The following is a 57,671-nucleotide window of genomic DNA, read 5'->3' as shown; positions in this document are numbered from 1 at the left end:
GACCGTCATTTCAAACGGAAGCTGTATTTATTCGCCAGACAAGTTAATTACTATCGTAAATATAAAAATAGTACGTGGTAAAACAATCCCCTATGCGATATGCATAGGGGATTGTTTATTTTTCGACTTATAAGTGCTGTGTGTTATTAAGATTCCACTATCGAATCTAGCTGCATGCTGATCACGCTTAGACTTCCGGCGGACTCTGCAATCATGGCGATCATTTTGCTTTGTTTTTGTATAGATGAAGTAATATTTTCTACGGATGTTGCAGTTTGCTGAGAAACACCGGATGAGTTTTGGACAGCAATCGATATCGTATGGTTTTGTTCGGTCACTTTTTTTAATTCATCATTTAAAGTATCGATTGCTTCAATGGTTTGTGTAACGGCTTGCCGAATGGCGATGAATTCTTTTTCCGTTGCTTTAACGGACTCATCAAGCTGCCTGGAATGGGAGATGGTTTCCGTCATTGTCTGGATGGTCTTTTCTGTTTCGTGTTCAATGCTTGCGATCATTTGTTGAATTTGTTGTGTTGAAGTATTTGACTGCTCCGCTAATTTACGTACTTCACTAGCAACGACAGCAAACCCTTTCCCATGTACTCCCGCCCTTGCAGCTTCTATACTGGCGTTTAATGCCAATAAATTTGTTTCTGAAGAAATACCTTTGATCGTTTCGGTTATTCGGGAAATATCCAATGTTTTATTATATAGTGCTGAAATGCTTACACTAATTTGGTCTGAAGCGTGTAAGGATTCTTCATTGGATTGTTTAAGCTGTGCAACCATCTCTGCACCTTGTTGTGTGGCCACTTCTGAATTTGTTGTCACTTGTCTAATGATCTGATTTTGTTGATTCATCATATCAATTGAATCGTTCATCATCTTCACTCGGTTGCTGACGATTTCCATATCTGCGACCTGATGTAATACTTCGTGTGAAATGCCAAGAATGGCGCTGTTGATATCAGCACTGGTGGCTGAGGTTGCTTCGGAAATGGCTGTAAGTTCTCCGGCAGACATTATAACGTGCATACTTGCATCACTAACCTGTTGGAAAAGCACCTCATTGTCATTCGAAAGGCTTTGAATGACCAAATGTAACTTTTTAATGTCATCGGGTGTATTCGAACAATCTATTTTGGTTAGTGATGAAGCATCCAACGCGGTTTGTGCCAATAACGTAAATGTTTTTCCAAAAGTTAAATAGAATGCCAGTATGCTCATAATTGTAAGTACACTAATGGCTATATAGACAAGAAGCAAGCTTTCCCATTGTGAAAAAAGAGAGGCAGCTCCTCCGACGGATAAAACAAGGACACCATGGACGACTACTAATTTCATGAATAAGTAACTCTTTGTAAGCATTTCTCTCACTCCAGACTTTTTTCCCGTAAGGCAAAGTAGTTATATACTATCAGGCAAAGTTTGTGAAAAAACGGTGTCAGACGTGGAGAAATCGGTGCCTGACACCGCTAATGATTACTTTTCGATTAGCTTAAATTTTTGCCAAGGATGAATCTGATCTAGTAAAAACTGTTCCTCTTTGTCAACTGTTGCAACAATATTTGTGTTTCCACTGTTCTCCATAGGAGAGAGGGCAACATGGAGTTCACCTTTGTAACGCTCATAGCCGGAATTATCGATTGTGACACTTCCACGAGCAATTGTATCTGTATCATGAGCTGGGAAGTCATGTTGTTGATAGAGAACACGACTTTGCGTAGAACGGATAACATAGGCGGAAACATCTCCACGGTTGAAGTGTGGATTTTCTAACGCAATTTCTTTCTCCATCTGTGAAGTTTGTTCTTTAAAGTCCACCTTTAATTCTAATAAATAGCGGTTGAGCAAGGATAAACTTTTTAACTCCTCTTCTGACGCAAAAGCATTACCGATAATCAAATCATCGATGAGATTTGTTTGGAAGAAATCCTTTGCTTGAACATCAATGGATAAAAAGCGATGCTCCTCAAGAGTAGGAAGGCCTTCTTGAACTGGCCACGGTCCAAACGCTGCATCTTTTGAAGAAATCATAGCTGCTGTACGGATGCCATTTTCTTTATATTGGGCAGAGCATTTGAGGAACTGTTCTCTTGATAGGCCCGTGTAACGTCGAGGATAAAAGTTATGGCAACCAATTATTTGTTGCTTGTTCGGTTGATAGGAAAGAATGTTTTCAAGGTATTTCGTTCCTTGACTCATATTCAATTCAATGGAAAGTCCATAGTCATTGAAAGACATAACGCTTTCTTCTAATCCTGAAAAACCGAGGTCAAGTCTAAGCCCAGACAGACCAAGTTCCTTAAAATACGATAAATCTTTATAGGAAAGATTTTTTTCTTCGAAAACCGATGGACTGACATCGGCAATAACTTCAAACTCGAGTTCGTTTGCCTTTTTTAAAAGAGTTTGTAGTTGTTGGATATCTTGTTCATCCGTTGCGGACATTAGACAGGTGAACATACGTGTGAAACCATAGAAACTAGCTTTTTCCATATAGTTGACGAGTTCTATTTCTGTCCCATACTGTGGATAAATTGAAATTCCGAGCTTTCTCATTTACACTAGTGCCTTCATTGAAAACTGTGGTAAATAGGCTTGATTGACTTCTAGTATCTCATCTAACAATAACTTAGCGACCTTACTGGAAGGGACAAACGGATTAGTTGTTAAGGCAAGCAACGCTTTTTGTTTATTTCCGGTCACGGCAGCTTCGATTGTTAATTGTTCAAATGCTTTTATCTGTTGGATTAAGCCGTTCAATTCAGGAGGGAGTTTACCAACTTGAATGGGCTGCGGTCCTTCACTATTGACAGTACAAGACACTTCAATAACAACATTATCCGGGAGATCTGTAATGGTTCCATTATTGGGGACATTCACTGTATGAATGGCATGGTCATTGGTAACAATTGATGAAATAAGTGAGATGGCTGCTTCAGAATAAAGTGAACCGCCTCGTTCTTCTAATTCTTTCGGTTTGACGTCTAAATTAGGATTCTTATAGGTTTCAAATAATCCTTTTTCAATGACTTTAACCTGTTCAGCACGTGTCCCTCTGAGTTCGGCTGCTTCTTTTTCTTCAATCAGCATTTCATCCATCATGTAGTAATAACGATGATAGGGGCATGGCAAAGCATTTAACGCTTGTAAAAACTCTTTATCCCATGGCGCATCATGAATGTTGCGCATATTCATATTGCGTCCCTCTGCGATGCGCTCGATAAGTGTACTCATTTTATCCTCACCGTTGACGAATACCTTTGTTGCATAAACAAGGTGATTTAATCCGGCAAAGGACATGTTTAGATTATCGCGATCAACTTCTAAAATAGTTGCAGTCATTTGTTTCATATTAATAGGCACATTACAGAGACCGATAGCTTTGACAGACGTGTACTTATGAATTGCTTCTGTTACTATTCCTGCTGGGTTGGTAAAGTTAATCAACCAGGCATCATTTGAATATTGCTCAATCTCTTTACAAATATCGAGGATGACGGGAATCGTCCGAAGAGCTTTTGCAAATCCCCCTGGTCCAACAGTTTCTTGACCAATTACATCGTATTTTAGTGGGATACGTTCATCACTTGCCCTTGCATCAAGACCACCAACCCGAAATTGTGTTAATACAAAATCTGCATTTGTAATTGCTTTAACGCGGTCAAAGGTAAGTTCAATCGTGATGGGAAGGCCGCTTTTTTTAATCATTCTCTTTGCAAGAGAACCGACAATTTCAAGTTTTTCTTTTCCTGCTTCAATATCAACCAATACGATTTCATCTGCTTTTATTTGAGTCGCCCGAAGAATAATACCTTCGATTAGTTCAGGTGTATAGCTACTGCCACCACCGATTACCGCAATTTTCATAGTTGATTCCTCCAATATCTATAATATTTATATGAATTTTATAGTCAAAACTAAAGGGGGGAGCAATCACTGCATTAACTCGATTTCTCCCGAATGATATTATTTATAATTCAACTTTTCCGGCAGCTATTCATCGCTTCATATAAGGCGATAAATTCACCTGCAAGATCTTTAAATGTGATTGCGTTCATAAGATGATCTTGTGCATGAATGAGCAGGAGAGAGGATTCTACTTTCTCACCACGAATTTCTGACTGTATTAAAAATGTTTGAACACGATGTGCATTGCTCATTTCCACATTTGCTTTTTCAATCAATTCGTTAGCCTGATCGAAATTATTTTCTTTTGCAGCTTGAATCGCCTCGAAGGCAGTGCTTTTTGCATTCCCGCTATAAAGAATGATCTGCATGATTTGTTCTTCTAAGTTCATAACTGCTCACTACTTCCTACTTGAGATTAATGTTTTTTCTTCTGGTTGTAATATAGGCCCATCTTGGACTGATAATTCATTTTGTTGTTGACGAGAATCAGCTTCATCTTGTAATGCCAGTTCTTCTTGAAGTTTTTTCACTTCAATTCTTTCCGCAATTTTAACAAATGGCAGATAAATTACTACTGAAATGATTAAGTTAACAGCGGCTAATACAGCCCCTTTCCAAGATCCTGTGGCCAAAAACCCACCAATAACAGGTGGTGTTGTCCATGGGATGAGGTTAACCGTTTTTGGAACAATTCCAGTTGCAATCATAACGTAACTAAAGATTACCAGAACTACTGGCGTCAAGATGAATGGAATGATTAACAATGGATTTAACACAATCGGGAAACCAAATAGAATTGGCTCATTAATATTAAATAGACTTGGTCCCGCACTCAAGCCCGATATGTTTCGATAATGTTTATGACGACGGCCTGCAATAAACACCGCAATGATCAAACCAAGCGTTGCACCTGTACCCCCTAAATACATAAAGGCATCAAAAAATGGTTTTGTTACGATATAAGGAATTTCTAATCCAGCTTCAAATGCTTTTATATTTGCTTCAATTGCTGGTAAATAAACCGCTTGCATAACTGGCTCCATAACATTTCCTCCATGAAGTCCAAAAAACCAAAGAACATGGATAATCAATGCAAGAACAATGGCCGACCCAGGTGTGTTAGCCAATTTGGAGACTGGCTCCTGTAATGCATCGAAGAATGCTTGATGGATATCAGGCATGCCTGCTACTAAAGTAAATACCTTAATTAGACCAAATATACTTATTGCAATCATAGCTGGGAATAGAGCTGCAAATGATTTTGCTACCGCTGTCGGAACGCTAGGAGGCATCTTCATTACGAGCCTCTTATTGCCAAGTAATCTCGTGAAAATTTCAGTTGAAACGAGTGCTACAATAATAGCGATAAATAATCCTTGTGAACCGGCCCAAACTAATGGTAATCCTGAGCCCTCCGCAATGGGCGTTGTAATCGCTAGTAAAGAAGCAAAAGAGACAACCCCGGCTGACAGACCGTCCTTATCGTATGAACGGGCAAGTTGATAGGAAATTGTGAAGGCGATAAGTAACGAAACAATTGCGAATGTCCCCGTCCAAACGGCCCCACCAAATTGCTTCCAAGCATCACCGCCAAAAATCATCTCCATAAAATTCTGGTATGCTTCAATCGGCAAATTATTGATAAGCGTAACCATTGAACCAAGAATCATTAATGGCATGATAATAACAAAGCCATCACGAATGGCAGCTAGGTGACGTTGAGCCCCAATACGACCACCAATTTCCATAAACTTATCCATTTTTTCGCTCATTTTATTCTCCCCTTTATTCTTCCTTTGAATAAGAAAGAATGTATTTTTAGTTGATTATTCCGTTAATTTAAATTAAAGATCAGAAATTCGACAAACCTCCGAATCTCTCCCCATATGATCTTCGTATCACTGGAAAAGCTTTTAGCCTATGATTATAGCAATGCAAGCGCCTTTGCAAGAACGGATTCGCCATTCATTGTGCCGTAATCGATACTTTCGATAACTTGAACTGGGATGTTCTTTCCTTCAACTGCCTTTTCAATTTTCTTTTTTAGATAACGCACTTGCGGTCCTAATAGTAGAACGTCAATTGAATCGAAGTGTCTACTAGACTCCGCTTCCGATACAGCAAAAATTTTAACATCCATAGCTTGAGCCTTTGCTGCCGATTCCATTTTTGTCACTAGTAAGCTAGTTGACATTCCTGCAGAACAAACGAGCATGATGGTTTTCATAGTCTATTCCTCCCCATTTCCTCTTTTTATAATTCAAGTAAATAGTGATAGCCATGTATTTACTTGTACGTCTATTTAATATGCAAGAAGCGTGCCGACTTTTTTTGGTGTAAACGCTGTCTTTTTGCGCCTTTTACGTTACACACATAAAAGTGAGGTGTGTAAACGTTCACACACCTCACTTTTTTAGGGAACTATGTTGAGATACGATTGTTTTCTACAAACATTTTATAAATATGCATCTGTTCACTTTCTGCAAAGGTAATATCATATTCGATTTCTAAGCTATATAAGATAGTTTTCACAATCGCGAGCTTGTCTGCATGTTCTTGATGAAACTTTTTTGGACTAGGGAATGGACGTGCTGGTTGATTTAATCTCATATTTTCAATGAGAAAGGCTAAATGAAGGATAATACCCGTATCGACCCCAGTATCCAGTGTGATGCTCAATTGCAATTCAAGTTTAATTACGGTTTTTTGCAACAGTTGTATTAAACGAGAGACAGAGGGAATCATTTTAAAGTGATTTTCAAGTGCTTCTACCATCTCGCTATAGGGTTCATGATTACCAATTAAATTTTCTAATCTTTTTAAATGATGATCCTGGAAGATTTCAATCGGTGAAAAGTAAGGGATATTGAAGTATTCGAATTGGACAGTCCCTGCAATCGCTAATATATTATAGTCCTCTAGTAATTGATCAATTTTTTCTGTGAAAGATTGCCGATGAAGAAATTGTAAAGAAATAAGTTCGATATTTTTTCCTTTTACAACTTTTTCTAACTGTTCTTTAATCATTTTAGCGACACCATCGCCTGTGAAGCAAGCTGTAATGATGGCCTTTTTGGATGGTTTCGGAAGGGATGCCGACGAACTGAACTGATTTTCAAGTAATTGCTTACTACTATGATATATATCTTCCAAGCTTCTTCCTAATGAAGCTTTTCGAACCGCTTCCATTACTACAGGTGTACTTGCCATTGATACTGTTTTTGTTTTAATGCCCATCTCTTCAAAAATCATATGGCCAAAGGAAGAAAGTGAGCCCATATCTACAAGGAACAACACTCCTTTTGTCGGTTGTAGATCATGTATTGCACCTTTGATAAGGTCATACATATCCCGTGCATCCATTGAAAGTGGCATATCAAAAGCCTTCCCGAGTCGTACGCCTAATAGATCCTGAACAGTCATTAACATACTAGTTGCAGTCGAGTTTCCATGCATAACGACGATAATGATGACTTTGTGTTCTTGGGTATACATGTTTTCTTCTATTTCGGGTACTAAAAACATGGTGATAAAACCAATTTCGTCAAGTGGAATTTCTACACCGACTTCATTACCTATCATTTGTGCAGCTTCAATGGCGACTTTAAATTCTTTTGGATATTTTTTGTGAATTTTATTTAAATTGGGATGTGAGATTAAGTTGTTCTGTTCGATTCGCTCAATTGTTCTTTGTAAATGAAGTGCGAAGGCAAATTTCATTTTCTTCTTAAAGGAACGATTTAATTCTAGTTCTGCAAAGTGGAAAATCTTATCAGTGATCTCCAAAATTTGATTATTAACCATTTCTTTTAAACCAACTTGTGGTAAATGGTCAATGTATTCATCAAAATATTGATTGAAATCAACAAGCAATTCTGTTTGAATCTCTTTATCGTTCTTACCCTCTTGGTGGAGTTGTTTTAACTTGTTCTCCATATTTTGATAAAGATTTTCCTCGTGTTCTTGGTCAATATACTCAGTACTTTCATCTTTATGGGAAAATGTGAAAACTTTCTTTTCCGTATCAATGAGTCCATCCATTTTTTCTCGATATTGTTTAACGTCCAGTAATCCTTTTTGGACATGGATTGATAGGTCATTCTGCCGAATTAGGATGCTCGATGTTTGATTTGATATATAATGCAAAAAAGATTTTGCGCAAGCGAGTTTTAAATCACGCTGTAATTGACCAATGTTAGCAGTCGTACGATAAAGTAAAAATGCGGTTAGTGCATGCCTTTCAACATAGATGGTCTCATTCAAAGATCCTGACTCCTGGATAAGAAAGTGCTCGATTAGCTGATACCGTTCTTCAAATTGGCGCTCCTCTAATGAGGGCAATGTTATCGTCATCGGAATCCTTCTTGTGAAAGTTTCAAGTAAATATGATTCCGTAGATTCCGTAGTGGCCCCGATGATTTGGACAGAAGCGGTTTTCGTTTCCTCACTATCCCCTAAGCTTCGAAATTCCCCTTTATCGATGAAAGTAAATAGCATTTCTTGGCCTTCGGGAGGTAACCGATGAATTTCATCTAAAAACAAGACCCCTTTATCGGCTTTTTCGATTAGCCCTATCCGATTCTCAGTGGCCCCTGTAAAAGCCCCTTTTTTCACACCGAAAATATGTCCGAACAACAGCTGGGGATTTTGAGCATAATCCGCACAATTGAATTGAATGAAAGGGGCATTCTCTTCGATACATTTTGACTCAAGAGAATAGTTGTACATAATTTTAGCGAAAAAGGATTTTCCGGTGCCTGTTTTACCTAAAATTAAAGTGTGCAAACCCCTTGGTGGATAGTGGATTGCGGCTTTCGCTTGTTGGACGGAAATTCTCAAACTTCCTTCCGTACCGATTAAGTGAGAAAACGCATCGTGATTGGGTTCTGCATATTTTGGTTTAGGCAATAACTCCTTATAAAAATAGAGGATTGGTTTCCCGCTAGTTTTTTCAATTAAACCATCTTTGTAAAGTTCATTTAAATATCTACTGACATTTGACCGATCAAGTTGAAGGTGTTCGGCTACCTCGATGGCGGAGACACTACTTTTTACTTTTTTAATATAATAAAAAATATCGTCTTTACGGCCCATATGTATTCCTCCTCAAGCGGCTACATTGTTTCAACTAATATGAATAGTTCGGTATTGTCTTTATTTCTACCATGGTATCACAAACAAGTTCAATCAGATAGAAGACTTGAACCAAGTTTCATTCCACCTACAATTGGAGTTTCAAGTGAAGACTGGGATTTCAAAAGGTCTAGTAGCCTTATACCGAAACAAAAAGACTTCTCGCGTCTGGCTTTCTAACGAAGGTAAAACAGGAGATAGGTACTTATAACTGATAGCGGTAGTAATGGATTGAAATGATAAAGGATACTTTTGACCTTATAGTTGCTAAAATAAATGATCTTTACAATTAGATGATTAGTAGATGGTTGAGTTGTCTGAATTATTGATATATAATTATAAGGAAAGGGGGATGCTTGTAAATGAGGAAATACTTGAGGGAGTTCGGCGCTTTTCCTGACATTGCTGTTATGCTGCTTATTTTGATAGTTTGTGCTTCATTAACCGTGCCACATGTACTCCATCTTTGGACGTGGGTTGCTTTAGTCTTGGGAATGCTGACATATGCAACAAGTGAATACATGGTTCACCGTTTTTTATTTCACATTAAGACTCCAGAAAACCCGTTTATGCTGAAGATGATCAAACGGTTACACTATGATCATCATGTCGATCCGGATGATTTGAAATTATTGTTTCTACCGTTATGGTTCAGTATTCCAGGATTTATCATTTATGGACTTATTGTATTCCTAATAACGGGGAGCACGAACCTGACGGCGTCATTCGCGACGGGCTTGGTGGCTTACTTCCTCTATTATGAATGGAAACATTATATTGCCCATAAGCCAATACAGCCCCGTACGAAAATGGGGAAAAATATTAAGAAGCATCATCTTTTGCATCACTTTAAAAATGAAAATTATTGGTTTGGTGTCACCCATACTTCATTCGATAAAACGCTTGGAACCTTTAAAGAAAACAAGGAAGTTGAAAAAAGTCCGACCGCACGTAATTTGGAAAATAGGGTGTAAGTACAATACTCGTTTCCCTGGTTATTGCAACTAGGGAAACTTAACTTGTTCTCGCAACGTATTAATAGTAAGAAACATTTCAAGAACATGTCTTGCTTAGTGAGAGAGGACTTAGAGAGTAGAAAATGAAACGCAAATTTTTCTACGAAGATTGGAGCAATAAATATGGAGTTAGAAAAATTTATGGCAACAAATTTCTCAAACTTAGTTCTTACGCCACCATTGTTTTATAACTGGGACATTGGTATTCGATTTGAATTAGGAGTGGACTGGAAAAGGGAAGAGAATAAAGAAGGTAGTGTCTATCTTAGAGGAGTTTACGACAGGGCTATCACTTTGTTTGAGTCTTTACACCAAGAGGATGAAGAGATTTTAGTTGTGGTAAATGCACATGATTACGGAGGTAAATGGGCGTTCCGTGGGAAATTGAATTTGTTCTCACGGTATGTACGGGATAAGTCTGTTCTGTACAAATTACAGCATAAGATGATTCCTTACATAATTCCCGAAGACGATGAAGACGGTAAATACAAAACACATCTCTTTATTCTTAAATGTAAAACCTCTGACATTAGATACGTCTCCCTCTTGAAAGCCATATGCAATACTGATATGGGAGTAAAACCGAGTATTAATAATCGAGTCTTTTTTATCAATGTGAAAAATGAAACCATCTTCCATGTGTATGATGACAGAGGCTGTGATTTGGTGGCTAAGTCCCCGGAAGCAATTCGGAGTATCTATACGAAATATAACGATTGGATATTGGATTATGATAGAGAAAAGATTGATAAAGTATTTAATTGAGTAGTTCGATTCAAAAGCGATACTCTCAATTAAAGATTCTTTGCGTATAAAAAAGGACGAAACCATATTGGTATTCGTCCTTTTGATATTTTTTTGAAATATTACGTCTGTTGATTAACCAAAAGTAACCAGTGAATAACATGATCGGCTACAGCGCGCTACGTGTATAGTTGACTTTGGATTGGATGACTTCTATACGATTACCGAGATGTGTAGGTAATCGTATAGTGGTCCTTTATCCCGCATTAACGGGCAGTAAGACCCCCACTTCAAGTATTCAAGGACACAAGAAGAATAAGTGGGGGATCAACTGCCCGTAAAAGCCCGAATGGTTAAACTAACAATCAGTGAGGGATGAAGAACCCCCTCTGATTGAAGATTAACTTTATCTGTCGTGCTCCAAATCCATAAGTACTCGTAGCGCTGAATCTTTTTGGGACGAAAGAATTTTTGGCTTCTTATCCGGCTGATTCTTCCTATATGGTTTTTACTTTTTTTAGTAAAGAAGTGTCGCTTTCTATAAGACATCACATGAATTAGAGGCATAAACTTTACTGAAAGTAAGAAAGGAACGCATTGTACAACGTGCAAGAGTGCCTGAAATTGTATCTTCGGGCACTTACACTCTACATAGAATGTCATCTATTCTTTTCTTCCAAAACTACTGCATTTTTCACTTGAATAGTGTAGGAACGCGACAGGCAACTATTTGCAACAGGATTACTGAAAAAAGTGTGGCTAGAAGTGTCGGAGACACTTCTAGCCACACTAGGATCCCTCAGTAAATCTGTCATGAATAGTTAGCCGAAAGCGGGCCGAAAATAGTCCAGTGAAAATCAAGGTCATCAAGCCCTACTCACCAGACGTGTTGAAATATATTTCTAAACAGCGAAGTAAGCTTCGATGATTAACTTTGTCGTTTGTTCGTCCATCTCCAAATGCTTAACATCAGTTCCTTCAATAAGTTGCTGCGTGTTATTGTCATCGAAATTGAATGAGCGGGATAAGTAGGCATTGAATACACTAATCATGCCGTTCAGCCTCTCTTCCTCAGCTGTCAGCATTCCAGGTTCTGCGTTCTCGATGATTTCCAACTGTTGAAAATCAAGTGCGTTTTTGATGAGAGATAGAAGATCGTAATTCGTCGCAGGCGAGGGGTTTGTGATGTTGTAAATCTTGCCAGCCTCCGCTTTACTTGCAGCCAATGCTAAAATATCAGCAACGTAATTGACTGGAACAAAGTTCGATGTTGCGTTTTTACTTCCGACGACACGGTAAATAACATCAGCCTTGTCAGAAGATCTAGCTATACGACGCTTGAACACATCAAGTGCCCTCATAAAACCGTAAAGCGTGAACTCAGAATCAGCTTCGCCTGTTTCTGAATCACCAACAATAATTGAAGGACGGAATATTGATACATCCATACAATCGGAATAGGATAGGGCGAGGTGTTCTGATTTTACTTTGCTCTCTTCATAAGGATTATGAACGTTTGCATCGATTGGATAGAGTGATTCTACACCATGCGCACGTTTCCCAACAGTGTAAGCAGTGCTGATATAAATGAATTGATTTACATTAAATAGTTTGGCCAATTCCAACGCGTTTTTTGTACCTTCGTAATTGACTGAAAAGAGCTCTTTACGTAATTCTTCATCGAATTTCACAAGAGCTGCGATGTGATAAAACAGGTCGACTTTGCCTTGTAATTCATGAATGACATCGTCAGAAAGTCCGAAAAGCGGTTGTGTAATATCGCCGTTTAAAAGTTGGATTCTGTTCGCGGCATCCCCTGAGAGACTCGCGACAAGTCGTTGAGCTTTGTCCATATCCCGAACGAGTACAAATAATGTATGATCAGTCGTTTCTAGTAAGTTATTTAGTAATTTACCACCAAGAAAGCCAGTAGAACCCGTTAAGAAAATCGTCAACCTAAATCCCTCCATGAATAGGACAGAACTTATCTCCGTCCAATTGCTATTCTAATTATCGCATATATGGTTGCTTAAGTGAAAAATTAGCGGTTTTATGTTTGAAATAAGGTCATTAGAGGAATACATGTTGTGGATTCGACATCAAGGAGGAACTTACAGCATGAGAAAGATGGAAGAAACACAGATGGATTTGAAGAGAGAGAAAGTCATCCAAAGACTTGTGAAAGATGGGGTTTTCAAACTACATGGGAAACATCTTTACGAACTCCCGCTTTACGCACTTATGAAAGCCTATATAATACGTACCGAATAATATCGTACCGGCTGGAACCATTGCATCAGCCGGTATTTTTAGCGTGTATTGTCTTATGTTTAACCAATTGAGGTAAACTAGTGCGATAAGGTTCAGAATGGTGGGGAAATCCGATGTTAGATGACAAGTTAAAAAAACTTCAAAGCGATTGGCTAGATGAAGCAACAATTTCTGCCATGCAGGTAAAGATGAGTAGCGGAGAGTTATCGGCTGAAGAGCTTACGTTTATGTATATTGACACGATCTCATATAGGAACAAAAATATAAATGCAGTGCTTGAGTTGAACCCACAAGCTGTACAGATTGCTAGGGCTCTTGACGTAGAAAGACGGGAAAAAGGGATCCGTTCACTTCTTCATGGTATTCCGATTTTATTGAAAGATAATATGGGGACCCGCGACATGATGCATACGAGTTGTGGGTCACTTGCGCTTAAGGATTTCTATGCGGCAGAGGATTCTTTTCTCGTTAAGAAATTACGTGATGCGGGAGCTATTATTCTCGGAAAGACGAATATGACAGAGTGGGCGAATTTTATGTCCGATCGGATGACGAACGGCTGGAGTTCACGTGGTGGTCAAGTGAATAATCCATATGGTTTATTTGATGTCGGTGGATCGAGTTCGGGTGCCGCTGCAGGCATTGCAGCAAATATGGCAGCTGTGGCAATTGGTACGGAGACGACCGGATCAATCCTTAACCCTTCAGCGCAGAACTCGCTCGTTGGCATTAAGCCGACTGTAGGAACAATCAGCCGTACAGGGGTGATGCCTCTTTCGTACACACAGGATACTCCGGGGCCTATGGCAAGGACCGTACACGACGCAGCAATTACATTTAGCCTGCTGATTGGCACGGACCCAGAAGACCCTGTAACAGCGGAGGCATCCCGTCTAGTAGGAATTGACTGGACGTCTGTGCTTGATAGTAGAGCACTTGAAGGTGTTCGTCTTGGCGTTGCACGAACGATTTTCGAACGAGAAGCATCTACGGAACGTTTGAACCTTTTCGATGCCGCGCTCAAAGAACTTGAGGCAGCAGGTGCTGTAATCATAGATGATGTAGAATTAGGGACAATGGAAAATGACCTCGGTTATAATGTGCTTCTCTATGAATTTAAAGCGACCTTGAATGCGTATCTAGGGAAGACACCTGCAACAAATGCGATTCGTACATTGTCCGATATTATCAACTTCAACAATGAGCATGCAGAAGAAACATTGAAATTCGGTCAAGTGATGCTGGAAAAAGTGGAGCGAACAAGTGGAACGCTGACGGAAAGGGCTTATATAGAGGCACTTCTCCGCAATCGTCATTTGGCAGGGGACATCGCACTTGGCAAAGCACTTGATGAGCATGCTATTCAAGCGCTAGTATTTCCACAAGATCATGGATGCAGTTTCGGAGCGGCAGCGGGTTTCCCATCTGTTACTGTTCCAGCAGCCTATTCCGAGGCAGGTGAACCGTTTGGCATTACATTTTCAGGGAAAGCATTTACTGAACCTGAATTAATAGGCTATGCATACGCGTTCGAACAGCGTGTCAACGCACGGAAAAAACCTTAATCAGTTTTGTCAGAAATAGAGTGTAGCAGAGCCTATTATGATAAACTGAAGGGAATAGAGTGAAAGTGGGGATAATGATGTCCTTCTTAGAAAATATGGACGAAATGTTTAAAGAAAAATGGAAGTTTGAGTACGAAATGCCAATCCAGGAGAAAATGATTCCTGAAATGCTGGCAGGTAAAGATATCGTTGCAGAGTCACCGACGGGTTCGGGCAAGACACTTGCATTTGTATTGCCACTTTTGCAATTGGTTGATGGCGATAAAAAACAGACGCAGGCGCTGATTATAACACCATCACAGGAACTGTCGATGCAAATCGTTAATGTTATCAGAGAATGGGTAACAGGAACTGGTATCACGGTTACACAACTAATTGGCGGGGCCAATATGCAGCGTCAGATTGAACAATTGAAGAAAAAACCAACAATTGTTGTTGGAACACCTGGTCGATTGGCTGAACTTATCAAGGTCAGAAAGTTGAAAATGCATGATATTCGTCACATTGTTCTTGATGAAGGCGATCAGCTTTTAGCGCGTGATCATCGTGTCGTTGTGAAAAATATGATTGAAGCGGCAAATCCGGAAAGACAAGTTATTGCCGTATCTGCGACAATTACAGATGAAATTGAAATTGTTGCTAGCAAGTTTATGAATGATCCAATCCGCATCCAAGTTGGAGCGGAAGAAATGCCGAAATCGGGTAAGGTCGTTCATTCATTTGTGAAAACGGATGCACGGGACAAAACGGATGTATTGCGTGGGATTTCTTATTTGAATGGAATTCGTGCTCTTGCATTTATTAATAATGTGGATCAGCTTCGCATGAAAGAAATGAAGCTTAGGTATAACGAAGCACCAATTGCGGTTCTTCATTCAGAAATGACGAAATTTGAGAGACAGCAAACATTGGAAAGTTTCCGTAAAGGCGAGTTGAAGATTTTGATAGCAACTGATCTTGCGGCACGAGGGCTAGACATTGATGGCTTAACACATGTTATTCACATCGACGTGCCACATACGGTTGAGCAATATTTACACCGTTCAGGCAGAACTGGACGAGCAGGCGGAGACGGGGAAGTATTGACATTGTTGTCGTACCCAGAAGAACGAGATTATCGTAAGCTGACTAAAGGAATTAAAACGGTTCAAAAAGTATGGTATAAAGGCCATCTTGCCGAAGGAAATTCAAAAACAATTGCAGCTCCTAAAAAGAAATAAGACAAGCGCAAGGAATCTATATATGTCGGGAAAATAGCACGTGTGTTGATTAACCATTTATTTGCATAAAATACTGGTGAATAGGGCTTAGAAAATTCCGTTTTCACTGAATCATTTCCGGTTCGCTTTCGGCAAACTATTCACGACACATTTACCATGAGGCAAGTGTGGCTAGAAGTGACTCTGTCACTTCTAGCCACACTTTTTTCGGTAATCCTGTTGTGAATACAAGTAGCGCCCAGTAGGTGATCATGTTATTCACTGGTGATTTTTGATTAATCAATAGACGTGGGAAAATAGTTATATAAATCGAGTGAAGGCATCCCCTAGCGCCGTAGTGAATTTAATGGAATACTTTATTACCACATATCTAGACAATAATAAAAAGGGCTATCCAGGAATCCAAGTGCATTGGATTTCCAGGGACAGCCCTTTTCTATATATATTGAAAGAACGCATTAGGCAGTAATTATAGTTGCGTCAAAATAATTGGTTCGCCTTTTGTGACGATAATTGTATGTTCGATTTGAGCCACAAGAGATTTGTCTGGTGTAATGAACGTCCAGCCATCCCCTGATTCAATAATATGCTCTGCTTTTTCAGAGATAAACGGTTCAACTGCAAGAACCATTCCTTCTTTCAGAAGCGTCTTATCCCAAGCGTCATAATAATTGAGTACATGCGAAGGTTCTTCGTGCAACGCTTTACCGATGCCGTGGCCAGTCAAGTTTTTGATGACTTTTAAGCCATTTTCTTTTGCCTCGCGTTCAACTGCTTTACCGATTTGGTTTAAGCTTGAACCTGCTTTAACTTTCGTCATTGCACGTTCAAATGCACTCTTAGCCACATCACATAATTGTTGTTTCTTTTTATCGGGTGTACCGACAACAAATGAAATGCCAGTGTCAGCAAAATAACCATTGTAGGAACCTGAGACGTCAATATTAACGAGATCTCCATCTTCTATGACGCGGGAACCAGGCATGCCATGGGCAACTTCACTGTTGACGCTGATGCATGTAAATCCAGGGAAATCATATTCTGCGATAGGACCTGAAATTGCACCTTTTTCTTCGAATAAGCGACCGCCGATGTCATCAATTTCTTTCGTCGTTTTACCAGGGACAGTTGCTTCTTTCATCGCTTCCCTGATTTCAGCAACAATTTTGCCGATTTTCTTTAACGCTTCAATTTCCTGTTCAGTTTTTGCAATCATTATGTTCAAATCCTTTCTTCCGTTCATTCTTTTCCATACCATACTATATCATATGGAGCTGAACAAAAAAGCCTACAAACTTAAAAAACGTTTGCAGACTGTCGAATTATTTCTTTGGGATTGTCGTGCTTGTTGCTTTTTTTTCTTTCATTACTTTGCGAACAATCGGATAGACGATAGGCGCCAATTTAATAGCGGTTTTTAATAATTTTCCAATATTCATTACGAATCACTCCTAAACACAGCATTTGTTACTTTTTTCCCGAATAGGTGGTTTTATAAACATTCACTTCAATACTTTAACACCTTGAAACACATTCCAAATTAGAATTGCTATGAGCAAAACTCCATAAACTAGCATGAATAAGACAGGTGTTAATTGCCAAAATCCAAAGTTACCACTAGGCATTACATTCAGGTCGTAGGTAAAGGAAAACATTGAAAAAGAAAAAATGATAAATCCTGCAATAAGAAGTACGACAGGAACAAGATGTGAAACGAGAGAGCGCTTGGCATGGTGTTTTACTTCACGGTCATCCGAAACGAAATAAATAATGACGGGTATAAGTAAAGGGGTGAAGAAGACACTAAAGTAGCATAGGGCGGCTAACAGTTTATTGTTCGACACACGAATCCCTCCATTTTAGTTTAACTATATATATATTGAGTAAATGAATCCCTAGATTAAACTTGGCGAAGAGGCCATACAAGGGTTAACTGGAGCCTGAGATTGGCGGCATCTCCTAGCGCCGCAGCGAATTTAATGGAATTCTTAATTTCAACATATATAGGATAATTATCATCCCTGTTAATCATCTTGCTTATAGGATCCCCATCTTATACAATGAACTAGACAACTAAATTACTGGAACCACAGGGGGAGCCTATTTGGCTGAGATTGGACAGCACGTCCTGACCCTTAGAACCTGTAAGATTATTCTTGCGTAGGAATGTGGATGGAAATTGACATATTCGATGTCCCATCTATTTCGGGATGTCTTTTTTTATGCCCACATCTTTCGCTGAGCTAGGAAAGGGATGAATTAATTTGGATCGGAAAAGACTTCAACTTTTACTTGAAATAGCTATTTTAGGTGCAATTTCATTTGTACTTGATCAGATTGGTTTTAAAATGCCACAGGGTGGCTCGGTTACGCTGTCAATGTTGCCGATTGTTGTCATGGCATTTAGATGGGGGATTGCAGGCGGTATGCTGACTGGCTTCGTCAGCGGGTTATTGCAACTGATGATGGGAGGCTATGTCTTTAATATAATACAGGCTGCCCTTGATTACTTCGTGGCGTACACGTTGGTTGGAGTGGCAGGTGTTACACTTGCATGGCTGTTAAGTAGTAAAGTAAAAGGAAACAAAGGCTCAATGGTTACAGCAATCGTTGTGGGGACAGTTATCGGTGGCCTACTTCGATACTTGATTCACTTCATTGGTGGAATTGTATTTTTTGCATCTTATGCACCTGAGGGACAGCCCGTATGGCTCTATTCACTCGTATACAATGCAAGTTACATGATACCTTCAATAATATTATCAGCAATTGTTGCGTCAATATTATTCACTACAGCACCGCGTCTTTTAGAGAGAAAATAGAAAATCGCCGTTCTGCCCAATGTGGGAGGACGGCGATTTTTTATTTTGGTGTGAATGACTTTCGTCTGAAGAACATGAATCCTGCGATTGTAGCTGCAAGAAATAGGGCTGCAGCAGAGACGAATAGTTCATCTGCACCGTTTTTCACAGTGATACCTATAAATGCCCATATGAAGACAGCACTAAATGCTATATCCGCGTAATGGTATAAAAAATGAAGTGCAATAGCGGTTGCGATAGTCAAGTAGATGACGGTCCATAGCGGGTCACTTAGTCCCCAACCAGACCATTCATGCAAAGTAAGGACGTAACTGATATTTGCAATGGTCGCGACAAAAACCCATCCTAGATAGACAGCAATCGGAACTCTACCATGAATATGACTATTTTTTATAGAATAAGTAAAATAAATGGTTAACAGTGTTAAAAGAAGAACCAGATTGATAATAATTGTCCATCCGAAGAAACCAAAATGCCAAAGCAAAATCCAAGTGATATTTAATAGGCAGCTGAGCACAAACAAAACTACCCTACGATTGAATAATGCATGATTAATGTTTACTGTGTTGCGCATAAAGCCGTATAACCAGATAGCGAGAAGCAGATAAATAACTGCCCAAATTGAAAAGGTATATCCTGCAGGTGTAAATAGTACCGGTAAACTATTAGAGATTTGCCCGGTTGTTTTTCCATTGATAGGCATTATATTCGCAGCTGCATTGACTAGAACGACCGCAATGAGCGAAAAGGTCATAATTATAATTCTAAACATATTTAAATCCTCCTACTGAATAGTATACAGAGGAATGGTGGAACCTGCGAAGGAAAGTATGAACCTTCCGTCACAATTGCATTATTTCGCATACCGAAAATTCATGTTATAATCAAGTTGTGTTTTTAGAAAATTTTGAATGAATTAAGGGGGAATAATAGTGACGCAAAAAACGTATTCTGAAGTATGGGATCTTGACGTTTTCTTTAAAGGTGGAAGTGGATCGACAGAACTACGGACACATTTGGATAGCGTAAAAGAAAAGTTAGGTTCATTAGAAGAAACGGCTTCTGCATTTGAAGTTCCTCAGTCAGCTGGTGCGTCAAAAGAAGTTGTAAACCTTATTGAATCATTAAAAGAGGTTGCACTTGACCTGTCACAGGCAGGTGCCGTTATTGGGTGTTTCCTTGCGGCGGATACAACAGATAAAAAAGCATTGCAACTGCAAGGCGAAACCGGATCCCTTGGGGCACGTTTTTCTACAATCGGGCTTAAAATCCGACAAACGCTGGCAAAAGCAGATGAGGATACATGGAATGGATTAATGGAATCGGATGAACTGAAGGAATTTGCATTTGTACTGAATGAATGGCGTGAAGAGGTCAACCTGAAACTGTCTGAAGAAGAAGAGAGTTTGATCACGTCGCTAAGCGTAGACGGCTATCATGGGTGGGGACAGTTATACGACATGCTCGTTGGTGACATTAAAATCAAAATCGAATTGGACGGAGAAGAGAAAGAACTTTCCGTTGGGCAGGCAAATAACCTAAGTTCGCATGAGAATGCAGATGTGCGAAAGCGCTCATTTGAAGCGTTGGAAGAAGCTTGGGAAGGAAAAGAGGACTTCTTCGCATCTGCATTAAATCATATTGCGGGTTTTAGGCTTGAAGTATACAAAAAACGTGGTTGGGATTCAGTATTGAAAGAGCCACTCCTCCGAAATAGAATGAGCGAAGAGACACTTGATGCAATGTGGGGAGCAATTGGTGTAAATAAAGCCCCGTTTGTAGAATACTTGCACGTCAAAGCGAGAATGCTAGGTACTGACAAAATGAACTGGTATGACATTGATGCGCCAGTTACAGCATCAACAAAGAAGATGTCGTATCAAGAAGGTGCAGAATTCATCCTAAAACACTTTGGAGAGTTTGGTCCTGAATTGGAAGCCTTTTCTCGCCTGGCGTTTGAAGATAGCTGGATCGAAGCGGAAGATCGCCCAAATAAACGTCCAGGTGGTTTTTGTACGGGTATGCCAGCATCCGAACAATCCCGTATCTTCATGACTTACAGCGGAACAATGTCGAACGTTGCAACACTTGCCCATGAATTGGGTCACGCGTTCCATTCATATGCACTGCGTCCAGTCCATTGGATGAACCGCCAATATGCGATGGGCGTAGCTGAAACGGCATCGACATTTGCAGAGATGATTGTCGCAGATGCTGCTGTAAAAGCCGCGGAAACGAAGGATGAAAAGATTGCATTACTGGAAGATAAAATTCAACGTAGTGTTGCATTCTTTATGAATATCCATGCGAGATTCCTTTTTGAGACGAGATTTTATGAAGAACGAAGAAATGGCATCGTGTCGGCTGAAAGATTGAACGAGTTAATGGCAGAAGCGCAGAAAGAAGCATACGGAGACGCTCTTAATACGGTCCATCCACACTTCTGGGCGTCGAAACTCCATTTCTACATTACGGGCGTGCAATTCTATAATTTCCCGTACACATTCGGCTATTTGTTCTCCCTTAGCATCTATGCAAAAGCTTTAGAAGATGGAGAAGGATTTGAACAGAAATATATGGCGCTTTTACGGGACACTGCGGTTATGAGTGTCGAAGACCTTGCGATGAAGCATCTTGGTGAGGATATTACGAAACAAGAGTTTTGGGCAAAAGGCGTAGCGTTATGCATAAAAGATGTTGAGGAGTTCTTGGAACTTACTTCGGTAAAAGGGTGAATATGAATTGATTTTGCTTGAAGGGCAAACTTGTTATTTACGAATATTGACAGAGGAAGACGCATTTAGCTTCACGGAATTACTTAGCGCTAATAAAGAATACTGGTCTATTTTCGAACCGCGGCACGAAAGTAGTTATTTTACCGTGGCTGTCCAAAGAGAGAAAATAAGGGAGTCAATTTACCAAATGCGGGACCGAAGGGAATATAACTTCGGTATCTTCGAAAAGGCAACAAGTAGGCTAATTGGTCATATCTCACTTTACAGTATTAAAAGACTTCCTTTTTCCAGTGGTTTTGTCGGCTATTCAATCGATGAGCGTGAAACGGGTAGGGGAATTGGTACGGAAGCGGTTCGTCTTGTTACTAATTTTTCATTCGATAAAGTCGCTTTACATCGGATCGAGGCATATGTCTCACCCCGTAATAGCGGCTCGTTAAAAGTACTGGAGAGGTCTGGGTACTTCCAAGAAGGACTGCTGCGCAAACTCCTTTATATCAATGGTGTCTGGGAAGACCATTATATCTACGCTATTGTGGAGGATGATTTTTGAAAGGGTAAGACCGCATTGCGGAAATTAATAGCTAAAATAAAAAGCCGATTCCTGTAAATAGGAATCGGCTTTTGTTTATTTCCCGGGAAATGCGTCGATTTTAATCATTGGAATTGTGCATATAGCCATCTATGATGATATCGAGCTTCCCAGTATTAGGGTGGACGACAAGTCCGTGAACGGCTACTTTTTTGTCCATAAGGGGATGATTTCGTACAGCATCCACACTCATCTTGACGCTTTCCGTCACATCGCCAAACCCATGTAACCAATCTTCCATGTCTACACCGGAGTACTTGAGAGTTTTAAAGATATTTTTATCAATCCCGCGATGGACCATTTTTTCTATAATGAGACCTGTATCGACAGCACTCATTCCACAATCGTGATGCCCGACAATGTAAACTTCATCAGCTTGCAAATCATAAACTGCTACAAGCAAGCTTCTCATAATGCCGCCAAATGGGTGTGTGACGACTGCACCGGCGCTTTTAATAATTTTAGCATCGCCATTTTTTAAGTTCATCGCCTTAGGCAACAACTCAGTCAGTCTTGTATCCATACATGTTAATATTACAATTCGCTTATCGGGAAACTTTGTTGTTGCGTATTGTTCATATTGTTTTTCAGCTACAAATGTATCATTAAAATCAAGTATTTCTGAAAGAATTGTCATCGTATACTCCCATTCTGTAAGTTTTTATTTATCATACTTGAAAATATGTAAAAAGAAAAGAGCTGCCTAAAGGCAACTCTTAAAAGTTTGTGTCTGGTTTTGGATCAATTGTTGAAGAATCGGCGGAAATCATAGCCGAAGACAGAAAGTGCATTGTGAACATAGCTGTTATACCAAGGCAAACCATAAAGCCGATAACTGTAGTGAACATCAAGCCCATATATATGACCCCTCTCAAAATTATTAGTTTAGGTACTATCATCAGTATACAGTAAAAACCCAAATTATTTAAGGGGTTCATGAAATGTTTCACCTAATTGTGACGATTATTAGAAAGCCCAGTTCCCATGGCTGAACACAGGTTCTGAAGAGCCATCATCATTAATTCCATCAATATCCATTTCCCCAGAACCAACCATGAAGTCGACATGTGTGATACTTTGGTTTAAACCATGTTTTACAAGCTCTTCACGTGCCATCGTTTTGCCACCCTCAATACAAAATGAATAGGCACTGCCGAGCGCAAAATGATTCGATGCATTTTCATCGAACAATGTATTATAGAAAAGCAGACCCGATTGGGAAATCGGTGAAGCATGTGGAACAAGTGCGACTTCACCAAGATGTTTTGCACCTTCATCTGTATCAATTAGACGTTGCAAGACTTCTTCACCTTGTTCGGCTGAAATCTCAGTTACACGTCCATCTTTAAATGTTAATTTGAAGTTATCGATGATATTGCCACCATAGCTTAGCGGTTTTGTGCTTGATATAAAGCCGTTGACGCCCGTTTTTAGAGGGACAGTGAATACTTCCTCTGTTGGCATATTAGCCATGAAAGTATCTCCCTTCTCATTGACGCTACCGGCTCCACACCACAAGTGACCTTCGGGCAATTCAACAATCAGGTCAGTACCTGGCGCTTTGTAATGAAGTTTGCGGTATCTTTTGTTATTTAAGTAATCGACTTTGGCATGCAGTTGGTTGTCATGATTGATCCACTCTTGCACTGGGTCTTGCTTGTCTGTACGTACTGCTTTAAAAATTGCAGTCCAAAGTGCCGAAATCTGTTCTTCTTCTGGGAGCTCTGGGAACACTTTTGCTGCCCATGCTTTTGAAGGGGTGGCGATGACTGTCCAGCTGATTTTATCAGACTGTACATACTGCCGATATTTGTCGAGTGCCTGTCCAGTGGCTTTTTGTGAGTCGGCAATGCGCGATGGCTCAATTCCTTTTAATAAGTCAGGACTTTGGGACACGATACTCATGAATGCAGCACCTTTTTCTGCAAGTGTTTCGCGTTCCATTACTTTCCATTCAGGGAATTCAGCAAAAGAATCAGCTGGAGCTTTTTCATAACGCAGTCGGGAAATCGTGTCATCGGACCAATCAACAAATACTTGACGTGCACCCGCATCATAAGCTTTTTCAGTTACAAGACGGACAAATTCCGTTGTTTCTGTTGAAGCACTGATATAAAGGTATTGATTTGGTTGAATATTGACCCCAACCTTTACTGCAAGTTCAGCATAGCGAGATAATTGTTTTTCGAAAGTAGACATAAATAAAAACTCCTTCCTCTATCTTCTATAATAGTACCAATTTATAGGCCCGGCCTGCAACGTCAAATGTATTGAAAAAGTTAATCTTCGCCTCCACGGATTGTTAGTTTAGCCATTAGGGTTTTTACAGGATAAATTGTGACAGTATGAAAACTTGCATATATTTATTACTTCTGTTCACCTAAAGAATAGGCCGGAGATGCCGAAATAAGAAGAAGAATGGAATACTTGGAGGGTCAACTTATGGATTTATCAACAGTAATTGGTCTAGTATTAGGGTTTGTTGCGCTTCTTGTCGGTATGACGATGAAAGGTGTCCCGGTAGATAGCTTATTTAATATGGCAGCTATACTAATAATACTTGTAGGAACGCTTGCGGCTGTTATCATTGCCTTTCCAATGAATGAGTTGAAACGTGTACCCAAATTATTTGGCGTGCTTTTTAAAGAACAGAAACTTGCTTCCGATTCCGATATCATCCGTATGTTTTCAAGTTGGGCAGATATTGCGCGACGTGAAGGACTATTATCGCTTGAAGCAAAAACAGACGAAATTAATGATCCATTTTTGAAAAATGGATTGGGCCTCGCAATTGATGGGCAAAATGCCGATTATATCCGTGATGTGCTAAGTGAAGAAGTGGAAGCTATGGAAGATCGGCATTCTGCCGGAGCACAAATATTCTCGCAGGCGGGCACATACGCACCAACACTGGGTGTTCTAGGAGCAGTCGTAGGTCTTATTGCAGCACTTGGGAATTTGAATGATATCGAGGCGCTTGGTCATGCGATTTCCGCAGCATTTATTGCGACGTTGCTTGGTATTTTTACTGGATATGTGCTTTGGCATCCATTTGCGAATAAATTAAAACGTAAATCGCACGAAGAAGTAAGACAGAAGAAAATGATGATTGAAGGGGTCCTCTCCGTTCTTGAAGGGGAAGCACCGCGTGTTATTGAGCAGAAGCTGTCCTCATATCTGTCTGCGGAAGAACGCAGAAAGCTGGCCGTTACAAAGAATAGCGATAAGGGGGATGGGGAGTTTGTCGAAGAGACGTAAGAGAAAAAAGGATGACCACCATATAGATGAGTCATGGCTGTTGCCATACTCCGACCTTATGACTCTTCTTCTCGCGTTATTCATCGTACTATTTGCCTCAAGCTCGGTAGATGAAGTCAAACTTAAACAGATGTCAGCAGTGTTCAGTGAAATATTTGATGGTGGACAAGGTGTGATGGATAATGCAGCTCCTACACCTGTGCCGATACCGAAGGATTCAATTGGTACCAACAATGAGAATACATCCTATATAGAAGATCAGAAGTCACTTACTGAAATTCAAGATAGAGTAGATGAGTATATTGCAGTGAATGAACTGGAGAATCAGTTCGAAACCAAACTGACGGATGAAGGGTTATTAGTGACAATTAGAGACAGTATCCTCTTTAGTCCAGGAATGGCAGATATCAATCCTGAATATATAGGGATTGCAGATGATATTGCGGAACTTCTTGTTTTTGACCCACCTCGTCATATCGTCGTCACTGGCCACACGGATAATGTTCCGATTGGAAATGCTCAATTTCAATCGAACTGGGAGCTTAGTGTAATGAGAGCGGTGAATTTCTTGAAAAGTATTGTGAGAAATGAAGAGATCAATCCACTTTTATTCAGTGCGAAAGGATACGGCGAGTTTCAGCCAATCGAATCAAATGAAACAGCTGATGGAAGAAGTAAAAACCGTCGGGTAGAAGTATTGATCCAGCCACTTGTACTAGAAGATGGAACTGCATTTGAATAAATTTATCCAAAGAAAAAAGATTCACCGGTAAATTCATACCGGTGAATCTTTTTGGATTGCTTAACTTCTTAGCGTACCAAGTTCAGCTGCAATTGCCTGCATTTCATTTGGTGTAATGTTAGTGCGTTTCATGACCATTTTGTACATATAGTACAAATCATCATATTTAGATGTGCTGAAATTCTCCGGATTCATAGCGGCTGAATTAACCATACGAAGTTTTTCAGTAATTTTGTCAATCATATAAGAAACATTTTCTGGTGTTGGGTTAGATAAATCCATAGTATAGTCCACCTTTCGATAAGCTTTGGACCTATCATTTCATTATTCTCCCGGACTGTCAAATAGAATTGGAAATCAACCTCGTTTTGCGGCTTCTCTTTCCTCTTTGAGTTTTGCATTGAAGCGTTTTGTTTCAAAGACGATGACCCCAGATAACCCGAGAAGTCCAATTAAGTTTGGAATTGCATTAAGTCAGCGAATAACCAAACAGCATCAAGGGTTGCTGTAGCACCTACAAAGATGACTCCTATGAATACGATACGGTAGTAAATCAGAACCATAGGATTTGGGAACAGATATTGGAAACGTTTCTCTCCGTAATATGCCCACCCGAATATTGTTGATGTAGCAAGGAATAGCAATCCAATTGCAACAACACCAAGTCCTGTAATCCAGTGCGGAACACTAAATGTTAAATTACTGTTAAAAAGATAACCGTTTCGACGAGAAGGATAAGCAAAGGCGGTAGTTTTTCTTTTTCCTAAATCAAGATATTAAAATCCCCTCAGCTTGATGATTTCTCTTTGTCTTTGACATCATCTGGTCTCTTGTAACCATCTTTCCAAAAATCGGCGTTTTTGATCCCGTATTTAGTTGAATTGAACTCTGGATCTTTGCCTTGCTTAAGTTGTTCTTCGTAATCTTTTAGAGCGATATTAGCTGGCTTAAATAGTAATAGAATCGCAATTAAGTTCAGCCATACCATAATTCCGAGTCCGATATCACCCATTGCCCATGCTGTTGAAGCTGTTTTTATTGACCCTAGGAAAATGGATCCTAGAAGGACGAATTTTAAAATGATGAAACAAATTCCCCTGTATTTCCCACGTACTAGGTATGCTAAGTTTGTCTCAGCGATATAGTAATAAGCATAAATGGTTGTGAAGGCAAAGAAGAATAAGGCAATGGCGACGAATCCTGCACCGAATCCTGGGAGGACCGTATCAACTGCTGCTTGTGTATAACCAGCTCCTGGTTCGACACCTGGAATGTTTTCAACAATTGTTTGCCCCGTTTTTTCATCGATAACATTGTATTGTTGGGTAAATAATATCATCATGGCGGTTGCTGTAACAACTAAGAATACATCTAAGTAAATTGAGAAAGCTTGTACAAGTCCTTGCTTCGCTGGGTGGGAGACTTCCGCTGCCGCTGCTGGGTGAGCGCCTGTACCTTGACCCGCTTCATTCGCATATAGACCACGTTTTACGCCCCACATGACCGCTGAACCAATAATACCACCAAACATTTGGTCTGCTCCGAAGGCACTTTTGAAAATGAGTGCAAAAACTGCTGGTACATCTCCAATATTAGCTCCAATTACAATAAGCGCAACGAGTACATAAGCAAGTGCCATAAAAGGAACGACCCATTCTGCTACTTTTGCAATCCGTTTAACGCCACCGAAAATCGTGAAACCAACAAGTCCGACAACAATTAAACCTGTGACTGTCTTGTCAAGACCAAAAGCATTATGGATACTGTCTGCAATTGCATTTGACTGTATGCTTGGCATCAAGAAAGCCATTGCAACGAGTGTTGCCACCGCGAATACGACCGCAAACCATTTCCAACCAAGTCCTTTTTCAATGTAAAATGCGGGTCCACCACGATACTCTCCATCTTGCTTTTCTTTATAGATTTGAGCAAGTGTCGACTCTACATAAGCTGATGTTGCCCCGATGAAGGTAATGGCCCACATCCAAAAAATGGCGCCAGGACCACCAAAAGCAATACCTGTTGCTGTACCAGCGATGTTCCCTACCCCAATACGACCTGATAGAGACATCACTAACGCTTGGAACGAAGAAACACCTGCGGCGGAACCCTTTCCTGAGGACACAAGTTTAATCATTTCTTTGATGAGTCGAATCTGTAAAAACCTTGTTCGAACACTAAAATAAATGCCACAAAAAACGATGAATCCAATTAAAATAGGACTCCAAAGCCAACTAACGATTGTGTTAACAATTTGATCGAACAATTAGACCACTCCTCAAATTTGATTTTTCGTGATTTAAACACACCTACTTTGCGGAATCCTCACGTCCTCTCAGTCTCTCTAATTCGTCAACCTTAATGTCAATATTCCGAAAATTAACAGCTTTCGTCAAGCTTTATTTTTTTAAATCCGACAATTTGTTTGTATTTCCTTTAGCTGGGGTATAATTGTATATGCGAAAGAGTTTGAATTGGAGGGCTTATAATGGGTAACAGCAAATTTGGTACGTTTATTATTGTTGGTGCACTTACGGGTGCGGTTGTAAGTATGTTCGATCGGAGTACGCGGAAACATATCGTAAAGAAATCAAATAATTGTATATCAGAAATGAAGTATTATGCGAAAAATACTGATGTGCTAAGATGGAAATTGGAAGAGAAGAAAGACAAGTATAAGTCTGTCTTTGAACAACTATCGGACGATGCATCATATCTTAAAGCACAAGTAGAAGAGTTAAAAGCACTTACGCCACAAGTTAAAGGTTTAGTCATGGACACGAAGGATGCATTTGTTGAATCGAAAGATGAATACAAGTCAATTGTTAGTGAAGCACCATAGGAATATAGTGTCGGTTTTAAAAGTAAACTGTATTGAAAGGGGTGACGAAAGTTTGAAGAATGATGAACGTTCAACACCTACACCGATCCAAGAAGAGAAAACTAGCAAGTATAAGGAGAAGATGGATGGCTTTATGGCAGACTCCGCAGCCATGAAGTTTTTGGATGATGTAAAAGAAGGTGAACTTGAGCAATTTGATGTCACGACAACAAATGGATTTTTCAAAGAACTGCTTGTCCGGATAAAAAAAGTCGACGTGACGGGCATTGGCTCGCAACTCGCCTTCTTTTTCCTTTTGTCCCTATTTCCCCTACTAATCTTTATAATGACATTGTTACCTTATCTAAACTTTAACCAAGCGGAAGTTCTCTTATTGATTCGAGACTATGCACCAGAGAGCGTTGCTACGCTAATCGAGGACACATTAAAAGAAATCTTGCAAAACCGCAATGGTGGTTTACTATCATTTGGGATACTTGCGACGGTGTGGTCAGCATCTAAAGGAATGAACGCATTGACGAAAGCTTTGAACCGATCTTATTTTACGGAGGAATCACGTTCGTTCATCGTGGCCCGCGGTATGTCGGTTGTCTTTACTATCTTACTCGTCGCCGTGTTGGTAGTCGCCCTTGTATTACCAGTGTTCGGGCAACAGATTGGCGTACTAGTATTCTCTTATATGGGACTTGAAGAGGGATTCATCACTTTGTGGGGGAGTCTGCGCTGGGTATTGCCGCCTGTACTAATCTTCTTCGTATTTTCACTTATTTATTGGCTGGTACCTAACTTAAAAATTCACTTTATAAGTGTGCTGCCAGGAGCATTATTTGCTACGGTAGGCTGGATTCTGACATCATTTGGATTCTCATACTATGTCAATAACTTCGGAAGCTATTCGGGTACATATGGTAGTATCGGAGCAATTATTGTATTAATGATGTGGTTATATTTCTCAGCTATAATTCTGATACTGGGCGGACAGCTGAATGCCGTCACATTTGAGAGGACTCAGTTGAAAAGAGCAAAAGCAAAAAGCAATGCAGTCATGTAACAATGACGCATTGCTTTTTTTCTATATATGTTGAACGAGTGAATACCTATATAAACGGAGCGAAGGCGCCTTACAAGGGGATCTCTATTCCAATTATATCGTTAGAGAGATATAAATGAATTATTCAATGTGATTCAGCATCCTAAGCCCGTTTAAAATGACAAGGATAGTGCTACCTTCGTGGCCGATAACGCCAAGCGGCAGATCAACGACTTGCAGGAAGTTTGAAACAATTAACACCAAAATGATTGAAATGGAGAACAAGACATTCTGTTTCACAATCCGCTGCATTTTACGAGATAACTTGATGGCATAAGAGATACGTCTCAAGTCATTTTGCATTAGAACGATATCGGCTGTTTCAAGTGCAACATCGGTACCTTCACCCATTGCGATACCTGATGTTGCGGTAGCAAGTGCAGGTGCATCATTGATCCCGTCACCGACCATACCTACGTTTTTGTAGTCGATCAGGAGGCGTTTCAAATGATTGACTTTCATTTCCGGCAGACATTCTGCAACGTATGAATCGAGTCCGGCCTGTTTCGCAATAGCAGCAGCAGTTTTTTCATTATCACCTGTTAACATGATTGTTAAAATGCCTGATTTTTTCAATTGTGTGATGGCCTCGATGGCCTCGGGGCGCAACGAATCTCTTAGTGCTGCCGCAGCGATAATACCTTTATCATCTTTCATGAAGATAATTGTTTTACCTTCATCGGCAAGAGAGAGTGCGACGCCTTGCTGAAATTCCTCTGTCAATTCTTTGCCGACAAAACGTGGATTTCCGACGAGAAATTCTTGTGTATCAATAATTGCCCGGATACCGTGGCCAGGTACATCTTTAATGTGAAGATTTCGGTCTAAGGTTATTCCTTTATTGACCGCATATTTTGTAATCGCGACAGCAAGTGGATGATTCGATTGGGATTCAATACTTGCAAGCATCGTTAGTGTTGCATCTGGATCTGCGCCATCACGTACATAGAAGTCTGTGACAATTGGTTTACCGTTCGTTAAAGTACCGGTTTTATCAAAAGCAATCGCTTTAAGTGAACCCAAATGCTCTAGATGGACACCGCCTTTGAATAGAACGCCTTTCTTTGCTCCGTTAGAGACCGCGGCAAGTGTCGCTGGCATAATAGATGCGACTAGCGCACACGGAGATGCAACGACGAGCAGGACGATTGCCCGATAGAGCGTAGTCATCCAATCCCATCCAAACAAATAATGAGGCACAACCATCATGATTAGCACCATGATGATAACGGCTTTTACATACGTTCCTTCAAATCGCTCTATAAATTGCTGTGAAGGTGATTTCTCACTTTGGGCACTTTGAACAAGTGTAATGATTTTTTGGAAAAGTGTTTCAGAACTAGGCTTTGTCATTTTTATTTGGATAGCACCGCTTAAATTAACTGTACCGGCGAATAGTTCGTCGCCGATTTCTTTTGTGACGGGAATAGATTCTCCATTAACGGCAGACATATCGATGGAAGAAACACCAAAAGTGATATTCCCGTCGACCGGAACCCTTTCGCCTGGTTTGACGAGTAGAATGGATCCGACCTTTAGGGAAGAGGTTGCCACTTTGATAGCAGTACCATCTTCTTGAAGGAGCCACGCCTCTTCAGGCTGTAATTCCATAAGTGCGGAGATTTCCTTATGGCTTTTATTTAGCGTGTAGCTTTCAAGCGCACCACTGAGTGCAAAGATGAAAATAAGGACCGCTCCCTCCGCCCAGTATCCAATAAATGCAGCACCGATTGCTGCGAACACCATTAGCATCTCGACATTCAGTTCCTTGTCATTAATCGTATCTTCAATACCTTCCTTCGCTTTGGCGAATCCACCTATAATAAAGGCAGTGATATAGAGGGGGACAGAAAGGGTTTCCAATCCGTACTTACCACTTATCCAAGCTGTAAGAATTAGTGCACCTGATAGAATCGCAGCAATCAATTCAAGATGTGCTGGCCATGTTATAGCTTCTTTTGGCTGTTGTTCAGTGAGAGTAGTCACAGTTATTACCTCCTAATTGATAATGATAGTCAATTTCAAATGGCTCATTAAAGTATGAAAGTCGGTTCCCATTGATGGGAACCGACTAATGTTGATAGATGATAATTGATATCAGTTGATAATTATTATTGTTAATAACCATAGTATATCCAACTGGAAAAGAAATAGATACTATTTTGTATTGAAGGTTGGGATGAGGGAGTTAGTAGTTAGTGAGGCTTACCGCAGATTATTCTAGTTCTGTCGTCCAGTTCGGTGGATTGGTCATAGAGTTTTTAGACTGTCGTATAGATTTCCGCAAGTTCGCTCTACTTCACGGACTATTAACCAACGTCTAATTAAAAAAAGGCATCTTATGCCGGGATTACTCCGACATTAAGATGCCTTACTCAATTAGCTAAAAACTTTTTCTTTAAACTGAGACAGTTTTTCAAGGGAAGACTTGTCGACATCAGCATGCAAGCTGTTGCCGTGCGAGTCCATCGTCACAACTGCGGTGAAATCTTTAACGCGCAGATGCCACATTGCTTCAGGGATACCGAATTGAAGAAGGTCGACACCCTCGACTGCTTTAATACAGTCGGCATAATATTGCGCAGCACCACCAATTGCATTTAAGTAGACGCCGCCATGTTCTTCTAAAGCCGCCAACGTTTTCGGACCCATACCGCCTTTACCGATAACAGCACGCACTCCGAATTTTTTCATGATGTCGCCTTGATATGGTTCTTCACGGGCTGATGTTGTGGGTCCCGCAGCTTTGATTTCATAACTACCATCTTCATTTTTCATCACAACCGGGCCACAATGATAAATGATTTGTCCATCAAGATCGATAGGTGAGTCATTTTCTGATAAATATTTATGAATCGCATCACGACCTGTGTACATCATTCCGCTGATTTTGACAACATCGCCGACATTTAAATCACGGATCTGTTCTTCTGAAATTGGGGCCATGAGCTCGACAGTACGTGCAGTTTGTTTCGCTTCGTCTTGGTTATTATCATCTTGTTCGAAAGCGATTTTTTCCCCATCATTGTAATGCCAGTTCGTAATATTACCAGATCCAGCATCGATATCCACAGCCATGCGGCGGTATGCCCAACAGTTATACGCTACAGAAACATAGAAACTTGCAGGGATCCGGTGCATAACGCCAATTTTACAGCCGAGAAGGGTAACCTCGCCGCCGAAGCCCATTGTACCGATGCCGAGTTTGTTTGCTGATTCCAGGACATACTCTTCAAGGTCAGCAAGTTTCGGATTCGGATTTAGGTCGTCTACTTCGCGGAAAAGTTGGTCTTTCGCAAGTTCGTAGCCCGAAGCGCGGTCTCCGCCGATTCCGACGCCAATGAAACCCGCAGAACACCCTTGCCCTTGGGCTTGATAAACAGAGTGTAAAATACATTTACGGATGCCATCAAGATCGCGTCCAGCACGACCAAGTCCGTCGAGTTCTGCAGGTAAGCTATATTGAATGTTTTTATTCTCACAGCCGCCGCCTTTTAGAATCAGTTTCACTTCGATATGATCTTGTTCCCATTGTTCAAATTTCACAACGGGGACACCTGTGCCAAGGTTATCTCCGCTATTATCACCTGTCAGTGAGTCGACAGAGTTTGGACGGAGTTTAGTGTCTTTTGTGGCTTGTACAATTGCGCGCTTAACAGCTGCCTTGATTTCAATTTGGTTGACTCCAACTGGTGTTTTGATTTTAAATGTTGGCATGCCGGTATCCTGGCAGATTGGCGACATTTTTTCATCAGCCATATTGATGTTTTTTGTAATCGTCTCAAGACTCATTGCTGCCCGTGTACCGGCATCTTCTAGCTCTTTTGCTGCAAGGATTTTTCGACGCACATCTTTTGGAAGATTCGTGGAAGTTTCGCAGATGAGATCATACATGCTTTTTTCAAGTTGTTCTATGTACATTCTCGATTTCCCCCTGTAGTTATAGCCTGTTACTTATCTAATTTGATTTTTTCCATCTGTTCTTCAAGGTCGTCTAGCAAACTTATTAGCTGATCGATTTCCTGAAGGTCAGCTGTTTCTGGTTCAATTGTATCCAGCGTTTCAAGAAATTGATGAAGCCTAGTTTTTAATCCTTCAACATGTCCGTTATTTTGTGCTTTGTCCAATCCGTACACCTCTTTTCATTAGTATAATCGTAAACGAAAAAACGGAATTTATCAATGAAGGGGAATAGAACCTTTTCAAGTAGTTGAATATTCTTTTTAACATAATCTTTACAATACATAATCTATGTGCTATGATTCATTTAATCAAACGAAAGGGAGGATGACGGTAAGGGTAATCACAACGGAAACCAAGGAGGTTGAGAACTTTAATTAAAAAAAAGAAAGCTCAACAATGTAGGTATCGTTATACCCAAATTTAGTCCTGTGGAGGTGGAGTCTCAAAAAAATACAGACAGCGTTAGTGATTGCTTGAATGTAAATGTGAGAAGTAAACATAAAATTATAGAAAGGTAGCGAGAACAGGTTAAAGACGAAGTGAAAGAATTTAAGAAGGAGGGGATTCGTAAGTGTCCGCTGGCAGTGTGCCAGGAGACTAATACGACTTATGCAGATGGAAAGTGAAGGTTCAATTCATACGTAAAGGCTCAGCCGTAATCTGACAAACAGATATGGACTGGGCCTTTATATTTTTTTGCGTAATCACCGTTTTCATGTGCTAAAATTATACAATGATCTTTAAAGCAGGGAGCGGTTATTCATGGATACTTTTTCACAACAAGAGAAGCGCCGTTTTTGGATACTTGTTATTATTGTCTCGATTTCTGGGTTTTCACAAGGCATGCTGTTGCCGCTTATTTCGGCCATCTTCGAAAAGGATGGCATTTCGAGTTCAATGAATGGTTTGAATGCTACGGGTTTATACATAGGAACGTTACTTGTTTCACCGTTTATGGAGGCGCCGCTCCGGCGTTTTGGCTATAAGCCAATTATTGTTGGGGGCGGCATGCTTGTTTTTATATCGTTACTGCTGTTCCCATTATGGAAAAGCGTCGTGTTTTGGTACGTACTTAGGTTGTTTATTGGCATCGGGGACCATGCACTTCATTTTTCAACTCAAACATGGATTACTAGTTTTTCACCGCAACAAAGATTGGGTCGAAATATTGCGATTTATGGTTTGTCATTCGGCGTCGGATTTGCGGCGGGTCCCTTATTCGCGCCACTTGTCAATGTGTTTGAAGGCTTACCGTTCATTGTATCGGGATTACTGTGCATGCTTGCATGGTCGCTAGTCTTCATGCTGAAAAATGACTTCCCGGATATTATGAAAGGAAAGTCCGATAATGAACGACTTTCCGCACGATTTAAAGGAACAATGGCTGTTGCTTGGCTCGCTTTTCTAGGGCCATTTGGATACGGTTTTCTTGAGTCAACACTTAACGCGATGTATCCGGTATATGCGCTCAGAAATGGAATTGAATTTACATCTGTAACAATTATTCTAGCCACATTTTCTGTAGGAGGGATTATTTCTCAGTTACCTCTTGGGATGCTATCCGATAAGATAGGAAGAAGACCTGTCTTTCTTGTTGCACTTGGAGGTGGATCAATCTCGTTTTTCATCGCAAGTACTATGGAAACATCTACAATCGCTGTTATAGCCATGTTTTTCGTTGCTGGACTCTTTTCAGGTTCTATTTTTTCCCTTGGTATTTCGTACATGTCCGATTTGACACCGAAGCATCTGTTACCGACGGGGAACTTGTTATGCGGAATTTTCTTTAGCTTAGGCAGTTTGACAGGTCCATTTCTGGGTGGTCTCTTCCTAGAGTTTGATGCGGGGTTTAGTTTCCTACTGCTGATTTCATTGTTTTTGGCTGTGTTGTTCGTTGTTTCTTTTATTGGGAAACTGAAGCAACGCCCGATTGCAGCATAAGAAAAAGCGTCCAATAATGGACGCTTTTTCTAAGCTTAGGAAACTATAAAATCACGTACTGTGGATAAGCTGCGTTCCTTATTAGGCGCTTGCGCTTTTGTTTTTACCTCAAAATAGAGTTGACGTTTTCGTATTCCAAAACAAGATCGTCAAGCGTTTGGAAAGTATAACCTGCTTTCTTGGCGTCTTGGATAAAGGAAGGTAAAGCTTGTGCGTTATCAGGCGAAACTGTGTGCATTAGAATGACGGCGCCAGGATGTAGCTGTTTCATTAGTTCACCATAAGCAAAGTCACGACCTTTGGGTTTGTCGGCGTACCAGTCAATGAATGCGACTGACCAGAAAATATGCCTGTATCCGAGTTCGTTGCCTTTGGCGAGGACTTTGTCATTGAATACGCCTTCAGGGGGCCTAGTGTAGTATGTCCGTTCGAGTCCGGTTACTTCATTCAACAGTTTGTCGAATTTAGTCCATTCTTCTTCCATTCTCTGTTCGGATAGATTGGCCAAGTTCGGGTGTCCATACGTATGGTTGCCGATTCCATGGCCTTCCGCAATCATCCGTTTGACGAGGGGAAGAGCACTTTTTAAGTAATGTCCCGTGAGAAAGAATGTCGCCGGAGCGTCCTCATTTTTCAATGTATCTAAAATACTTTCCGTATAGCCGTTTTCGTAGCCGTTATCGAACGTCAAATAGACAATTTTTTCGTCAGGCTTTCCTTTATAAATGGCCCCATGTTTATCGAGCATTGAATCAAGTGCAGCGCCAGCACTAGGCTGGATACCACCTGTAGCTTTCTTGAAGCCCCAATGAAATTCATCTGCCTTAGCTGAAAATGGATTAAAAACAAAACCTACCATTACAATAAAAGTTGCTAATAAAATACCTGGTCCATGTTTTTTTATCATCAAAAACGCACCTTTCCTTTTAGGGTAGGATGCGCAGATGAAGCCGAACTATACGTCTTTATTGTACAAATCATTTAGTGCAGACTCTAGCGTCGGAAAATAAAATTTAAAACCGTTGTTCAGTAGTTTTTCGGGTAAGACATGCTGACCTTCTAGAACGAGTGCGCTTTTTTTACCAAGCACTATTTTCATTATGAATGAAGGAACTGGTATCCAGTGTGGTCTATGTAACACTGAACCGATTGTTTTACCGAAGTACTTCATTCGTTTGGGAAAGGGTGATGTGACGTTTACGGGTCCGTATATTTGTGGATTGCTGAGTGTAAAAGCAATTGCATGTGCAACATCTTCTATATGCACCCAAGATACCCACTGATTGCCCGTGCCGACTGGTCCGCCCGCAAATAATTTGTACGGCAGTACCATAAGTGGCAATGCTCCGCCGTCTATTCCGAGTATGACCCCAAATCTCATAAGTACGACGCGTATACCCTCAGATTCGACTGATACTGCTTTCTTTTCCCAGTCTGTTACAGTCTGACCGAGAAAGTCGTCCGCATAATCCAGTGATTCTTCTGTGTAAACATTATCTTCTGATGCTGGATAAATACCAATTGCGCTAGCGTTTACAAGTACAGCCGGTTTTGTTTGCAAAGCGGAGATGATACGTAGTAATTCATCGGTTGCTTCCATTCGACTTGCGTAGATTTGTTTACGATGTTCAGCGGTCCAACGCCCCTCGTTGATGGATACGCCGGCAAGGTTGACGAAGGCATCAGCTGAAATAATTTCATTTTCCGGATAAGTATCTTCCTGAAGCCATTTAACGTATTTTATATTGCCATCAATTTTACTATCTTTTTTGGATAAAATGATGATTTCATGGCCTTCATTCAATAAAGTATCCGTTAATTTCTGTCCGACAAAACCAGATCCACCTGCAATGACGATTTTCATTTTCCGACACCCCCATTAGGATTCTATACCCTATATTGAGACCAATTAAGCTGAAGCACAAGGACGGAACATGTATACTAAAAAGAAAGCAAGGGAGGCGTGTTAAAGGTGCCTGTTATTACTAAAATATCACAACAGAAAAAAGATCTCGAACGATACAATATTTTCCTAGATGAAAAGTATGCATATAGTGTCCACGAATCGGTGCTTGTCAAATTCGGTTTAACGAAAGGGATGGCCCTTGAAGACTGGTCGATTGACGAGATGGTCTATGAAGATGAAATCCGGAAAGCATTCAACCGAGCACTCCATTATCTTGGGTTCAGAATGCGCAGTGAGTTTGAAGTGAAGAAAAAACTTTTGGAATTAGGATATGGGGAAGCAATTGTACTAGAAGCACTCGTGAAGTTGAAAAACCTTGGATTTCTAAATGATGAAACCTATTCAGATGCACTTCTTCAAACACGGAAAGATTCATCTGGTCAAGGTCCCAAAGCAATTCAGCAAGAGATGCATAAAAGAGGGATAGGGAAGGAACTACAGATCAAAGTGCTTGAATCTTATTCGGAAGATGAACAGCTTAAAATCGCAACGAAACTTGCAGAGAAGACAGCGAATTCAAACCGCTCTGTAGCCCCAGCTCAATTAAAACAAAAAATCCAAAATGCATTGCTTCGAAAAGGGTATTCCTTCGACCTTATTAAACAAGCACTTGCGACTATTAATTTCGAGCGCGAGGAAGATGAATGGACATCCATCGCCGATTCAATAGGAGAGAAAGCATGGCGTCGCTATAGCTCGAAATTTAGTGGAAGGACCTTGAATGACAAAGTAAAACAGGCGATGTATCAAAAGGGTATCCCATTTGAGCAAATTGATCATTTCATTGATAAAAAGGAGAATGAAGAAGATGGAGATTGAAAAAAAATATAGTGCAATGACAGAACATGAATTACGTACAGAAATCGGACGACTGCGTGAAAAAGCGCGCAAAGCCGAACAATTGGGCATCCTTAATGAGTATGCGGTGTACCAACGAAAAATGGTTATGGCACAATCTTATCTAATTGACCCAAGTACAATTGTGCCTGGTGAAATGTATCGGATTGACGGGGACGAAGGAATGTTTTTTCAAGTCGACTACTTAAAAGGACGTTTTGCCTGGGGTTACAGACTTGGGGGCGAACGTGCAGATGAGGCGCTACCGATTGCCATGCTAAAATCAGTAAAAGAAGGTAAATAAGAAAAGCGTAAGGCGCCGTTTAGCCCCGACAAGTAGGAGGGATGCAGTTCAATCCCTCCCTGCTGGAAGTCTTGATGATAAAGGCGTACTTTGCCTTTTCAGCGAGACTGAAGCGACTCGAGGGGCTGGCGTCTGGAGTCTGGAGTCTAGACATCAATCCATATAGAGAAACTTGTATTTACTTACCTTCGTGTCATGAGTTAGGTGCAAAGTTGAGTTTTTTGCGTAACTTATCCTCGGAGAAAATCCATCCTGTATATGAATTGATGACGTTCAGTTCCTTGTCAATATGTGCAACAGCAACAAATGGGTAATAGCCTTTGCTACGGTAACGAAGATCGATTAAGCGTACTTCACAGATGTCATCGATGTAGGTAATAGACCATCTGTAAATGGGTGAAAATGATGTGAAAGCTTTAATGTTTTTATCGCCCATTGCCACATCAATTTCAGGGGATTTTGGCATAGGTTCCCGTTTAAAGCGATCGTAAATATTAACAGATCTACCGTAAGCGCGTCCAACATAGTGGCACTCTTTTGATGAAGCAGCTATTCTCCATTGGAAAAAGCGCATTGTCGGTGCGATAATAATTTCCGTCGCATCGGGGACCGTATAAAAGACGGCTTTTTTAACGGCCGATTTGACCGCAAATCGCAATAAATAATAAAAGAATATTATTACGTATGTCGTCAAAATCGTATAGACCGGATTTACCCCCATTGCCCAAATAATTAGCGCGATGGCGTGTAATATGAAAATAATTGGATCGAATGTGTTAATGACTCCGATGGCGACCCACTTGTTGGAAAACGGTCGTAATGCCTGCGTTCCATAGGAATTGAAGATGTCGACAAAGACATGTAGAAAGACGGCTAAAAAGGTCCAAGCCCATACATGTAAGAAGTTGGCTTCTGGGACGATAAGCGACATAAGTATTGTAATAAGTAGCGGCCATAATAATACCGCGGGAATCGAATGTGTAATCCCTCTGTGATGCCGTATGTAGACAGCGTTATTTCTCAATTTTAATACGGTATCGATATCCGGGATAAGTGAACCGACAATAACACTTGCAACGACGGCACCCAGTGTCGCACTATCAGCTAAAACGACAGGATCCGCCAGAGCGAGGCCGCCAAGTGCGACACCCATAACAATATGTGTTCCAGTATCCAAATTATCACTCCTTTTACCTAAACAGTCGTGCCAAGCATTGTATTGACTTTTTTAATCACACCTCGGAGTGATTAAGCCCAGACTTTGAATTGAGCTTGTTCCACTACCTACAAAATCTGTGACATCCGGGCCAACAAGGAGGAATTGCAGTTCATTCCTCCCTGTAGATTCGTTCGTATTCATCTCGCCACTTAATAGAGTGGGAGACTTCTGTAGCTGACGCTTCGCTTTCAGTACAAAAAGATTTGCTGAATGAAAGTTAGAAGCCATATACATATCAATACCCGTTTATGCTCAATGATAAGCATATGCGATAAGGAGGAAATGATGCAAATAATAGTGAAGAAAGACGAATTTCGCGAAGCGCTTCTTTCCTGGTATCGTCGTGAAAAAAGAGATTTACCTTGGAGAAGAACGTCGAATCCATATTACATTTGGGTCTCCGAAGTGATGTTGCAACAAACGAGGGTTGATACCGTTATACCTTATTATGAACGGTTTATCGCAAGTTTTCCGACGATGGAAGCACTTGCGGGAGCGGAAGAAAACGATTTATTGAAAATGTGGGAAGGTCTTGGTTATTATTCGCGGGCAAGGAACTTACAAGCAGGAGTGAGGGAAGTTGTGTCGGATTATGGTGGAGAGGTTCCTTCCAATCGAACGGAGATTTCCACATTGAAAGGCGTTGGCCCTTACACTGCTGGAGCGGTTCTCAGTATCGCATACGGGGTTCCTGAGCATGCCGTAGATGGCAATGTTATGCGCGTAATATCGAGACTGCTTCTTATAGAAGAAGATATTGCAATTCCGCGTACAAAAAAGATTTTTGAAACGGTGGTCATGGATTTAATAGACCAAGAAGATCCTTCCTCGTTCAATCAAGGACTGATGGAGCTTGGCGCGACAATTTGTACCCCAAAACCGAAATGCCTTCTTTGTCCGGTTCGTGACTTTTGTTTAGCTTTCCAAGAAGGTAGGCAAGAAGAGTTACCTATAAAAACGAAGAAAACAAAAATGAAAATTATACCTGTTGCATCATTTGCAATTCAAAATAGTGAAGGTGAGTGGTTAATGCGGCAACGACCTTCGAAAGGGCTACTTGCAAGTTTGTGGGAGTTTCCAATGGTCGAGCCAGCGGATGATAAGACACCACAAAAAATGGCTCATGAACATTTCGGTATCGAACTAGTGGGGATAGTTGATATACTAATTTTCAAACATATCTTTTCCCATTTGACATGGGAGATGAAAAGCTTCAGGGCACGGATTGAAAAGACTGATATAATCCCTGATGGTTACCAGTTTTTCTCGCAGGAAGAAGTGGAAGCGCTGCCGAAACCAGTGCCGGTTTTAAAAATTTGGGATGAAATTAAACGAGGAGGACTAAAATGATGGCTGAAAATAAAGTAGCAATGGTGACAGGAAGTTCAAGAGGATTAGGAAAAGCACTTGCGATTGAACTCGCAAAACAAGGTTATGATATTGTAGTGAATTATGCACGAAGCCGTTCTGCAGCTGAAGAAACAGTGAAAGAAATCGAGGCACTTGGCAGGAGAGCAATTATGATCCGTGCAAATGTCGGTGATGTTAAAAAACTTCGTACGATGTTTGAACAAGTAAAAGAGGAATTCGGCCGTTTAGACGTATTTGTTTCAAACGCAGCATCGGGTGTTTTGCGTCCAATTATGGAACTCGAAGAAACACATTGGGATTGGACGATGAATATCAATGCGAAAGCAATGCTATTTGGCGCACAAGAAGCGGCAAGACTTATGGACAAAGGCGGAAAAATCCTTGGAGTTAGCTCACTTGGATCTATTCGATATCTTGACAACTACACGACAGTAGGCGTTTCGAAAGCGGCAATTGAATCGTTGACTCGCTACCTGGCTGTCGAGCTTGCGCCACTAGGAATTGCTGTTAATACTGTTTCGGGCGGCGCGCTTGATACCGAAGCACTAAAACATTTCCCTAATCGTGATGAATTGCTAGAAGATGCGCGTATTAATACGCCAGCGGGTCGCATGGTTGAAATTGAAGACATGGTGAAAGCGGCGATGTTCCTGATCTCGGCTGATTCAGATATGATTCGTGGACAGACGATTATTGTCGACGGCGGACGATCGATTTTACTGTAAAAAATTCCAATTGAATAAAAAATGACTCCTTGCACATGATAGTTGTACGGAGGTGAAAATCCATTGACCAAAAATAACCCGAATCAAACTGATGCGAACCAAGTACGAAAACAGAACCAAGCATCACAACAACAAAACCGAAATGCAATGAATGAGGAGTTTGCTTCTGAAACTGATGTAAATCAGGTTAAGAAACAAAACCAACAATCAATGCAAAAAATGCACAACCAAAAACAAAATCAAAATGCGATGACTGAGGAGTTTGGTTCCGAAACTGATGTAAATCAAGTTAGGAAACAAAACCAACAATCCGAAGCAAAAAAAACCAATGCTTCTGGACAGCGCTCGAATCAGTTCGAGAACGGTTCGAAATAAGTAAATGGATACCGCCGGCCGGCAGGAGCTTTACGCTTCTGCCGGTTTTTTATGGATACAAATGACGTCATGAATGGAAATAAAAGTTGAAAGGTTTCAAATAGTACCGTTCTGTTGGTATAATGATGAGATAATAATGGCTTCGAAATTTTCCGGCAACCAAAAGGTGGGTTAATCATGACGATTGCTAAAGAAGGAGAAACGATACAAGTACATAGTTATAAACATAATGGTAAAATCCATCGGGTTTGGCAGGAAACTGTAGTATTGAAAGGAACGCGTAATATTGTCATCGGTGCAAATGAAAGGACGCTTGTAACAGAGTCGGACGGACGCACATGGTTGACACGCGAGCCTTCCATTTGCTATTTTCACGCTGAGCACTGGTTCAATATCATTTGCATGTTAAGAGAAGATGGCGTTTATTATTACATTAACATGAGCTCACCTTTCGTTTATGATAACAAATCATTGAAGTATATTGATTATGACCTTGACGTAAAAGTGTTCCCGGATATGAGTTATATGATTCTTGACGAGGATGAATATGCTGAACACAGGAAACAAATGGGCTATCCTGATGTCATCGATCAGATATTACAAAAGAACCTGGATACCTTGCTAGGGTGGATTAAGCAGCGCAGGGGACCATTTGCTTCCGACTTCATTGAAGTATGGACTTCCAGATATGAATTCTACAAACAGGTCAAGAAAAGTAAGTGAAAAGCCTGATTGCTATTGCAAGGATGCGGTCGTTGCGACAAGATGTAGCAACCTTAGACTGCCTTCCTTTTTCACTTATGCCTGTCGCGAAAGATTGCGACAGGCATTTTTAACTCGGGTCGGAATCTAGACTCCAGGCGCCAGCCCCTAAGTCGCTTCAGTCTTGCCGAAAAGGCAAAGATCGCCTTTATCATCAAGTCTTTCGGGAGGGATTGAACTGCATCCCTCCAACTTGTCGGGGCTAAACGGCGCCTTACGCTTTTCTTAGTAGGAGGTACAAAGATGGGTGACAGTATAAAACGCTATATGAAGTTTGTTAAGCCATACAACTGGTTAATATTATTGACGATACTTATTGGAATTGTGAAATTCGCAATTCCATTGTTCATCCCACTGCTGATGAAAATTGTAATTGATGACATTATCGGATCGGATACACTTACTAAAGCAGAGATGACGCGCCAATTATTTTATTGGCTTGGCGGGACAGTTCTTGTGTTCTTTATCATCCGCCCTCCAGTTGAGTATTACCGGCAATATTATGCCCAGTATGTGAGCAATAAGATTTTGTATGATATACGGAAAGAATTGTATTCACATCTGCAAAAATTGAGTCTTAGCTACTATTCAAATACACGAGCTGGAGAAATCATTTCGCGCGTTATAAATGATGTGGAGCAAACGAAAAACTTTGTAATGATTGGTCTTATGAATGTTTGGCTTGACCTCGCGACAATCATCATCGCAGTTGTCATTATGCTGACAATGGATGTTCCGCTGACGCTTGTGACGCTACTTGCATTCCCTTTTTATGCGTACAGCGTCAAACACTTTTTCGGGAAACTGCGGGAGTTGACTGGGAAACGATCCCAAGCGCTTGCGGATGTTCAAAGTTATCTGCATGAACGCGTTTCAGGAGTAAGTGTTATAAAAAGCTTTGCACTTGAAGATGAGGAACAACAACGTTTCGATAAGACAAATGGCAACTTTCTCGATAAAGCAATTGATCATACAAAGTGGAATGCGAAAGCATTTGCAGTTGTCAATACGATTACTGATGTAGCACCGCTTCTCGTTCTTGCGTATGCGGGCTATCAGGTTATCAATAATGATTTGTCAGTTGGAACGATGGTTGCCTTCATCGCATACATCGATCGCGTGTATAATCCATTGCGACGATTGGTCAATGCATCGACATCACTCACACAGTCATTTGCCTCTATGGACCGTGTTTTTGACTTGATGGAACAGGAGTATGATGTAACAAATAAGTCCGGCGCAACCCAACTACCTCCAATTGAAGGGGAAATTGAGTTCAACAATGTGAGCTTTACGTATGAACAGGATGGGGAAACGATTTTGGATGGTATTGATTTCACTGTGAAACCAGGTGAAACAGTCGCGTTTGTAGGCATGAGTGGCGGAGGGAAATCAACAATCGTTGGCTTGATACCAAGATTTTATGATGTGGCGGGCGGGGCTGTGCGTATTGACGGGTATGATTTGCGTGACGTCAATATAAAATCGCTTCGTGAACAGATTGGAATTGTTTTGCAAGATACTATATTGTTTAGTGATTCCGTGAAGAGTAATATTTTGATGGGGAAATCGGATGCAACAGATGAAGAAGTGATTGCTGCTGCTAAAGCGGCGAATGCACATGAGTTCATCGAGGGGCTCCCGCTCGGTTACGATACCAAAGTAGGGGAACGTGGCGTGAAGTTATCGGGTGGTCAGAAGCAACGAATTGCGATTGCGCGTGTCTTCTTGAAAAATCCACCGCTCCTTATCTTAGATGAAGCGACATCCGCACTGGACCTTGAAAGTGAGGCGCTCATTCAGGAATCACTTGAACGACTTGCGCATGAAAGAACAACCCTCATTGTTGCTCACCGTTTGTCGACAATTACACATGCTGATAAGATTTTCGTCATTGATTCAGGGCAGTTAAAAGAGACGGGTACACACGAGCAATTGATGAAATTACAAGGAATTTACTATGGTTTGTTCCAAGTTCAAGTACTTGGAAATTCAAAATGATATATAGGGTGAAATAAACAATCTTATTGAATGTGCTTCGGCTATGGCTTAGTTTATATAGGCATACATTTTTTCAACATATATAGTTATTCTAACGTTGAAAAAATAACTTCCCATTGAACTTGACGAAAAGGGCATTGGATTTAGTTGAAACTCCTATATAATAATTAGGTCGGAGTTCGGAGCGTTTTAGCGGTTATCAGATCCATAGTGAGTGGAATCGCGATGATTTAGAATAATGGAGGGATTTTTATGAAAAAAGTAAAGTTTGGACCATTGGCTTTGATAGTGATTGTTTCCCTTTCGGTAATACTTGGAGCGTGTACTTCATCGGGTTTGGATGATGAGAGTACGCAGGAAAATGCAAAGAAAATATTAGTTTACGGACATAGCGGGAATTCCACGTCATTAGACCCAGCTCATATGAAGGAAGGGGATTCCACCCATGTTACTGTCAATCTATATGAGACACTCGTGAACCTTGATGAGCAAGGTACGACGATAGTTCCAGGTTTGGCAGAAAAGTGGGATTCTAGTAAAGACGGTTTGACGTACACGTTCCAGTTACGGAAAGATGTCAAATTCCATGACGGTACAGATTTTAATGCAGATGCAGTCATGAAAAACTTTGAGCGCTGGACTAACGGCGATGCAGAAGAGTTTCCTTTCTACAGTTCAGTATTTAATGGTTTCAAAGGGGATGACAGTCGTATTATTGAATCGGTGGCGACTGACGGCGATGATACTGTAACAATCAAGTTGAATAACCCACAAGCATCATTCTTGAAAAATCTAACGATGAGTCCGTTCTCGATTGTTAGTCCGAACGTATTTGAACAAAGCGATGAGGAATTTGAAAGCGATCCTATAGGTACGGGACCGTTCCAATATTTCGAAGGGAAACAGAATGAAGCAATCGTAGTTGTGAAATTTCAAGAGTATTGGCAAGAAAGTTTGCCGAAGCTTGAAAAAATCATCTTCAAGTCAATTCCTGATAACACTGCACGCTTGAATGCGTTGATTGCAGGGGATATCGATCTAGCCGATAGTATTAATCCGGCAGATAGAATGGAAGTTGACGACGATGCCGACTTACAATTTTTTGAACGACCTTTTATGGAAAACATTTATGAAGATGCTCCTTCCATATTTGCTGCCGATTCAACACCACTTTTCGGAGCGACAAAATACATGATGAATTACTTACCACAAGTAACGGGTTTTGATGTGTTGTCGAAAGTGGAGTTCGAATTACCAGCAGAAGAAGAAGAAGAAGAAGAGTGAAAAAGCTATCCGATTGGCCGATACCATGGTCAATCGGATAGCTTTTTTTCGGCAGTAAATGAACACATCACCTATAGTTGATAGGAAGCAGTACCAAGAGTATGCCTTTGTTATTATAAGAATATATAAAAAAGTATTGCATTTATTCCGTATAATCGTATAATTAAAACGACCTATTAATTCTGAAAATAACTAATTGATTGATTAAGAAAAAGGGTGATCTGATGGATGAGAGGAAGACTGTCCTCCAAGTAAAAGATTTACAGACGACCTTTTTTACTGATTCGGGGGAAATACCGGCTGTTGATCATATTGACTTTCACTTGAATGAAGGAGAAATCCTGGGAATTGTCGGAGAATCTGGCTGCGGGAAAAGTGTAACCTCCTTATCGATAATGGGGCTAGTACCAAAGCCTCCTGGGAAAGTTGTCGGAGGTAAAATATTATTTGAAGATAAAGATTTGCTGACCATGAATGAAAAACAGATGCGGCGTATTCGAGGAAACGACATTGCGATGATTTTCCAAGAACCTATGACATCACTGAATCCATTGTTCTCGATTGGCAATCAAATGACAGAAGCAGTGCGGATTCACGAAAAAGGCTGGTCTAAGAAAAAGGCTGAGGGAAAAGCAGTTGAAATGTTGAAACTGGTCGGTTTGCCTCGTGCTGAGGAAATGATGAGAGACTACCCTCACCAATTATCGGGTGGAATGCGACAACGTGTAATGATTGCGATGGCATTGGTATGTGATCCTAAAGTACTTATTGCTGACGAACCGACCACTGCTCTTGATGTGACGATTCAAGCGCAGATATTGAAGTTAATGAGAGAATTAAATACGAGATTGAATACAGCTGTTCTCCTTATTACTCACGACTTGGGTGTCGTTGCAGAAACATGCGAACGTGTCATTGTCATGTATGCTGGACAAATTATTGAAGAAGCATCCGTTAAGATGATCTTCGAAGATCCACAGCATCCTTATACAAAAGGGTTAATTCAATCCGTTCCCGACATGCGCTACAAAAAGGAGCGACTCTATTCTATCCCTGGTAGCGTGCCGAAACCCGGTTCAATCCGGCAGGGGTGCAGATTTGCAGCGAGATGTGAGTTTGCATTTGATCGTTGTCTAACAGAAAACCCTGAACTATATGAAACATCGGATGTTCACCAGACTCGATGCTTCCTATACGACAGAGAAGGGGTGAAACAGCATGACAACAAAGCCCTTATTGAAAGTTGAAGGTTTGAAAAAGTATTTTCCAGTTAAAAAAGGAATTCTTGGCAGAACAGTCGGTTATGTCAAAGCGGTAGATGACGTATCGTTTTACGTGAATGAAGGCGAAACGCTCGGCATTGTAGGTGAATCTGGATGCGGTAAATCGACAACGGGCCGGATGCTTATGCGACTTCTTGAACCAACCGAAGGAAAAGTTGAATTTGACGGCAAAGATTTGACGTCCTTGTCTACCGGAGAAATGCGGAAAACGAGACGTGACATCCAAATGGTATTCCAAGATCCATACGCATCTCTCAATCCGCGTCACACGATTGAAAAGATATTAGAAGAGCCGCTCATTGTGCATGGCATTGATAATTCGAAAGAGCGGAAAAGGAAAGTGCGTGAATTCCTTGAAATTGTTGGACTAAGCGCATATCATGCCAAGCGCTATCCGCATCAGTTTAGTGGAGGACAGCGGCAGCGTATTGGGATTGCTCGAGCGCTAATGACAAATCCGAAACTGATAATTGCTGATGAACCTGTTTCGGCTCTCGATGTGTCGATTCAGTCTCAAGTGTTAAACCTGATGCAAGATTTGCAGAAGGAATTCAATCTCACTTATATCTTCATAGCCCATGATCTAGGAGTCGTCCGTCATATTAGTGATCGTGTCGGCGTTATGTATCTTGGAAAGATGGTAGAAATGGCAGACAGCGAGCAGCTCTATGCGAAACCGCTTCATCCGTATACGAAGGCATTATTGTCAGCGGTTCCAGTACCTGATCCAGACTTCAAGAAAGAGCAAATTCTTCTTGAAGGGGATATTCCAAACCCAGCGAATCCTCCTAGTGGCTGCACGTTTCATACGCGCTGTCCGCATAAAATGGAAATTTGCACGAAAGTTACACCAAGGCTTGTCGAGCATGATTCGGGTCATTCTGTCGCCTGTCACCTTTACAGTGAGCAGGTAGACAATGATATAAAACAGTTGGAGGGGTCAATATGAGAAAAAGGAAGTTAGGTTTACTAGCACTGATGTTGCTTCTCGTTCTTTCGGCAGCGCTAGCCGCTTGTGGGTCAGATGCCGACGATGGCAAGAAGGAAGACGGTAAAGAGGAAGGTACTAAAACTGAAGATGGTAAAACTGAAGACGGTAAAAATGCGCAAGATACATTAGTGTTTGGACGCGGTGGGGATTCAACGTCTCTCGATCCATCAAGGGTCACTGAAGGAGAATCCTTCAAAGTTACGGTCAATCTTTATGAAACTCTTCTAAACTTCGGGGAGGAAGACACAACGATTAACGCAGGACTTGCAACAGAATGGGAACCAAGTGAGGACGGTTTAACATATACGTTCAAACTACGTGAAGGTGTCAAATTCCATGATGGAACTGACTTCAATGCTGACGCTGTCGTTAAAAACTTCGAGCGCTGGGCAAATGGGGATGCAGAAAAATTCCCATACTATAACTCAATGTTCGGTGGATTTAAAGGTGATGAAGGACATGTTATTGAGTCGGTTACAGCAGACGGTGATAATACAGTCCTAATAAAATTAACGCGTCCACAAGCACCATTCCTTAAAAATATTGCAATGAGCATGTTTGCAATTGCAAGTCCGACTGCATTTGAAATAGGTGACGATCAATTCGAAAGAAATCCAGTAGGTACAGGTCCATTCAAGTTCGTAGAATGGAAACCTAATGAAACAATCACAATTGAGAAATTTGATGACTATTGGGATGCAGAACTACCAAAACTTAAAAGAATTATCTTCCGTTCAATTCCTGACAACTCTGCACGTTTGAATGAATTGATGGCTGGAAATATCGAACTTGCAGATGGCATTAATCCATCGGATGGCAAATCGATTGAGGATAATGAAAAACTTCAGTTATTTGAACGTCCATCTATGAACGTAGGCTATTTAGGTCTTACAGTAACACGCCCGCCTTTCGATAAAAAAGAAGTGCGTCAAGCGATTAACTATGCAATTGACAAGCAATCCATTGTTGATTCATTCTTCGAAGGACGTGCGGATGTCGCGAAAAACCCGATGCCGCCATCCATTTCAGGTTATAACGATGAGGTAGAAGGATATGAATACAATCCTGAAAAAGCGAAAGAACTTCTAAAATCGGTAGGACTTGAAGACGGTTTCGAAATGGAACTATGGGCAATGCCAGTACCACGTCCATATATGCCAGATGGTAAAAAAGTTGCTGAAGTCATTCAGAAAAACCTTGCAGATATAGGAATTACTGCGAAAATTGTTTCTCATGAATGGGCAACGTACCTTGAACTTGCAAGTAAAGGGGATGCAGATGCGTTTATGCTCGGCTGGACTGGGGATAACGGAGATGCGGATAACTTCCTATACGTCTTGTTAGATGAAGACAATATCGGCAGCAATAATTATACGTACTATAAGAACGACAAACTCCATGAAATCTTTATCGCAGCACAAACTGAAGTCGATGAAGAGAAACGAAATGAATTGTACAAAGAAGCACAGGTTATTATTAATGAAGATGCTCCTTGGGTGCCGCTTGCTCACTCAACTCCACTTCTTGGAGGAGCTCAGAATCTATCAGGCTTCCAGCCGCACCCAACTGGGTCGGATTTACTTTCAAAAGTAGAATTCAAGTAACTGATTGTTAGAGGTGAACGGAAAGGGAGAGGTCTTTCGGATTTCTCCCTTTTCCCTTTCATTTGATGGATACATATAAGTTGATTGTAGAGTTGGAGAGGTGAAAAATTATGCTGAGCTACATTGGAAAAAGATTACTGCAGCTCATTCCTGTCCTGCTTGGAATGACGTTTATCGTATTCATGATTATCCGTGCAATTCCGGGTAATCCCGCGCAAATTATACTCGGGCAGCAGGCAACTAAAGAAGCAGTTGAAGCGCTGACAATAAAGCTTGGTTTGGATAACCCTTGGTATGTTCAGTATTTCAAATACCTGGGTGACCTTTTCAAAGGAGATCTGGGTGAGTCGATGAGAACTCGAGCTCCTGTATCAGATGAAATATGGCCTTATTTAGCTGCTACATTTGAATTGGCGCTATTTGCCATTGTTATTGCAGTTATTATCGGTATCAATGCAGGAATTATCTCAGCGTGGTTCCAAAATTCATGGTTTGACTATACGGCGATGATTTTAGCGCTTGTTGGTGTGTCTATGCCTATCTTCTGGCTTGGTCTTATGGGGCAATGGGTATTTTCTGTAGAAAATCCATGGTTGCCAACTGGAGGGCGAGAGGAAGTACGCGATCCCATCAATGCCATAACAAATCTTTATGTACTCGATACAATTATCCAAGGACGTTTTGATCAGTTATGGCAGGTTTTCCGTCACCTTATTTTACCAGGACTAGCACTGGCGACAATTCCGATGGCAATTATCGCGCGGATGACCCGTTCAAGTATGCTCGAAGTAATGCGTTCAGATTATATTCGTACCGCTCGAGCAAAAGGGCAGAAAATGTTTTGGGTAGTTTATAAGCATGCACTTAAAAATGCTATTATTCCGGTGTTAACAATTATTGGTCTCCAAATGGGGATGTTACTCGGCGGTGCGATTTTGACAGAGACAATTTTTTCTTGGCCTGGTATTGGGCGTTATATTTACGACGCAATTGGATTCCGAGATTACCCTGTCATTCAGTCAGCAATTCTAATTGTAGCGCTCTTCTTTGTTATGATTAACTTGCTTGTAGACTTGCTCTACAGTCTGATAGATCCGAGGATTAAATATGATTGAGGAAGGGGGAAGCACTTATGTCTGAATTTGTACCTAAGGCCGATGGAATTGCGAATAATAAAGTTGATAAAACTGCAGGACCTTGGCGTGAAGCTTGGAATGGCTTTAAAAAGAGTAAAGTGGCAGTTGTCGGTATGGGTATTGTTTTATTCTTTATCCTGCTAGCGGGTTTCGGTCTTGCGGCGGAACAAGGTTATCTCGGTCCAAACATTGGACTAGAGGGCATTAACGATCAAAAATTATCGGATCGGCTTCTCCCTCCTTCAAGTGAATATTGGTTTGGAACAGATGACCTTGGAAGGGATATTTTTTCCCGAATTGTTCATGGTGCCCGAATTTCACTATGGGTTGGATTCTTTTCTGTAATCGGATCGGTGGTAGTAGGAAGTATATTGGGTATCGTAGCAGGTTATTATGGCAGATGGGTTGATACGATTATTTCACGAGTGTTCGACATTATGCTGGCATTTCCTTCTATCTTATTGGCCATTGCAATTGTTTCAGTACTTGGTCCGAATTTGCAAAATGCGCTTATCGCAATCGCAGTAATTAATGTACCGAACTTTGGAAGGCTCATTCGTTCAAAAGTATTGAGTATAAAAGAAGATGAATATATTACTGCGGCAAAAGGGATCGGAATGAAAGATGCGCGGATTCTATTTTCCCACATCTTGCCGAACTCTATGGCGCCGGTAATTGTTCAAGGGACACTAGCAATTGCAACGGCAATCCTCGAAGCAGCTGCACTAGGATTTTTAGGACTGGGTGCACAAGCGCCGATGCCAGAGTGGGGAAAAATGTTAGCGGATTCAAAAAGCTTCCTACATTCAGCCCCATGGACAATGATTTTCCCTGGTATCGCAATTATGCTTACCGTACTGGGCTTTAACTTAATGGGTGATGGTTTACGTGATGCACTCGATCCTAAGATGAAGAGTTAAGATAATGAAAACGCCCTACATCCCGATGAATTTAGCGGGATGTAGGGCATTTTTTAATAGATAAGAAAGTATAAGTTTTTGAACCTAGAGCAATGTCTAGCTCCAGCGCTTTTCTTAATAGATTTCTTCTGTCAGTTTCGAATTCACTTTATTGTTATGATACTTCTGAAATAGAACAATCAGCTTGTCAAAGTGTTCAAGTTGTTCTTCATAATTAAAGATAGACGACAGGATATGAAGAAGATGATAGGCGGAAAATTCCTCTTCTTCTTTCGTAAGGGCAATTTCCTTTGCAAAAATCTCCATCACCTCATGACGCTGGATGTATTCTTCATTCGGACTGGTATTTACTGCATCAGACTTCAGTTTACCAACGAACTTCAGATGGAGTTGTTCGTGATATGTGAGCAGTGCGTCGAGACGTTCCTGCACCATCATCCGGAAATGTTCCGGCAAATCAATCAGTTCATTTTCATACTGATGAAGTCTTTTCAAAACATCATAACTGCTCCTTGAAGTAGCAACCATTTGTCTGTAAACGACAAGTTTTCTCGCTTTGTTTCTCGTATTCTTTTTGAAGTAGCTCCGTTCCTCTTTAAATAGTGTGTACAGCTGATCTACCTGAGAAAGGCGCTCCTTCGATTTTGTCAGTGACTTTTTTGTTGCTAAGTGATCAGATGCTTGCCTTCCAGCCAGGCGGGTCCAACGAATAATTTCGTCTTGTGCCTGATGAATGGACTCAAATAATTTTGTTTCGTATTTCGGTGGCATGAACAGCAAGTTCACAACGAAAGCGGCAAGAATACCGATAATCAATGTCAAAAATCTGAGCAATGCAAATGACAGGAACTCATCGCCTTTGATTTCCATTATGGCGATCATTACCACGAGTGCCATCGAAATTGATTTTTCAAGGCCTAATTTAACCATTATTAATATAATAATGACCGCGGCAAGTCCTATGAAGACTAGCTGATTACCAAACAGGAGAACAAATAAAACCGCAACAACTGCGCCAATTATATTACCTTGAACCTGTTCGATAATTGTTAAATAAGATCTATAGATAGAAGGTTGGATGGCAAAAATGGCCGCGATTCCCGCAAACAATGGATGCGGCATGTGTAGAACTTCTGCTAGGAACAATGCGAACATAATCGCAATGCCCGTTTTAAAAATGCGGGCACCAAGTATCATGGGGGTTATCCTTTCTGATCAAATACGCCTTGGCGTATTTGCGCACAGACTTTTATCGAGCCTGCTCGATAAATTCCACTTAAAAGTCTGTGGCATCCGTCGGAGACTGTAACTTCATTTAGCTAGAGTTTTGCTCCTACCAAGTTGTATGCCTATTTTGCAAATGCTTATCACTTTATCGAAGTGGAAGGCTTCCGCTAAATGAAGTTAAAGCTGTTTTTCGCTACTGTACCTTAACAATACCGTGCGGTCAACCGTTTATAGAAGTTGCAAGCTCTTTGAATGAATGATCGACTGCAACAAGTGTATCCATAATGTCTTCTTCCGTATGAGCAATTGTTAAAAACCACGCTTCATACTTGGAAGGTGCAAGGTTTATACCGTTTTTTAACATCAGTTTGAAGAACTTGGCGAATACATTGCCGTCTGTAGCTTCAGCTTGTTCGTAGTTTTCGACTTTTACGTCCGTAAAGAACAACGTAAGGGCTCCTCCAAGACGGTTTGTCGTTAATGTAATTCCGTGCTCTTTTGCAGATTTTACAATGCCCTCTTCAAGAATAGCACCTAGACGGTCCATTTCTTCATAAATACCAGGCGTTTGGAGAACTTCTAGAAGAGCAATTCCCGCTAACATCGACGCTGGATTCCCTGCCATTGTCCCCGCTTGATAAGCAGGTCCTAGTGGAGCGACTTGTTCCATAATTTCTTTTTTTCCACCGTATCCGCCAATTGGTAAGCCACCGCCAATAATTTTTCCGAATGCAGTAAGGTCAGGTGTTAAACCGAGCAAGTCCTGTGCGCCGCCGTAGTGGAAACGAAATGCTGTAATTACTTCATCATAAACAATTAAAGCGCCTTTTTCGGCTGCGATATCATGGACGAGCGGAAGAAACCCTTCTTTTGGTTCAACGATGCCGAAGTTACCAACGATTGGCTCGACTAGAATACATGCGATTTGGTCGCCCCATTTTTCCATTGCTTCTATATAAGCATTAGGATCGTTAAATGGAATCGTAATTACCTCTTTAGCAATCGACTCTGGCACACCTGCTGAATCAGGAGTACCAAGCGTTGCGGGGCCAGAACCTGCTGCAACGAGTACAAGATCCGAGTGACCGTGGTAACAGCCTGCAAATTTCATGATTTTTGTCCGCCCTGTATAAGCACGAGAAACTCGAATTGTCGTCATGACTGCTTCTGTCCCAGAGTTTACAAAACGTACTTTATCCATTCTAGGCATTGCTTCCTTCAACATTTTTGCAAACTTCACTTCATGTCGAGTAGGCGTTCCGTATAGCAAACCTGTTTGCGCGGCTTTAACGATTGCTTCAGTAATATGTGGATGGGCATGCCCCGTAATGATTGGTCCATATGCAGCAAGATAGTCGATGTATTTATTGCCGTCGACATCCCAGAAGTAAGCACCTTCTGCACGTTCCATTACTGTAGGGGCTCCGCCGCCAACTGCATGGTATCCGCGCGATGGGCTATTTACCCCTCCTACGATATGCTCGCAAGCTTCATTATAGATTTTTTCTGAATTCGTTCTGATCATTTCAATTCCCCCGTTCAATTCATTACCCTCTCTATTCTAAACAAAATGAAGCAGATAGCCAAAGAATTTGAAACTAAAGGGCGCATTCTGTACGATTAAGGAAAGAATATATTGGAGGAATGGATAATGACGACACTTGAAGGTATGCATGCACCGGAATTTACATTGCCAAATGAGAACGGTGAAATGATTTCACTAAAAGACTTCGCTGGTGAAAAGTATGTTGTTCTCTATTTTTATCCGAAAGATTCAACACCTGGATGTACAACGCAAGCTTGCGATTTCCGAGATGCGTATGAAGACTTTAGCAAGTTGAATGCAGTAGTGCTTGGAGTGAGCCCTGATGGCGCAGCTTCACATGAGAAATTTATCGGGAAACATGGACTGCCGTTTTCCCTTCTTGTTGACGAAGAGCACACAGTTGCTGAAAAATATGATGTTTGGAAGTTGAAGAAGATGTTCGGTAAGGAGTATATGGGTATTGAGCGTTCGACATTTTTGATTGATCCGACGGGGACGGTTGTTAAAGAATGGCGTAAAGTGAAAGTGAAAGGCCATATAGAAGAAGCGCTTGTGACATTGGAGCAACTAACACAGCCTTGAGGGGGAACGAGAAATGGAAGTACTATTCACATTTGATATGAAGAAACATCAGGAACAGGGGCTTGTCATGAAGTTTCCTGAAGTTACATTTCAATTCAACAAAAAGCCGGAAGACATTGAAATTCAAACAGCATCAATTATTGTGACATATGGCGGTGATGTAGACGTTGCGCTACTCGACAAAGCGATAGCATTGGAATGGATAATGGTTGCGTCGGCTGGCGTTGAAAAAATGCCTCTTGCTGAAATAGCTGAGCGCAACATCGTCATGTCAAATGTTCGCGGTATCCACAAAACACCGATGGCAGAATCCGTTCTCGCGCATATATTATCACTGCAACGGTCGTTACCACTTATTGATGAAAGACAACGTTCAAAAGAATGGAATCGGAAAGTCGGCTCGATTGAATTAAAAGGGTCGACTGCGCTTATCTTAGGTCCTGGCGCAATTGGTTCTGAAATAGGACGCTTACTTCAAGCATTTGGTGTCACTACAATTGGTTGTAACAGATCGGGCAGGGCAAGTGAATCGATGGATGAGACAATAAAGTTTGAAGCTTTGATAGATAGAGTGGGCATAGCAGACTTCGTTATTTCTGTTTTACCGAGTACACCAGAAACAAAAGGACTGCTAACAGAAGGGCATTTCAAAGCCATGAAGGATAATGCGGTCTTCATGAATTTTGGTCGGGGTGACCTCTTTGCTGAACCGATTCTAATAGATGCATTGAAAAGTAATGAAATCAGGCATGCGGTTCTTGACGTATTTGAAACAGAGCCGCTACCTGCTGACAATGAACTATGGTTACTTGCAAATTGTACGATATCGCCACATGTTTCAAGTCTTTCTGGAAAGTATGTTGAAAGGGCCCTCACTATTTTTGAAGAAAACCTAGGTAAGTGGCAACAGGGGGAGCGGAATCTTCTGAACTTGATTGACATGGAACTTGGCTACTGAGTGGGAACTAAATTGATGGACACAAATGAAGTGGCTCACACAGCGCTTTAGTTGACATATGCACCCTATTTTAAGTACACTAATGATAATAATTATAAAGTGAGAATCTTTATGGATAGAGGTGCATAGCGATGTCGGAAGTTAGATTGAAAGGCGCGCTGGACGCATTGAAAAATAGTGGCGTCAGAATAACGCCACAGAGGCATGCGATTTTAGAGTATCTTATCTCCTCTGAGTCACATCCAACGGCTGATGATATATATAAAGCACTTGAATCTGATTTTCCTAACATGAGCGTTGCAACAGTATATAATAACCTTCGTGTGTTCCGCAATGCGGGACTTATTAAGGAACTTACTTATGGAGATGCTTCAAGCCGTTTTGACTTTGTTACTCACGATCATTATCATATCATCTGTGATGAATGCGGAACGATTGTTGATTTCCATCATCCTGGACTTGAAGAGGTGGAGCGCTTAGCTTCTCATGTAACAGGATTCAAAGTAAATTATCACCGTCTGGAAGTATATGGTACATGTCCTTCATGTGTTTCGCGCGTAGCGAATACTAAATAAAAAAACGTCCGAAACTCCTTCCAGTGAAGGTTGTATCGGACGTTTTTTTTTATTCCTTAGAATCCTCTTTTATTGCAGCAGTTTTGTTCTTCGTTCTATTATATGATTCGTCAAACTCTTTTCCTTCTAATGAAGGGTCAAGTGTGAGTGGCTC

General features: G+C 40.9%; 55 protein-coding genes, 1 pseudogene and 1 riboswitch (2 of these 57 only partly in view). Of the genes and pseudogenes, 30 read left to right on the top strand and 26 right to left on the bottom strand.

Translation table 11 applies throughout. The features are described from left to right. On the top strand, positions 1-81 hold the 3' portion of the coding sequence (locus MKZ26_RS11460) for a carboxylate--amine ligase (RefSeq protein WP_340766263.1). 1,134 nt of this gene lie to the left of the window's left edge; the window shows 81 of its 1,215 coding nt (coding positions 1,135-1,215); the start codon falls outside the window, past its left edge; it ends in the stop codon at positions 79-81. A 65-nt stretch (positions 82-146) separates the two neighbouring features. Here MKZ26_RS11460 and MKZ26_RS11455 read toward each other — a convergent pair whose 3' ends face one another. The 7 genes from MKZ26_RS11455 to MKZ26_RS11425 all read right to left on the bottom strand — a co-directional run bounded on the left by MKZ26_RS11455 (position 147) and on the right by MKZ26_RS11425 (position 9,011). Then, a complete protein-coding gene (locus MKZ26_RS11455) occupies positions 147-1,370 on the bottom strand; it encodes a methyl-accepting chemotaxis protein (protein WP_340766262.1) in 1,224 nt (407 codons plus the stop codon). A gap of 114 nt (positions 1,371-1,484) precedes the next feature. Then, complete coding sequence (locus tag MKZ26_RS11450) at positions 1,485-2,564, bottom strand: DUF871 domain-containing protein (protein ID WP_340766261.1); 1,080 nt, start codon at positions 2,562-2,564, stop codon at positions 1,485-1,487. Continuing rightward, positions 2,565-3,875: a 6-phospho-beta-glucosidase gene (locus MKZ26_RS11445; protein WP_338653604.1), complete on the bottom strand. Its 1,311-nt coding sequence runs from the start codon at positions 3,873-3,875 to the stop codon at positions 2,565-2,567. It lies immediately after the preceding gene. A gap of 110 nt (positions 3,876-3,985) precedes the next feature. Continuing rightward, positions 3,986-4,306, bottom strand: a complete 321-nt coding sequence (locus MKZ26_RS11440; protein ID WP_067205725.1) for a PTS lactose/cellobiose transporter subunit IIA — start codon at positions 4,304-4,306, stop codon at positions 3,986-3,988. Between the two features lie 9 nt (positions 4,307-4,315). Then, a complete protein-coding gene (locus MKZ26_RS11435; RefSeq protein WP_445683417.1) occupies positions 4,316-5,689 on the bottom strand; it encodes a PTS sugar transporter subunit IIC in 1,374 nt (457 codons plus the stop codon). 152 nt (positions 5,690-5,841) lie between these two features. Further along, on the bottom strand, positions 5,842-6,144 hold the full coding sequence (locus MKZ26_RS11430; RefSeq protein WP_067205726.1) for a PTS sugar transporter subunit IIB: 303 nt from the start codon (positions 6,142-6,144) through the stop codon (positions 5,842-5,844). Between the two features lie 194 nt (positions 6,145-6,338). Continuing rightward, the gene (locus MKZ26_RS11425) at positions 6,339-9,011 is read right to left on the bottom strand and encodes a sigma 54-interacting transcriptional regulator (protein WP_340766260.1); all 2,673 of its coding nucleotides are present in this window, start codon (positions 9,009-9,011) and stop codon (positions 6,339-6,341) included. 401 nt (positions 9,012-9,412) lie between these two features. On the opposite strand from MKZ26_RS11425, the gene MKZ26_RS11420 reads away from it, so the two are divergent. Continuing rightward, a complete protein-coding gene (locus MKZ26_RS11420) occupies positions 9,413-10,024 on the top strand; it encodes a sterol desaturase family protein (protein WP_338653601.1) in 612 nt (203 codons plus the stop codon). A 165-nt stretch (positions 10,025-10,189) separates the two neighbouring features. Beyond that, positions 10,190-10,831 (top strand): DUF3885 domain-containing protein, encoded by a 642-nt coding sequence (locus tag MKZ26_RS11415; protein WP_340766259.1) that lies wholly within the window; start codon positions 10,190-10,192, stop codon positions 10,829-10,831. Between the two features lie 881 nt (positions 10,832-11,712). Here MKZ26_RS11415 and MKZ26_RS11410 read toward each other — a convergent pair. Further along, positions 11,713-12,765 carry an SDR family oxidoreductase gene (locus MKZ26_RS11410; RefSeq protein WP_340766258.1) on the bottom strand — a complete coding sequence of 351 codons (1,053 nt, stop codon included), beginning with the start codon at positions 12,763-12,765 and terminating at the stop codon, positions 11,713-11,715. Positions 12,766-12,928: 163 nt separating this feature from the next. Between MKZ26_RS11410 and fbpA the strand changes: the two genes are divergently transcribed. The 3 genes from fbpA (at position 12,929) to MKZ26_RS11395 (ending at position 15,866) form a co-directional block, all read left to right on the top strand. Continuing rightward, on the top strand, positions 12,929-13,081 hold the full coding sequence (gene fbpA, locus MKZ26_RS11405; RefSeq protein ID WP_340741413.1) for a Fur-regulated basic protein FbpA: 153 nt from the start codon (positions 12,929-12,931) through the stop codon (positions 13,079-13,081). 113 nt (positions 13,082-13,194) lie between these two features. Beyond that, a complete protein-coding gene (locus MKZ26_RS11400) occupies positions 13,195-14,646 on the top strand; it encodes an amidase family protein (RefSeq protein WP_340766257.1) in 1,452 nt (483 codons plus the stop codon). A 77-nt stretch (positions 14,647-14,723) separates the two neighbouring features. After that, positions 14,724-15,866 (top strand): DEAD/DEAH box helicase, encoded by a 1,143-nt coding sequence (locus MKZ26_RS11395; RefSeq protein ID WP_067205742.1) that lies wholly within the window; start codon positions 14,724-14,726, stop codon positions 15,864-15,866. A gap of 469 nt (positions 15,867-16,335) precedes the next feature. Here the strand turns inward: MKZ26_RS11395 and map are convergent, their stop codons facing one another. The 3 genes from map to MKZ26_RS11380 form a co-directional block, all read right to left on the bottom strand. Beyond that, entirely contained in the window at positions 16,336-17,082 is a 747-nt protein-coding gene (gene map, locus MKZ26_RS11390; RefSeq protein WP_340741415.1) for a type I methionyl aminopeptidase, read from the bottom strand. A 106-nt stretch (positions 17,083-17,188) separates the two neighbouring features. After that, positions 17,189-17,305, bottom strand: a complete 117-nt coding sequence (locus tag MKZ26_RS11385) for a hypothetical protein (protein ID WP_338653596.1) — start codon at positions 17,303-17,305, stop codon at positions 17,189-17,191. Positions 17,306-17,368: 63 nt separating this feature from the next. Then, a complete protein-coding gene (locus MKZ26_RS11380) occupies positions 17,369-17,710 on the bottom strand; it encodes a DUF4870 domain-containing protein (RefSeq protein ID WP_187046639.1) in 342 nt (113 codons plus the stop codon). 238 nt (positions 17,711-17,948) lie between these two features. After that, positions 17,949-18,050: riboswitch (TPP riboswitch) on the top strand. An 80-nt stretch (positions 18,051-18,130) separates the two neighbouring features. On the opposite strand from MKZ26_RS11380, the gene thiT reads away from it, so the two are divergent. Next, positions 18,131-18,688 (top strand): energy-coupled thiamine transporter ThiT, encoded by a 558-nt coding sequence (gene thiT / locus MKZ26_RS11375; RefSeq protein WP_187046640.1) that lies wholly within the window; start codon positions 18,131-18,133, stop codon positions 18,686-18,688. A gap of 40 nt (positions 18,689-18,728) precedes the next feature. Here the strand turns inward: thiT and MKZ26_RS11370 are convergent, their stop codons facing one another. Continuing rightward, positions 18,729-19,460, bottom strand: a complete 732-nt coding sequence (locus tag MKZ26_RS11370; RefSeq protein ID WP_187046641.1) for a tryptophan-rich sensory protein — start codon at positions 19,458-19,460, stop codon at positions 18,729-18,731. Between the two features lie 160 nt (positions 19,461-19,620). On the opposite strand from MKZ26_RS11370, the gene MKZ26_RS11365 reads away from it, so the two are divergent. Both MKZ26_RS11365 and MKZ26_RS11360 read left to right on the top strand, forming a co-directional pair. Further along, the gene (locus tag MKZ26_RS11365; RefSeq protein WP_340766256.1) at positions 19,621-21,423 is read left to right on the top strand and encodes a M3 family oligoendopeptidase; all 1,803 of its coding nucleotides are present in this window, start codon (positions 19,621-19,623) and stop codon (positions 21,421-21,423) included. Between the two features lie 7 nt (positions 21,424-21,430). Beyond that, positions 21,431-21,976, top strand: coding sequence for a GNAT family N-acetyltransferase (locus tag MKZ26_RS11360; protein ID WP_067205759.1), 546 nt, complete (start codon positions 21,431-21,433; stop codon positions 21,974-21,976). A gap of 100 nt (positions 21,977-22,076) precedes the next feature. Here the strand turns inward: MKZ26_RS11360 and MKZ26_RS11355 are convergent, their stop codons facing one another. Together MKZ26_RS11355 and MKZ26_RS11350 are read right to left on the bottom strand one after the other, a co-directional pair. Next, entirely contained in the window at positions 22,077-22,652 is a 576-nt protein-coding gene (locus MKZ26_RS11355; protein ID WP_067205761.1) for a beta-class carbonic anhydrase, read from the bottom strand. 329 nt (positions 22,653-22,981) lie between these two features. Further along, on the bottom strand, positions 22,982-24,214 hold the full coding sequence (locus tag MKZ26_RS11350) for an aminopeptidase (protein ID WP_340766255.1): 1,233 nt from the start codon (positions 24,212-24,214) through the stop codon (positions 22,982-22,984). 243 nt (positions 24,215-24,457) lie between these two features. On the opposite strand from MKZ26_RS11350, the gene motA reads away from it, so the two are divergent. Together motA and motB are read left to right on the top strand one after the other, a co-directional pair. Further along, positions 24,458-25,273 (top strand): flagellar motor stator protein MotA, encoded by an 816-nt coding sequence (gene motA / locus MKZ26_RS11345; protein ID WP_067205766.1) that lies wholly within the window; start codon positions 24,458-24,460, stop codon positions 25,271-25,273. Continuing rightward, complete coding sequence (gene motB, locus MKZ26_RS11340; protein ID WP_067205768.1) at positions 25,257-26,015, top strand: flagellar motor protein MotB; 759 nt, start codon at positions 25,257-25,259, stop codon at positions 26,013-26,015. The genes motA and motB overlap by 17 nt, the downstream gene beginning before the upstream one ends. Positions 26,016-26,075: 60 nt before the next feature. Here motB and MKZ26_RS11335 read toward each other — a convergent pair whose 3' ends face one another. From MKZ26_RS11335 to MKZ26_RS11325, 3 genes and pseudogenes are all read right to left on the bottom strand, one after another. After that, a complete protein-coding gene (locus MKZ26_RS11335) occupies positions 26,076-26,297 on the bottom strand; it encodes a DUF1128 domain-containing protein (RefSeq protein ID WP_067205771.1) in 222 nt (73 codons plus the stop codon). Positions 26,298-26,372: 75 nt separating this feature from the next. Beyond that, positions 26,373-26,677: pseudogene (locus tag MKZ26_RS22360) on the bottom strand (alanine:cation symporter family protein); the annotation flags it as partial. A 125-nt stretch (positions 26,678-26,802) separates the two neighbouring features. Continuing rightward, entirely contained in the window at positions 26,803-28,281 is a 1,479-nt protein-coding gene (locus MKZ26_RS11325) for an alanine/glycine:cation symporter family protein (protein WP_340766253.1), read from the bottom strand. A 222-nt stretch (positions 28,282-28,503) separates the two neighbouring features. On the opposite strand from MKZ26_RS11325, the gene MKZ26_RS11320 reads away from it, so the two are divergent. Further along, complete coding sequence (locus MKZ26_RS11320; protein WP_340766252.1) at positions 28,504-28,857, top strand: YtxH domain-containing protein; 354 nt, start codon at positions 28,504-28,506, stop codon at positions 28,855-28,857. 52 nt (positions 28,858-28,909) lie between these two features. Next, positions 28,910-29,908: a YihY/virulence factor BrkB family protein gene (locus MKZ26_RS11315; RefSeq protein WP_340766251.1), complete on the top strand. Its 999-nt coding sequence runs from the start codon at positions 28,910-28,912 to the stop codon at positions 29,906-29,908. Positions 29,909-30,028: 120 nt separating this feature from the next. Here the strand turns inward: MKZ26_RS11315 and MKZ26_RS11310 are convergent, their stop codons facing one another. From MKZ26_RS11310 to MKZ26_RS11300, 3 genes are all read right to left on the bottom strand, one after another. Beyond that, positions 30,029-31,933: a heavy metal translocating P-type ATPase gene (locus MKZ26_RS11310; RefSeq protein WP_340766250.1), complete on the bottom strand. Its 1,905-nt coding sequence runs from the start codon at positions 31,931-31,933 to the stop codon at positions 30,029-30,031. A gap of 393 nt (positions 31,934-32,326) precedes the next feature. Further along, the gene (locus tag MKZ26_RS11305) at positions 32,327-33,868 is read right to left on the bottom strand and encodes a fumarate hydratase (RefSeq protein ID WP_340766249.1); all 1,542 of its coding nucleotides are present in this window, start codon (positions 33,866-33,868) and stop codon (positions 32,327-32,329) included. A gap of 29 nt (positions 33,869-33,897) precedes the next feature. After that, entirely contained in the window at positions 33,898-34,074 is a 177-nt protein-coding gene (locus MKZ26_RS11300; RefSeq protein WP_187046647.1) for an SE1561 family protein, read from the bottom strand. Between the two features lie 598 nt (positions 34,075-34,672). Between MKZ26_RS11300 and MKZ26_RS11295 the strand changes: the two genes are divergently transcribed. Continuing rightward, a complete protein-coding gene (locus tag MKZ26_RS11295) occupies positions 34,673-35,851 on the top strand; it encodes an MFS transporter (protein WP_340766248.1) in 1,179 nt (392 codons plus the stop codon). 103 nt (positions 35,852-35,954) lie between these two features. On the opposite strand, the gene MKZ26_RS11290 is transcribed toward MKZ26_RS11295, so the two are convergent. Beyond that, positions 35,955-36,758 (bottom strand): polysaccharide deacetylase family protein, encoded by an 804-nt coding sequence (locus tag MKZ26_RS11290; protein WP_340766247.1) that lies wholly within the window; start codon positions 36,756-36,758, stop codon positions 35,955-35,957. A gap of 48 nt (positions 36,759-36,806) precedes the next feature. Continuing rightward, positions 36,807-37,715 carry a TIGR01777 family oxidoreductase gene (locus MKZ26_RS11285; protein ID WP_340766246.1) on the bottom strand — a complete coding sequence of 303 codons (909 nt, stop codon included), beginning with the start codon at positions 37,713-37,715 and terminating at the stop codon, positions 36,807-36,809. A gap of 108 nt (positions 37,716-37,823) precedes the next feature. Here MKZ26_RS11285 and recX point away from each other — a divergent pair, with 108 nt between their 5' ends. Together recX and MKZ26_RS11275 are read left to right on the top strand one after the other, a co-directional pair. Next, positions 37,824-38,636, top strand: a complete 813-nt coding sequence (recX, locus tag MKZ26_RS11280; protein WP_340741421.1) for a recombination regulator RecX — start codon at positions 37,824-37,826, stop codon at positions 38,634-38,636. Continuing rightward, entirely contained in the window at positions 38,626-38,958 is a 333-nt protein-coding gene (locus MKZ26_RS11275) for a YfhH family protein (RefSeq protein ID WP_149582467.1), read from the top strand. The genes recX and MKZ26_RS11275 overlap by 11 nt, the downstream gene beginning before the upstream one ends. Positions 38,959-39,151: 193 nt before the next feature. Here MKZ26_RS11275 and MKZ26_RS11270 read toward each other — a convergent pair whose 3' ends face one another. Further along, positions 39,152-40,135, bottom strand: a complete 984-nt coding sequence (locus MKZ26_RS11270; protein WP_340741422.1) for a metal-dependent hydrolase — start codon at positions 40,133-40,135, stop codon at positions 39,152-39,154. A gap of 327 nt (positions 40,136-40,462) precedes the next feature. On the opposite strand from MKZ26_RS11270, the gene mutY reads away from it, so the two are divergent. The 11 genes from mutY to nikC all read left to right on the top strand — a co-directional run bounded on the left by mutY (position 40,463) and on the right by nikC (position 52,629). Beyond that, positions 40,463-41,527 carry an A/G-specific adenine glycosylase gene (gene mutY / locus MKZ26_RS11265; protein ID WP_340767644.1) on the top strand — a complete coding sequence of 355 codons (1,065 nt, stop codon included), beginning with the start codon at positions 40,463-40,465 and terminating at the stop codon, positions 41,525-41,527. Continuing rightward, the gene (gene fabL, locus MKZ26_RS11260; RefSeq protein ID WP_067205809.1) at positions 41,527-42,273 is read left to right on the top strand and encodes an enoyl-[acyl-carrier-protein] reductase FabL; all 747 of its coding nucleotides are present in this window, start codon (positions 41,527-41,529) and stop codon (positions 42,271-42,273) included. The genes mutY and fabL overlap by 1 nt, the downstream gene beginning before the upstream one ends. A gap of 63 nt (positions 42,274-42,336) precedes the next feature. Beyond that, positions 42,337-42,648, top strand: a complete 312-nt coding sequence (locus tag MKZ26_RS11255) for a gamma-type small acid-soluble spore protein (RefSeq protein ID WP_340766245.1) — start codon at positions 42,337-42,339, stop codon at positions 42,646-42,648. A gap of 177 nt (positions 42,649-42,825) precedes the next feature. Next, positions 42,826-43,371, top strand: coding sequence for a nucleoside tri-diphosphate phosphatase (gene ntdP / locus MKZ26_RS11250; protein WP_067205814.1), 546 nt, complete (start codon positions 42,826-42,828; stop codon positions 43,369-43,371). Positions 43,372-43,653: 282 nt separating this feature from the next. Next, positions 43,654-45,411 carry an ABC transporter ATP-binding protein gene (locus tag MKZ26_RS11245; RefSeq protein ID WP_340766244.1) on the top strand — a complete coding sequence of 586 codons (1,758 nt, stop codon included), beginning with the start codon at positions 43,654-43,656 and terminating at the stop codon, positions 45,409-45,411. A 252-nt stretch (positions 45,412-45,663) separates the two neighbouring features. Then, entirely contained in the window at positions 45,664-46,695 is a 1,032-nt protein-coding gene (locus MKZ26_RS11240) for an ABC transporter substrate-binding protein (protein WP_340766243.1), read from the top strand. 224 nt (positions 46,696-46,919) lie between these two features. Next, on the top strand, positions 46,920-47,942 hold the full coding sequence (locus MKZ26_RS11235; protein WP_067205821.1) for an ABC transporter ATP-binding protein: 1,023 nt from the start codon (positions 46,920-46,922) through the stop codon (positions 47,940-47,942). Next, positions 47,914-48,927 carry an ABC transporter ATP-binding protein gene (locus MKZ26_RS11230; RefSeq protein ID WP_340766242.1) on the top strand — a complete coding sequence of 338 codons (1,014 nt, stop codon included), beginning with the start codon at positions 47,914-47,916 and terminating at the stop codon, positions 48,925-48,927. The genes MKZ26_RS11235 and MKZ26_RS11230 overlap by 29 nt, the downstream gene beginning before the upstream one ends. Continuing rightward, positions 48,924-50,573: an ABC transporter substrate-binding protein gene (locus MKZ26_RS11225; RefSeq protein ID WP_340766241.1), complete on the top strand. Its 1,650-nt coding sequence runs from the start codon at positions 48,924-48,926 to the stop codon at positions 50,571-50,573. The genes MKZ26_RS11230 and MKZ26_RS11225 overlap by 4 nt, the downstream gene beginning before the upstream one ends. Positions 50,574-50,683: 110 nt before the next feature. Next, a complete protein-coding gene (locus MKZ26_RS11220) occupies positions 50,684-51,688 on the top strand; it encodes an ABC transporter permease (protein WP_340766240.1) in 1,005 nt (334 codons plus the stop codon). A 17-nt stretch (positions 51,689-51,705) separates the two neighbouring features. Continuing rightward, entirely contained in the window at positions 51,706-52,629 is a 924-nt protein-coding gene (nikC, locus tag MKZ26_RS11215; RefSeq protein ID WP_340766239.1) for a nickel transporter permease, read from the top strand. A gap of 114 nt (positions 52,630-52,743) precedes the next feature. Here nikC and MKZ26_RS11210 read toward each other — a convergent pair whose 3' ends face one another. Both MKZ26_RS11210 and MKZ26_RS11205 read right to left on the bottom strand, forming a co-directional pair. Continuing rightward, complete coding sequence (locus MKZ26_RS11210) at positions 52,744-53,826, bottom strand: FUSC family protein (RefSeq protein WP_340766238.1); 1,083 nt, start codon at positions 53,824-53,826, stop codon at positions 52,744-52,746. A 250-nt stretch (positions 53,827-54,076) separates the two neighbouring features. Further along, on the bottom strand, positions 54,077-55,381 hold the full coding sequence (locus tag MKZ26_RS11205) for a glutamate-1-semialdehyde 2,1-aminomutase (protein ID WP_067213828.1): 1,305 nt from the start codon (positions 55,379-55,381) through the stop codon (positions 54,077-54,079). Between the two features lie 126 nt (positions 55,382-55,507). Between MKZ26_RS11205 and bcp the strand changes: the two genes are divergently transcribed. The 3 genes from bcp to perR all read left to right on the top strand — a co-directional run bounded on the left by bcp (position 55,508) and on the right by perR (position 57,517). Beyond that, on the top strand, positions 55,508-55,984 hold the full coding sequence (bcp, locus tag MKZ26_RS11200; RefSeq protein ID WP_338653573.1) for a thioredoxin-dependent thiol peroxidase: 477 nt from the start codon (positions 55,508-55,510) through the stop codon (positions 55,982-55,984). A 13-nt stretch (positions 55,985-55,997) separates the two neighbouring features. Then, on the top strand, positions 55,998-56,942 hold the full coding sequence (locus MKZ26_RS11195; RefSeq protein ID WP_340766237.1) for a D-2-hydroxyacid dehydrogenase: 945 nt from the start codon (positions 55,998-56,000) through the stop codon (positions 56,940-56,942). Positions 56,943-57,073: 131 nt separating this feature from the next. Further along, positions 57,074-57,517, top strand: a complete 444-nt coding sequence (gene perR / locus MKZ26_RS11190; RefSeq protein ID WP_156475952.1) for a peroxide-responsive transcriptional repressor PerR — start codon at positions 57,074-57,076, stop codon at positions 57,515-57,517. Positions 57,518-57,566: 49 nt separating this feature from the next. Here the strand turns inward: perR and MKZ26_RS11185 are convergent, their stop codons facing one another. After that, positions 57,567-57,671, bottom strand: partial view of a YgzB family protein gene (locus MKZ26_RS11185; protein WP_067205845.1) — the final stretch only. The gene runs 276 nt beyond the window's last position; the window shows 105 of its 381 coding nt (coding positions 277-381); the start codon falls outside the window, past its right edge — the gene reads right to left on this strand; the stop codon is at positions 57,567-57,569.

Source organism: Sporosarcina sp. FSL K6-6792 (genome assembly GCF_038004885.1).
Lineage (GTDB): Bacteria > Bacillota > Bacilli > Bacillales_A > Planococcaceae > Sporosarcina > Sporosarcina psychrophila.
The sequence above is the reverse complement of the archived record's forward strand: the minus strand, read 5'-3'. Positions and strand labels throughout refer to the sequence as shown.

Coding starts and splice junctions, on each gene's coding strand:
- MKZ26_RS11445 (WP_338653604.1), bottom strand. CDS start 3,875: ATGAAAATTGCGGTAATCGGTGGTGGCAGTAGCTATACACCTGAACTA.
- MKZ26_RS11425 (WP_340766260.1), bottom strand. CDS start 9,011: ATGGGCCGTAAAGACGATATTTTTTATTATATTAAAAAAGTAAAAAGT.
- fabL (WP_067205809.1), top strand. CDS start 41,527: ATGGCTGAAAATAAAGTAGCAATGGTGACAGGAAGTTCAAGAGGATTA.
- motA (WP_067205766.1), top strand. CDS start 24,458: ATGGATTTATCAACAGTAATTGGTCTAGTATTAGGGTTTGTTGCGCTT.
- MKZ26_RS11355 (WP_067205761.1), bottom strand. CDS start 22,652: ATGACAATTCTTTCAGAAATACTTGATTTTAATGATACATTTGTAGCT.
- MKZ26_RS11430 (WP_067205726.1), bottom strand. CDS start 6,144: ATGAAAACCATCATGCTCGTTTGTTCTGCAGGAATGTCAACTAGCTTA.
- MKZ26_RS11335 (WP_067205771.1), bottom strand. CDS start 26,297: ATGGATTTATCTAACCCAACACCAGAAAATGTTTCTTATATGATTGAC.
- MKZ26_RS11450 (WP_340766261.1), bottom strand. CDS start 2,564: ATGAGAAAGCTCGGAATTTCAATTTATCCACAGTATGGGACAGAAATA.
- MKZ26_RS11285 (WP_340766246.1), bottom strand. CDS start 37,715: ATGAAAATCGTCATTGCAGGTGGATCTGGTTTTGTCGGACAGAAATTA.
- MKZ26_RS11230 (WP_340766242.1), top strand. CDS start 47,914: ATGACAACAAAGCCCTTATTGAAAGTTGAAGGTTTGAAAAAGTATTTT.
- MKZ26_RS11275 (WP_149582467.1), top strand. CDS start 38,626: ATGGAGATTGAAAAAAAATATAGTGCAATGACAGAACATGAATTACGT.
- MKZ26_RS11435 (WP_445683417.1), bottom strand. CDS start 5,689: ATGAGCGAAAAAATGGATAAGTTTATGGAAATTGGTGGTCGTATTGGG.
- mutY (WP_340767644.1), top strand. CDS start 40,463: ATGCAAATAATAGTGAAGAAAGACGAATTTCGCGAAGCGCTTCTTTCC.
- MKZ26_RS11210 (WP_340766238.1), bottom strand. CDS start 53,826: ATGATACTTGGTGCCCGCATTTTTAAAACGGGCATTGCGATTATGTTC.
- MKZ26_RS11290 (WP_340766247.1), bottom strand. CDS start 36,758: ATGATAAAAAAACATGGACCAGGTATTTTATTAGCAACTTTTATTGTA.
- fbpA (WP_340741413.1), top strand. CDS start 12,929: ATGAGAAAGATGGAAGAAACACAGATGGATTTGAAGAGAGAGAAAGTC.
- perR (WP_156475952.1), top strand. CDS start 57,074: ATGTCGGAAGTTAGATTGAAAGGCGCGCTGGACGCATTGAAAAATAGT.
- MKZ26_RS11305 (WP_340766249.1), bottom strand. CDS start 33,868: ATGTACATAGAACAACTTGAAAAAAGCATGTATGATCTCATCTGCGAA.
- nikC (WP_340766239.1), top strand. CDS start 51,706: ATGTCTGAATTTGTACCTAAGGCCGATGGAATTGCGAATAATAAAGTT.
- MKZ26_RS11455 (WP_340766262.1), bottom strand. CDS start 1,370: ATGCTTACAAAGAGTTACTTATTCATGAAATTAGTAGTCGTCCATGGT.
- MKZ26_RS11225 (WP_340766241.1), top strand. CDS start 48,924: ATGAGAAAAAGGAAGTTAGGTTTACTAGCACTGATGTTGCTTCTCGTT.
- MKZ26_RS11385 (WP_338653596.1), bottom strand. CDS start 17,305: ATGAATATTGGAAAATTATTAAAAACCGCTATTAAATTGGCGCCTATC.
- MKZ26_RS11370 (WP_187046641.1), bottom strand. CDS start 19,460: ATGTTTAGAATTATAATTATGACCTTTTCGCTCATTGCGGTCGTTCTA.
- MKZ26_RS11415 (WP_340766259.1), top strand. CDS start 10,190: ATGGAGTTAGAAAAATTTATGGCAACAAATTTCTCAAACTTAGTTCTT.
- MKZ26_RS11220 (WP_340766240.1), top strand. CDS start 50,684: ATGCTGAGCTACATTGGAAAAAGATTACTGCAGCTCATTCCTGTCCTG.
- MKZ26_RS11240 (WP_340766243.1), top strand. CDS start 45,664: ATGAAAAAAGTAAAGTTTGGACCATTGGCTTTGATAGTGATTGTTTCC.
- MKZ26_RS11205 (WP_067213828.1), bottom strand. CDS start 55,381: ATGATCAGAACGAATTCAGAAAAAATCTATAATGAAGCTTGCGAGCAT.
- ntdP (WP_067205814.1), top strand. CDS start 42,826: ATGACGATTGCTAAAGAAGGAGAAACGATACAAGTACATAGTTATAAA.
- MKZ26_RS11395 (WP_067205742.1), top strand. CDS start 14,724: ATGTCCTTCTTAGAAAATATGGACGAAATGTTTAAAGAAAAATGGAAG.
- MKZ26_RS11400 (WP_340766257.1), top strand. CDS start 13,195: ATGTTAGATGACAAGTTAAAAAAACTTCAAAGCGATTGGCTAGATGAA.
- MKZ26_RS11235 (WP_067205821.1), top strand. CDS start 46,920: ATGGATGAGAGGAAGACTGTCCTCCAAGTAAAAGATTTACAGACGACC.
- bcp (WP_338653573.1), top strand. CDS start 55,508: ATGACGACACTTGAAGGTATGCATGCACCGGAATTTACATTGCCAAAT.
- MKZ26_RS11420 (WP_338653601.1), top strand. CDS start 9,413: ATGAGGAAATACTTGAGGGAGTTCGGCGCTTTTCCTGACATTGCTGTT.
- MKZ26_RS11195 (WP_340766237.1), top strand. CDS start 55,998: ATGGAAGTACTATTCACATTTGATATGAAGAAACATCAGGAACAGGGG.
- MKZ26_RS11320 (WP_340766252.1), top strand. CDS start 28,504: ATGGGTAACAGCAAATTTGGTACGTTTATTATTGTTGGTGCACTTACG.
- MKZ26_RS11350 (WP_340766255.1), bottom strand. CDS start 24,214: ATGTCTACTTTCGAAAAACAATTATCTCGCTATGCTGAACTTGCAGTA.
- MKZ26_RS11245 (WP_340766244.1), top strand. CDS start 43,654: ATGGGTGACAGTATAAAACGCTATATGAAGTTTGTTAAGCCATACAAC.
- MKZ26_RS11295 (WP_340766248.1), top strand. CDS start 34,673: ATGGATACTTTTTCACAACAAGAGAAGCGCCGTTTTTGGATACTTGTT.
- MKZ26_RS11440 (WP_067205725.1), bottom strand. CDS start 4,306: ATGAACTTAGAAGAACAAATCATGCAGATCATTCTTTATAGCGGGAAT.
- map (WP_340741415.1), bottom strand. CDS start 17,082: ATGATTGCAAAAACTGAACAGGAAATTGAAGCGTTAAAGAAAATCGGC.